This is a genomic window from Corynebacterium sp. LaCa_70 (assembly GCF_058182015.1).
The window spans coordinates 461372-518347 of record NZ_CP190914.1 but is presented as its reverse complement, the minus strand read 5'-3'; the positions used below and the strand labels follow the sequence as shown (position 1 = coordinate 518347).

Genomic DNA, 56976 nt, shown 5'->3' with positions numbered 1-56976 from the left:
AGGTAGCCTTCGATAAACCCGGTGAAAAACGCACTCTCGGTATAAGCGTCCAACGGTTCGTGCACGTGCCCCATTGGGTTCACGATGGAGGTCACGATGATGAGCAGCAACAAAATGCCGAACGCTGGGGTCAGTACCTTACCGATACGATCTACCAGTTTGTTCGGGCTCAGCGAGAGCCAGATGGTCGCTGCGATGAAAATAGCCGAAAAGATCAGCAATGGCAGACGGTGTGCGGTGTCTTGATTCGGCAACGAGGGCAAAACGCCAATCTCAAACACCACGGACGTCGTACGTGGAATTACGTAGATCGGCCCTAAGGTCAAAAATAACACCAGGCAGAAAACGATCGCGTATTTATTACTCACCCGTGATGCCATTCGGTGCACGTCGCCGCTAGTTTTTGCTAAAGCGACAATCGCCAAAAACACCAGACCAACGCCGGTGATGAGAAAACCGGCCATGGGAATCCACATGTCACTACCGGCTTCTTGGCCGACCATTGGCGCGAAAATAATATTACCGGCGCCCAAAAACATGGCGAAGAGCAGGAAGCCTAGTGCCGCGAGCTCGAAAAAATTCAGTCTTTTATCTGTCGTCATCATTTGTCCTCACTGTGATCTAGATGAAACCTTAGAACGCTATCAGTACAATTGCAATGACACTAGAAAGGATGCTGTCCATGCCTGAACAAACCCCACTGGCACCAGAGTTCATCTCCTACGAGCAGGTCTATGCCGCATTTACCCCGGCAGATGCCGTCGCCACGCTTCGCGAAACCCTACGAAACGGCTTCGATCCCGCCGGTGATCAATCGCGGTCTGCCGTCCCGGTCGAAAACGGTGAATTCCTGATCATGCCATCAGCAACCTCGTCGGCATTTGGCATCAAGTTGCTCTCGGTGGCACCTCCCGGCTATCACGACAACTTGCCGCGTATTCAGGGCTCCTATCTGCTTTTCGACGGCACCACCTTGAGCCCAAGAGCACTGATCGATGGCATCGCCGTTACCAACTTGCGCACACCCGCGGTCTCTATTTCGTGCATCTATGATTTTCTTGCCGGCGACTCCGGCAACGCTAACGATGCTGCCGGCAGCTCTGCCCCACTCAAGGTCGCGATTTTCGGCACCGGACCGCAAGGCCGCTCACATGCTGCGACTGTAGAATCCACCTTCCCAGACCGGGAGATCTCGTTGACGTTCATTTCGCGCACGCAACCACAGGACCTCGACGACCGATACCACTGGACACAGGCGGGCAGCGAGGAAGCACGCGAAGCCACCCGGGCTGCCAACCTGATCTTGTGTACCACCACCGCATCGGAACCGATCCTGACCAAAGACGAGGTTTCGGACAGCGCAGTCATCGTCGCCGTCGGATCGCATTCTCCAGATGCACGTGAATTAGCTACGGATTTGGTTGCCTCAGCCACCGTCATTGTGGAAGATATGGACGCCACCCTGCGCGAAGGCGGCGATATCATCCAACCGTTAAACGAAGGCGCCTTGCGCACAAGCGATCTGCTTAGCTACGCCGACGTCGTCAGTGGAAAAGTTCAGGTGGCACGCGATAAACCCATCGTTTTCAAATTCACTGGCATGCCGTGGGAAGATCTCGCGCTCGCAGAAGCAATCGCCGACAAGGTATCCGCACAGGGCTAATCAGCGCCACGTAAACTTGCACCATGGCTCACGCTCAGATCCCCCAGATTTCTGCTCGCGCGACCTCCCTGCGTGATCAAGTATCCGAATCCATCCGCGCCGGGCTGATCTCCGGCGAGCTCGCCCCCGGACAGATTTATTCAGCGCCACAACTGGCCGCACAAATGGGGGTATCTGCTACCCCTGTGCGCGAGGCCATGCTGTATTTCGAACGCGAGGGCATGGTCACCAAAATGCGCAATACCGGCTATAAGGTGACCGAGCTTTCCGACGACATCCTCGACGGGGCAGCCGAGGCCCGGATTCTGTTGGAAGTGCCCACCATGGCGAAAGTCGCGCGGATCTGCACCGGCGACATTGCAGAAAAAGTCGCAGAGTTACGCGCCCTGGCACATGAGCTGAATGACGCCGCCGAACGCGGCGACCTGGTTTCCTATTTGCAGGCGGACCTGCGCTTCCATTGTGATTTCCTAGCTCTAGCCGGAAACCCAGTAATCGTGGAAACAGTGTCTAGTCTACGCACGCGCAGCCGTGTCACCGGCCTGCGTCGGCTCGCCGAAGCGGACAGTTTGGTTGCCAGCTCCCGCGAACACGAAGCGATGATCGATGCCGCACTCGAGCAAGACGCCAACGCGATGGAAGCCATCGTGCGCACCCACATCGGACACGTGCGCAAGGAATGGGCTGACTAATCACTAGTTTTTGCGGGGTCTAGTTTTTACGCAGCCTCGCATTCGTTTTCGCCGTCGCTGTCGCCAACCACGGATCTTCCGGCCACGGGTGCTTCGGGTAGCGCCCGCGCATATCCGCGCGCACCCCGGCATAAGGCCCGGACCAAAAACTCGCGAGATCGTCGGTAATCGCTAACGGTCGCCCCGCCGGCGAAAGCAAATGAAACTGCACCCGTTTTCCGCAATACACCGGCGATTCCGCCAGACCGAAGCATTCCTGCAACTTCACGCTTGCCACTGGGCGCTCGCCGGACCAATCCAGCCGCACTCCCCTTCCCGAAGGCACCGGCATATGCTCTGGCGCAAGCTCATCCAACCGCGTGGCCTCTGGCCAGGGCAAAAGGCGCTGTAACGCGGGGTACAGATCCACCTTGGCAATCGGTGTACCCTCAGCAATCTGCTCCAGTTCGGGTGCCAACCAGGTAGCTGGGTCTTGCGCCGCCACATCCGGCCACGGCGAACCGTAGTGTTCGTGCAGGTGTCGCAGCCGGTCATAGAAATTGCTTGCCGACGCCGACCACTCGAATAATCCGAGCCCGTGCTCCCGAATACTTTCTACCACGGCCGCGGCTGCCTGCGCACCACTGACCTGCACCGGCGTCGAAGACAACTCGATTGCTCCGGCCATCCGTCGTTTCCGGCCACGAATCTTGCCCTCGTCTATCGTCGCGCTAATGACTTCTTGCACCCCGATGGCATCCAGCGCATCGTCTTCGGAAATCCGAGCGGCTGCACGAATAATCGCATTCCCGGCATTCGACAAGGAAATTTCCGCAACCGCAAGCCAATCTGCATCCGCCAAGCCAGAATCCGCCAGCAAACGCGCCCGCGTGCCGCTCGCCAGAAGATATTCGCGGCTAGTCCCAGCCCCAGGGCCACCGTGAGCATCTCGGGCACCGGTTGCTGCTGGCGCCGTTGCCCGAGATGTCCCCTGTGCACGAGATGCTCCAACTGACACCGCGCGGGCTACGTGCTCGGGGAAGGCCGCAGCGACCACAGCTCCCGGATCCGCCGGCCCCACATCCGGCACCAATGTGGCCAACCGCTGTACTAATCGTTTTTGGGCGTGTGCCCGAGTAATATCCCCGCGCGGGTTCTCCTCCAACTGCGCAATAGTTTTCGCGGCCCCGGCACCATAACGCAGCAGCGTGGCACCCAAGCGCGGATCCGTCGGCAAGAGAGCCAGTTGTTTCGTCGCTCCGATGCGCTGTAGGGTGCTGCGGGCGGTTGCCAGCGCGGCAGCTGGCGGCTGATCCAACAAAGGGAAATCCTCGCCAGCGCCCCAGCTATCCAGAAATAAGGCGGCTTGGGTGAGGTCCGCACTGAGAATTTCCGGCGTCGTATGCGGCGCGAAATGCTGGTAGTCGTCCTGCGAGTAGCAGCGCACGACGGTTCCTGGGCCTTCACGTCCGGCGCGGCCTGCACGCTGATCCGCACTAGATTTGGAGGCCGATGCCGTCACCAACCCCGACATTCCCCGCTGCATGTCACGCCGCGGCGTACGAGCCAAGCCGGCATCGACGACAGCCCGCACCCCAGGCACAGTCAGCGAAGATTCCGCAATAGAGGTTGCCACCACGATGCGCGTGGCATCGGTAGACAACGCGCGGTCCTGCTCTTCGGCGGATTGTTGGCCGTGCAGTGGGAAAACGGGGAGGTCAGCGTCGACAAGCGTGGCTAATTCCGCACACACTTGGTTGACTTCCCGAACCCCGGGCACGAACACCAGCGTCGAGCCTGCGCTCGGCTTTCGTTGCTCAGACGCGTGCCCGCTCATCGGCTGTGCTGCCTGCTGTGTTGCCTGCTGGGCTGCTTGTTCTGCGACGTGGCGGTAAAAACCACGCTCCCCTGCTGCCCGGCCGGGCGCCGGCGCATAACTGATTTCCAGAGGATGAATGGCTGCCTCAGTGACGTGTATCGGTGCATCCATCAGCTGGGAAAACCGCTGCGCATCGACGGTGGCAGACATAGCAATCACGCGGAAATCCTCGCGCAACTGGGCCAACTCCAGGCACATGCCCAACACCAGATCGGTATCGAGTTGGCGCTCGTGGACCTCATCAATCGCCACAGCTGCTACCCCGGGAAGCTCTGGATCACGCAATAAACGGCGTAGTAACACCCCCGGGGTCACAAATTCCACCGCACTACCCGGCACGGATTCGCCCCGAATGGCATGGCCGACAAGCTTCGGCTGGCCGGACAGGGCTCGCAGCCGATGCGCGGCTGCACGCACCGCAACCCGGCGTGGGGCAGTCACGATAATCTTGCCGACGCCCGATGCGGTGTGTTCGGCCGCATGATCGTGCGCTGCCTGATTTGCCAGCGCCGGTGGAATCAGCGTGGTTTTACCGGTCCCCGGCGGGGCTTGCACGACGACGTTGCCGTCGGCCGGCAAGCTAGCAATGGTCTCGGCAACAGGCAGGCCTGCACCGATGCGTGTGAGATCAAAAATGCGCGTCATAGTTATTCACGCATTCTAGTGTTGCCGGTCCCGCTGTTAGGCTTGGCCACGACGGGGGTGCTGCAGCCGCGTCTGGCCTGGCGGCTACCAGGAGCCGATCTCGTCGGTGTTACCCGCCGACCATGTTTCCCAGTCAATATTCCAGTCACCCAGCCCGTCGTAGCCCGACAGGGTGCCACCGCTGGTGTTTTTCACCTCAATGACGTCACCGCGCTTGACGGTGTTCATAAACCACTGCGCATCGGCATCGGTGACGTTAATGCAGCCGTGCGAGGTATTGGATTTACCCTGCGCCCACTCCGACCACGGTGCGCCGTGCACGTAGATGCCGGAATACGACATCTGCGTCGCAAAGTTCACCTCGGTGCGATACGAGCCTTCGCCGGTCAGCCCGAAGGTCGTGGAATCCATCACCAGCTCGTTGTGCTGATCGCCAACCAAATAGGTTCCGTTCGGGGTTGCATACTCCGGACGGCCCAACGACACCGGCACGCTGCGCAGGGTCTCGCCATTACGGGTAACCGTCATGGTTTTGGTGGCATCGTCGACGACCGCGCGCACATCATCACCAATGGTGAAGCTCGCGGAGTTGTCCTTACTACCCCACATGCCGTTGCCCATGTCTACGCCATAAATATCGGCGTCGACGCTGACCTTGGTTCCTGGCTCCCAGTACTCTTTCGGGCGCCAGCGCAGCTCACTGTTGCTGATCCAGTAGAACGCACCAACGGTGTCATTGGACGTCTCAATGGTGATGGCATCCTGCACCGCCTGGCGATCGTACACCGTGCCAGCGAAACGGAAGTTGATTGTCTGGCCGATGCCCACTGTGGAATCCGGAAGCGGCACCATCGACACCGCGGACTGACTGGTTGGCTGTGGCGTCGTAAAGCTTGCCGACGTCGTGTTGCCCTCCACATCAGTAGCCTCGATGGTGTAGCTGCGGTTATAGCCGAGGACTTCGTCGGTCTTCCACGTTTTTCTGTCATCAGAAAGAACGGATTCCACCTCATAGCCAACCTCGTTGACCATCGTAACGGATTTCAGCTCGTTTTCGCCGGTGACCTCAACAGGAACGGTGGGGTTTACTTCCGTGGCGCCGTCTTTCACGCTGATCGACGGCGGGGTTTCCAAACTCTGACTTTCTGCTGCCGATGAATGCTGCGTGTCAGAACTGGTATCCGCGCAGGCCGCAAGGCCTAACACCAACCCTCCGATTGCGAGGGTGGACACTGTTTTAGACCAGAAGGTCAACGCGGAGCTCCTTTCGCAGCACACAGCTGCATTTAGTTCAATATCGGGATGGCAATAAGGCCTGCCCAGCAGGCAGGCCGGTAATTAAGCACTGCTAGCGAGACTAACCCATTGATGCTGGTTTTCCAGCACTTATGGACATGAGTTATCCAGTTTTAACCGAATCGTTGCATAAATGGAGTGTTATTAATTAATCGCTTCCCACATCCGTTGTGTTAACGCCTAACGTTTTGTTAACACCTAAGGAGATACCGCCCGAAGAGTTAGCGCAAAACCATGCCCCTACATGACACCGCAGATAACCCTAGAAGCTTCACATAAAGGGTGAAAAACCGCAGCTCAGCGGTGCGATTTTTCTTATTCCAGAACCACTGCTAGAGTACTTATTCGTTGCACACGGTACAGTGTTTTACACAGAGTGTTCAACAGTAAGGGTTGAGTGATCAACACTTACGCGCCATTAGCTCAATTGGCAGAGCAACTGACTCTTAATCAGTGGGTTCGGGGTTCGATTCCCTGATGGCGCACAGTATAAGCAGGTCAGATGATTGTGATTTCAATCACCTGACCTGTTTTCGCATAGCGGCCTCTAAACCACAGTTGATGCACATGCATAGTTAGCTCACGTGATCGTAGCCGCTACACGCCACTAGCTTAGTAGCCGAGCGCGCTAGCCAGCTAATTAAACCAGTTATCTAAACCGAGGCGCGCGACGCTCCGCAAAGGCCTGCACACCTTCGCGGTGTCCCTCACTACGCAGCAACTTCGGCTGTTGTTCAGCCTCATGTGCCAATGTTTGCGACAACCGCCCCAGGCTGGCCGCGTTTACCCCACGTTTAGTAGCAGCTAGCGCTTCCTGCGAAGCCATCTGCAGCGCCGCTGCACACCCTCTGGCGGCATCTAACGCACCACCGTCGTCGGCAAGCTCAGCCAATAAACCCGCTTGGTGCGCAGCCGCAGCCGGCAAAGGCTGCTGCAACAACGCCATGCGCATCGCGACTGCCCTCCCGAGCGAAGCCGCTAAAGTCTGCATCACGCCGCCGTCGGGAAGCAGCCCGATCCGGCCAAAAGGCAACACAAAAAACGCACTGCGCGCAGCCACCACCAGATCACACGCCAACGCCAACGACGCCCCCACCCCAGCTGCGGCACCTTCTACGGCCGCAATAACCGGCACCTCTGCTTCGACAATAGTGCTGATCATGGAGTTAAGCTCACCCATCGAAGCCTGCATGTGCTCATCACTAACAGAACTCAATGACACACTTGCAGTCAGATCCAAGCCGGAACAAAAATGCTCGCCCGCACCTGTAATAACGATCGCGCGCACCGAATCATCAACGGCTAGCTCCGCGACGGTATTCGCGATCTCGCCGAAAGCCGTGTGCGTGAGCGCGTTGCGTTTATCCGGATTAACAATCGTGATGGTTGCCAGGTTGCCGTCGATGTTTTGCTGAATGAGCTCGTGCGCCATGTGCGCCCCTTTGTGCGTTTGTGTTCCACTTCTGGGCACCACAATAGCAAAGTTTGAGTGATCTTCCACACATAAACTTTAGGGTTGGCGCTACATCACGAACACATTGGCTAGCTCATTACAGCATTAGTTAACGTCAGCGGGTTCCTTCGGCGCAGCAGACTCAGCTTCTGCGCTGGGATCTTCTGCACCGTCTTCTTCTGCACCGTCAGCCCAGTCTTCCCAGTTATCCGGGCGTTGTGGCTGGTCTGGGTCCGGGCAATCGTCGTCATGATAGCGATCGTCTTCGCGCTCTGTAGCAAACGGCGCGGATTCCTGCTCGTTGACGTGGATCTCCGTACCATCCACCCGTCGGTAATCGGGCACGTGATCGTCCGGGTCCACAATCGAGATGCGGAAGCCTTTTTCTTCCAACAGGTGCATACCTTCTTTGAGCAGGTACCTGCCCATCTTGCGGATGCCAGAAACCCGAGTCATATCGAAGATGACGTGGTCCCCGGAGATCTCATGCTGCGAGAGCTCATACAGAATAGACTCCGCCGAATTGAAATTGATCATGCCCTGCAACGTGACGACGGTATCTTCCTGGTAGGTCACGATCGAGCGCACCGCATCCACACCCGCTCGGTCATCGGCCGCCATCAAGTGCAAGCCCATGTCCTGCGAAAGCAGCTTGAAAATCCGCACACCACGCACGGAATTGCCGTATTCATTCAGCCGCGGTGAATACGACGCAAAGCCCAACTGGCCCGGCAAAGTTCCCAGCAAACCACCGGAAACACCGGATTTTGCGGGGATTCCCACGTGCGCCATCCAGCGACCAGCTTGGTCATACATGCCCGCTGAACTCATCACCGCTAGCGTCAACCGGCACACATCCGGCTCGAGCACCCGCTTGCCATTCAACGGATGCTTGCCACCATTGGCCAACACGGCAGACATAAACGCCAGGTCACGAGTGTTCACAATGATCGAGCACTGCGCGGTATAACTGACGACGGCATCGTGGGCATCATCCTGAATAATGTCGTAATTACGCAGCATGTGCGCCAACGACAGGTTACGGTCCGCGAATTTCAGTTCGGATTCGCACAAGTCATAATCCACCCGCAGCTGTCGGCACGCCATCTCAGATAGGAAAGAGCGAATCATTTCGATACGGTCTTCCACCGTGGCTTCCGTACCACCAATCAACTGGGTTACGGCAATCGCACCCGCGTTAATCATGGGGTTCACCGGACGGTGGCCCTCGCGGTCCAGCGAGAGCTCGTTGAAGGCCTCACCGGATGGCTCCATGCCGACGATTTCGCTGACCACATCAATGCCGTGTTCCTGCACAGCCATGGCGTAGACGAACGGTTTAGAGATCGATTGGATGCTAAATTCCACCTCTGCATCACCGGCGCTGTAAATATGCCCGCTGGTAGTGCACATCGCCGCGCCCAAAGCATTCGGGTTTTTATCCGCCAATTCCGGAATATAGTCGGCGTTCGCGCCTGCGTCTTTGTAGCGGACCTCGTCCAGGATGGTGTCGAGGTAGGAAGAAATAGGTGCTTTCACAATCACTCTCCTGGAAAATTCAATCGAAAACGAAAACAGCGGCAAAATCCTGTGCCAGAATACGCGTTCCACGCACGTGAACAAACAGCCGGGGGAATACTAGACTGGAAAACTATGAGCGACAACACTGATACCCCAACTGATACCCCAGAAAACACTGCGCACACCGCCCTGATCGTCGTCGATGTGCAAAACGATTTTTGCCCGGGAGGCTCCCTGGGCACCGAGCATGGCGACGACGTCGCAGCGCGCATTGGCGCACTTGATACCAGCGGTTACGATCACGTCGTGGCGACGATGGACTGGCACATCGATCCGGGCTCCCACTTTGCGCCAGAAGGTGAGGAACCAAATTTCACCACCACGTGGCCAGTACACTGCGTCGCTGATTCCCACGGTGCACAGCTACACCCCGGCGTTAGCGCGCTGGAATTCGACGCAATCTTCCGCAAAGGCGAATACACCGCAGCATATTCCGGATTCGAAGCCGCAAATTCCGAGGGCACCGGATTAGCCGAATGGCTGAATGAACGCGGCGTTACACAGGTGGATATTGCAGGCATTGCCACCGATTATTGCGTGCGCGCGACGGTGCTGGATGCATGCGCGCAAACACAAGCCCGCGTGCGCGTGCTGCGGGATCTGTGCTCACCGGTAGCGAAGGAGACAGAACGCAGCGCTATCGAAGAAATGCGCGACGCGGGTGCGGAGATCGTCGACTAGGATCGTCGACTAGCTTTTCAACGAGCGCGACCTAGTGAAACAAGCGTGACGGGCTAGACGTCGTGTTCGACGATCATGCGCTTGAGCTCGTGAATATCTTTCTTGCGCTGGCGGCCTTTAAATACGTTGAAGGCAATGCCAGCGGCAACAACGGCACCGACACCAGCCAGGACTTTCTGCACCTGCGGGTCCTGCAGTTTTTCCAGGAGATTGGATTTGGCATCATTAACTAGGTTCGACGGCTTGGTGCGCTGTGCAAGCTCATCAAGCGTTCCCGCCAGCTGCTTGCGGGTGCGTTCAATATCACGCTGAATATCGTCAATTTTCCGTGCCACGTGCACTCTCCTATTAATTCACTGCTGTCGTTCACTGTTCACAGTTTCCTGGCAATTATGTTAGCTAGTCTACGTCAGACTACCTTTCTGCGCCTACCCGGTGGCCTGCTAACCCGGTACTGTGTTGGGTATGAGCAATATTCAACTTGGCGTAGGAGATGCTGCACCCGATTTCGAGCTACCGAACGACGAAGGCGGCACCACGAAACTCTCGGATTATTCGCGGGTACTGGTCTATTTCTATCCCAAGGCCAACACACCTGGATGCACCAAAGAAGCGTGCGACTTCCGCGATTCTTTGGGTCAGCTCAATGAACTAGGCATCGACGTCGTCGGCATCTCGCCGGACAAGCCGGAGAAACTCGCGGAGTTCAAAAAGGACCACGACCTGAACTTCCCGCTGCTTTCCGACGTCGACAAGAAGGTCATGGAAGCTTACGGAGCATTCGGCGAGAAGAATAACTATGGCAAGAAGGTCCAGGGCGTTATTCGTTCCACGTTCATCGTCAACAACGGCGCGATTGCGATGGCGCAGTACAACGTCAAAGCCACCGGCCACGTCGCCCGTGTGGTGCGTGATTTGCCGGATCTGGAAAGCTAAACCAAAACCACGACCAACCATAACGACGTTGAAGACAGGCAGGACGAAAGCCGATGTCAGAGATTCTGGTGCCGCGGCGTCGGCCGTCGCAGGCGCGTAGCCGGGAGCGTTTTCACCGCATCCTGCAGGCCGCGCGCAGCGTACTTGTCGACGTCGGCTTTGAATCTTTCACTTTCGACGAGGTTGCCCGCCGCGCCGAAGTGCCAATCGGCACGCTTTATCAGTTTTTCGCGAATAAATACGCGATGATCTGCGAACTCGATCGCGTCGATACCGCAGAATCCATTGGCGCGTTGCAGTCTTTTTCTGAGCAGATTCCCGCGCCCCAGTGGCCCGAGGTGCTGGAAGGGTTCATCGATCACCTCGCCCGGATGTGGAGCGAGGATCCTTCCCGTCGTGCCGTGTGGCATGCCATCCAATCCACCCCGGCTACCCGCGCGACGGCCGCAGATACACAACAGGAAATGCTGGCGATCATCGCCCAGGCATTGCGCCCGCTGGCACCGGAAATGGCAGAAGATGCGCGCTTGGAGATGGCCGGTTTGCTGGTGCACACGGTGGTCTCTTTACTGAATTACGGCGTGCAAGACGAAGATCCTGCAGCACTTGCCCGCACCGTCGACGAGACCAAGCGCATGCTGGTTGCCTACCTATTTAGCGTGGCGACGCTATAACGCTATAACGCTAAAGGCCTAGTAGTACAGCACACAGGTCGCGGTGGCGTAGTCACCATCGTGGCTGATGCTGATGCTGTGCTGGAATTCACCGAGCGCCGTCGTGATTTCTGCCCGCAATTCTGGCGCAAAATCCAGTGCTAATCTGCCCCAGCGATCCGGACGCACCGTGATCGCGGACCACACGATCTCTTCTTCTGCCAACCACGGTGGACTGCCATACCGGGCCTGCGCCCAGGCCTTCACGAATGCTTCTTTCGCCGCCCAGCGACCCGCTAAATGCACATAGCGCCCATGCGCACTGGCCGTCGCGCTGCGCCATTCAAAATCGCTAAACACCCGGCGAAAACTCGACCCCGGCAGCTCCAATTGCTCGCGCAGCCCAGGCACATGCACCAAATCAGTACCGATTGCAATGCGCATGTCTTACAGCCCCATCAGCGGTAATCCCGCCACGGAATGAAAGGCAGGAACACCGAGCTTGTCGACGCGCTCGCGAAATTCTTCCGGTGTGCACGATCCAATGCCCTCCGGCAGGCTAAACCAGAGATTTTTCCCAGTCACCCGGGGCAGTTCCTGCATGTTCAGCTGCGTCGCCAAGTCAGGTTCTTCCGGCACGCTGCCACCAACAAGCCCGGCGACCTCCACACCAGCGGATTCTGCCGTGCGCACCGTCAACTCGGCCATATTCAAACTACCCAGTCCAGTGCTGGTCACCACCACGAGTTTTTCACCTAAGTCTTTGGCCAAATCCAGCGCACTGAAGTCCCGGCCCCGCGCATCCGTGCCCAGGCGCACCAGTAATCCACCAGCACCTTCCACCAAACAGATGCCGTGTTGCGCGCGAAAATCCGAGATCCACTGGCCGACAGCATCTCTATCAGCCTGCGGCATCTCAGCTCGTTTGGCGGCTAGGTTGGGAGCCAACGGGTCCGGGTACTTGCGGTAGACATCCCCGGCAATTCCGGTGAATTTCTCTACGACCCCGGCGTCGTCATCCGCACCAGTCTGCAAAGGCTTGAGCACCGGCTGCTGCCAGGCCCATCCCAGTGCCGCCGCCGCGATGGTCTTGCCGACGCCCGTGCCAGTCCCAGTAATGATCATGCAGATTCCTTTATTCTTGCTGGTTTAGTGTGCAGCCTGCGCAGGGCTGCCGCAGGCTGCAACGATACGCGCTATCGCCCGGCAGATGGTGGCAATCTCGTCGTCAGTGCAAATATACGGTGGCATCGTATAAACCAGCCGCCCGAAGGGACGAATCCACACCCCTGCCGACAGTGCGGCAGCGGTGGCGGTGGCCATGTCCACATCATGGTCCATTTCCACCACGCCGATCGCCCCCAGCACGCGGACGTCGGCCACGCCTGGCATTTCGCGTAGCGGAACCAGCCCGTCGTCAAGCCGAGCCGCAATGCGTGAGACTTGTTCACGCCAGTGGCCTTCCCGGATCATGGCTGTCGCCTCGCTGGCTACTGCACACGCCAACGGGTTGGCCATAAACGTCGGTCCGTGCATCAGCGCTGCAGGCTGCATAGTTTCGGCGATTTCTTTCGTCGCCAACGTGGCTGCCAAGGACATAAAACCACCAGTCAAGGCCTTGCCAACGCACAAAATATCCGGGGTAATTCCAGCAGCATGGGTGGTAAATAGATCGCCGGTACGGCCAAAACCGGTAGCGATTTCATCGGCAATCAAAACGATTCCGTGCTTGGTGCACAGTTCACGGATGCCAACCAGCAACTCGTGGTCGTGAAAGCGCATGCCTCCGGCGCCCTGTACCACTGGTTCGATAATCATCGCGGCGATCTCGTCGGTCATGGCCGCCTCGACCACGCGCAGGTAATCGGCACGCTGCTCTGGGCTAGCACCACGCGTCGGCGGTGCGGGGACAAAAACTTGTTCTTTCACCGTCCCGTTCCACAGCGAGTGCATGCCGCCATCCGGATCGCACACGCTCATCGCCTGGAACGTATCGCCGTGATAGCCCGAGCGCCAGGTCAACAGTTTATTCGGGGTGCTTGTGCTCGTGTTTGTACTCGTGCTGTCGCTGTTTTTACCGCGGGCGTACTGCAACGCCATCTTGATCGCGACTTCCACCGACACCGAACCGGAATCCGAATAAAACACCTGTTGGTAACGGTTTTCGGTCAGAGCTAACAAGTTCTGCGTCAACTGCACGGCAGGTTGGTGTGTCAGCCCGCCGAACATAACGTGACTCATTGCAGAAATCTGGCGCTGAGCCGCATCCACCAAACGCGGGTGGGAATGGCCAAAGCAGGCAGCCCACCACGAACTCATGCCATCAATCACCCACTGTGATTCGGGTTTCACAAGGTGTTCTGCGGTTGTATCCGGTGCTGCGGTGGTGGAGGCGTCGGCAAGCTCGAGATAAATGCCCTCGGTCGAGCGCACCACGCGGGTCGGCTCGCCAGGGGCGGCATACGGGTGCCAAATGTGCTGGGCATCGATCGCGGAAATCTCACTGGCGGGCATCCGGGAAGGCGGCAACGGCGCATCGGTGTCGGGCACGGGCTAGTCCTTCGTGGTGTTGTCGCGCTGCTGGGGAAAGCGCTTGGTCTTCGGGGATTTATGAGCAGCACTCAGCTGCGTCGAGTACAACACATTACGCATGCCATCGAAAAGCTCACCCATACCGCCCGGGTTATTAGGCATGAACATGACATTCGAACCGCCATTACCGGCGACATCAACCATCGCATCCAAATACTGCGAGACCAACATGAGCACTTCCGGGGATTCCTCGATGCCCGCCTCGCGCAACAACTCGTACTGCGCAGCGATACCTTCGACGATCTCTTTGCGCTGATCAGCCACACCACGGCCCTGCAATCGGCGGGCTTCAGCGGCACCTTCGGCCTCTTTGACCACGCGGATCTTTTCGGCTTCTGCCTGCGAGACCGCAGCATCACGTTCACGTTGGGCGGCGTTGATGGCGTTCATGGAATCGCGCACCTTGGAATCCGGGCGAATATCCGTGACCAGGGTATTGACGAAATGCCAACCATATTCCGCCATGTTGTCACGCAGAGATTCCGCCACGTTACGGGCAATATCATCCTTGGAAGAAAACGATTCATCCAACTTCATGCCTGCTACGGAAGAACGCACATTATCCTGCACGTAGGCGATGATCTGCTGTTCGTGATTGGACAGTAAATAGTACGCCTCGCGCTCGCGGCCTTCCACGACTTGGTACTGCACCGCGACGGGGATCTGGACGAAGACATTGTCTTGCGTTTTGGTCTCCACCATCACGTCGAGCTGTTGCACCTGCAACGAGATACGATCACGCACCTTATCGACGAACGGGATTTTGATATTCAGCCCGGCATGCGCGACATGGTGAAATTTGCCCATCCGCTCGATCACGGCGGCCTGCCGGGTTTGCACCGTGAAAATCGAAGACGTGGCCACCAAAATCAGTAATACGAGGAAAATCCCCACCGTCGAAAGCAAAATCATGCGCGTGTCCTTTCCAATAGGTCTACTCATCCCATAGGTCTACTCAAGTGGCTAACTGCGACTGTCGGCTGACAACCCAGAATCAACACACCATGAGCGCCATGCGTACTATCGCTAATCCTTTTCCTATTTAAACGCATTTCCGGTGTCTGCGTAACCCTTTGCTGTATTTCCGCAAACCTGTTAGTTGCAACACAAATAATAAAAATGTGGCGTAGTCTATGAGCATGAGCCCAGCACAGAACAAATCCACCAACCCACAAACCGCAACCAGCAACTCTCCCACCAGGGCCACGCCACGCAGCATTTTCGTGTCCGGGGGCGCAACGGGCATCGGCAAGGCCGTCGCCAAGAAGTTCCTGGACGCAGGGTGGGTGGTCGGCGCCTATGACATTGACGACGAGCGCCTGCAGCAGTTCCAATCCGAATACCCACAGCTCATCATCGGACACCTGGATGTCACCGACGCTGCGCAGTGGGAAGATGCCCTGGCGGATTTCACCGCGCATACCGACGGAACACTAACCGTCCTGGACAACAACGCCGGTGTCATCGGTTTTGGCGATATCACTGAGCAAGACCCTGACCTGATCGCAGCCCAAGTAAGCATCAACTGCACCGGCGTCACCTTAGGCGCACGAGCCGCACACCAGTACTTAAAGAAAACTCCCGGTGCGCACCTGGTGAATATGGGATCGGCATCCTCCATTTACGGGCAACCGCACATCGTCCCATATTCGGCGTCCAAATTTTACGTGCAGGGCTTTAGCCAAGCACTGGATCTGGAGTGGGAAAATGACGATATCCGCGTGGTGAACATCATGCCACTATGGGCAAAAACAAAACTGTCCAGCGGCGATGCACAATCCATCAAACGGCTGGGTGTACACCTGACACCCGAACAAGTCGCGGACAAAATCTGGCAAGCAGTGCACCCATCCCACGGGCTCATCCGCCGCCGCATCATGTATTCGGTAGGCCTGCCGTCGCTGCTTCTTCGCTACGCCGCACGATTTGCACCATCCATTGCGGTGCGGTTTATGAACAAGCTGATCGCGCAGTAAATCACAACGCCCACGCACTAGAATGGAGCCATGCCTACCTGGAATGACCTCACCCGTAACAATCCGTCGCACTCAGAAAACTACGCTGCGCGCTGGAAACGCTTCGTCGCAGAAGGCAAAGACATCGACGGCGAGGCGCGTTTTATCGACGCGTTGAGCCCACGCGGCGCAAGAATTCTCGACGCTGGGTGCGGCACCGGGCGTGCCGGCGGCCCATTGATTGACCGCGGCCACACCGTCGCCGGAATCGATCTGGACCCGGTGCTTATTAACCATGCGAAGCACGATTTCCCGAACGGCGAATGGCACGTCGGCGATCTGGGTTCTACCACTTTGTACGATCAGCCCGAGCTAGGGCACATGCGCGGCAGCTTCGACGTGGTTTTTAGCGTCGGCAACGTACTTGGCTTTATTGATCCAGTAGATCGCGAGCATGCCATCGAGAATCTCTATGCGCCATTGCGCCCGGGCGGTCGCGCAGTATTGGCCTTTGGCGCTGGCCGCGGTTGGGGCTTCAGCGAATTCCTGGATTCGTGTACTGCGGCTGGTTTCGCACAAGATCTGCTGCTATCTAGTTTCAACATCGAGCCATTCGATACTGACTCCGACTTCCTCATCGCAGTTTTGCGTCGTCCGCGATAGCGACCGTGTGCGCCTAGCGAAAATAATTATGTAAGTTCATACATGGTCAACGCTTTTTAAGTATCCCCCAGGGCTGTACCCCCGGAACAAAATCCCCAGCGCAGTACCCGCGGAGCAAAATATGGAAACATTGGATACAAAGAGAGGATGAAGTGTCCCAGGTTTTGTTCCATTTGAGTAGATGGGAAAATCTGGAACATGCCAAAAATATTGACCAGGATGCGAACGGGTGCAAGATCTCCGCGGCCCTGAGTCTTGCCACTTAACTCAGTTGATGGTGCATTTTTACAAATAGTGCGCCTTAAACCCGTCTTTTTTAGTCCCTATTTGCAAAAATGACACAACCTTAGATTCCGAGACCACGAAAAGACGGCGAAAAGAGGTTACCCTGGGTTAAAAGGGAGCCAACGGGCCAACACAGCTTGCAGCACGGCGCGGAACCGCAACGCGGATTAAACCGGGTTAAACGGGGGTTAAAAATGTGCGCCCGGTGAGACTTGAACTCACACGTCCGAAGACACTGGAACCTAAATCCAGCGCGTCTGCCAATTCCGCCACGGGCGCTTGCGAAAATATAGTTTAGCGCACACCACGGCTACCGCCAACTCCGGCACCTAGTTCGGTAACCTTGAAGCCGTGAAGGACTCGCAGAATGACAAGCGCACCACCATCCGCGTGCGGTGGTGGCACATCATCCTGCTCGCCATCGTCGTCATCTGTTTCTTCGGGCTGGCCTGGTGGCAATGGACCCGATTCCAATCCGGTTCCGGCACCTTCCAAAACCTCGGCTACGCACTTCAGTGGCCATTATTCGCGGCCTTTGCGGTATTTGCCTACCGTATGATCCTGCGCTACGAAAACGAGAAACTGGCCGAAGAAAATGACCCCGCGACCGACAACCAGCCCTATGTCGCGGATAGACACAAGCTAGAACAACAAGTCACCGCCATCGACGACGACTTCCTGCCCACCCGACGCAACGATAACGTGGAAGCGTTCAATAAGCTGGCAGACCCGGCAGCGCGTCGTCGACAAGCGCATCAACAGCATTCAACCCAGAAAAAGGACAGCTAGTGAGCACTCAGAAATCCATCAACCCCGAGCGGCAAAAACGCGTGCGCAGCGCACTGACCATTTTCTCGGCGCTAGCATTTATCACTGGTTTCTTCCTGCTGTTCTTGGTCGGCCGCATGATCAGCGAATACATCCTGGGCCTTGAGATCCCCGTGTGGGCGCGCTATATCGGCGTTGCCCATGGTTGGATTTATGCCGGGTTCGTGCTCAGCGTGATCAACCTGGGGCTAAAGGCCCGCTGGGAGCCGGTGAAATGGCTGAGCACCGCACTATCCGGCGTGGTGCCGTTTTTCTCGTTCTGGATGGAAGCCAAACGTCGCAAAGAAATCACTACCCAATTTCAGCTTGCCGACGTCCGGTAGCAGCTCGGTGGCTGTCAGGTAGCAGTCCGGTGACTGTCTTGGTAAAAGGCAGGCACCTGCGAGTCACTGGCTGGCGTCTATGCCACCCATTCACCATTTAGCGCAGCAAATCCGCCAGTGTCGGCACCAGCTGCGCCAACGCCTTGCCCCGGTGCGAGGCGGCGTTTTTCTCTTCCGGGCTTAACTGCGCAGAACTCCGCGCCTGCTCGATGCTGCCGACCTGCGCGATTTCTGTATCCGGGACAAACAGCGGGTCATAACCAAACCCATTTTCCCCGCGCGGGCTGCGCAACAGCTGGCCTTCCCAACGGCCTTCCACCACGTGCTCGGCCCCATCCGGGGTCACCAGCGCGCACACGGACACGAATGCGCAGCTGCGGCGCTCAACCGGGACATCAGCAAGCTGGGCCAATAACAATTCGTTATTCGCAGCATCATTGCCGTGCTCGCCACACCAGCGCGCAGACAACACACCCGGCATGCCATTGAGCTCGTCGACGGCCAGGCCGGAATCATCCGCGATGGTGATAAGCCCGGTGTTTTTCGCCCCAGCGCGCGCTTTAATCAACGCGTTATCGGCGAAAGTACGGCCGTCTTCCACCGGCTCATCATAGGCCGGGGCATCCGCGGTGCCGATAACCTCGACGTCGCCAAGATCGGCCAATTCCGGGGCCTCGGCGACGATCTTACGCAGCTCAGCCAGTTTCTTCTGGTTATTCGAAGCAACCAGGATGCGCACTAGGCATCGCCTCCCCGATCGTCATCATGGGCACCTGACTGCGCACCAGCAGCTACAGGTAACGGCTGTGCCAACGCTTTACGCTGCGCCTCGATCAACTCGTAGCAGCCTTTTTGCGCAACATCGAGCATCTCGTCCAACTCATCACGGCCAAAGACGCCGTTTTCGCCGGTGCCCTGGATCTCCACGAAATCGCCGTGCGCATCCATCACCACGTTCAGGTCGACTTCCGCCCGGGAATCTTCCTCATACGGCAGATCCAGGCACACGTGGCCGTCGATAATGCCCACGGAGATCGCAGCAATCGGATCCAGCAGCGGCTCGCCCGGAACCACACCCTGGTCTTGCAGCACGGCGATGGCGTCGGCAAGCGCCACATAAGCACCAGTGATTGCGGCAGTACGGGTACCACCGTCAGCCTGCAGTACGTCGCAGTCCAGGTTGATGGTGTTCTCGCCCAGCTCACCCAGATCCACCGCGGCACGCAACGCACGGCCCACCAAGCGGGAAATCTCGTGGGTGCGGCCTTTGACTTTGCCGCGCATGGACTCGCGTGGCATACGCTCGTGGGTAGCAGAAGGCAGCATCGCATACTCGGCGGTCAACCAGCCTTCGCCGGAGAATTTCTTGAAACGCGGCACGCCTTCCGACACCGAAGCCGTACACATCACGCGGGTATTACCGAATTCGACCAACACGGAACCAGCCGGGTTGGAGGTAAAACCACGGGTGATGCGCACTGGGCGCAGTTCGTCAAGGGCACGTTGATCAGCTCGCTGAAAATCAGACATGCCTGCCAGCATACCCGCGCGCGGTGCCGGTTTAGAGCGTGTATTCGTTGCCCGGCAAAGCCACCTGGACCGGGCCCGCAAAATAGTTTTCCGCTGCCTGCACGGTCGCGGCAGTATCACCCCAGGGCTGCAGGTGCGTCAACACAAGGTTGCGCACCCCGGCTGCGGTAGCCAGTTCGCCGGCATCAGCACCGGACATGTGCATACCGGAAATTTTATCTGCTGCGCTGGCCCCCCACGCGGCTTCACACAAGAAATATTCGGCGTCGCGCGCGCAATCCACCAAGTCTTCGGTATATGCAGTATCCGCCGAATACGCGATCACCTTGCCGCTGGCGTGATCTTCAATGCGCAGCGCGAAAGTCTCCGTCGGGTGCACGGTGCGATACGGGGTGATCGTGGCTTGTTCAAAAACCTGCGGCACCCCGTGTTGGAAAGGCTGGAACTTGAAAGTATCGGAAAGATCGTCGACCTCGTCCAAGAAATTGCCACTCATCCGACCCAGATGCGTGACCGTGTGGCTGGGCCCCAACAGGCGGTGACGTCGACTAGCGCCCCGAGTGGGATGAAAACGACGCCACACCAGCAAACCGGGAAAATCGCTGCAATGATCTGCATGCATGTGGCTCAGTACCATGTGGCAATCGCCGGGCTCGCCGATTTCTTGTAGCGCAGCGAACACGCCGGAACCAAAATCCACCACAATCGGAGAAGCCGAAGGATCACTAAACGTCAGCAAATACCCGCTGGCCGGATTGCCCGGCGCGGGTACCGATCCAGAAGATCCAAGGACTGTGAGTTTCATGACGTCTATCCCAGTTGCATCCCAGCTTCATCACAGCTGTCAGTTAATCGCTGACAACTTTTTACTCGATTCTCATAGTTTAGGCCTTGCCGACGCCCGTTGCAGATTGAGTGACCTCCCCCACGCCCAGACCCAAAAACCGCTGGGAAAGTTCCGCGAATTTCTCTGGATCGCCCGTAGACTCAAAAACGCGCTGTTGATTTTTCCCGGTAGCCAACAGGTCCAACTCGGTCAGCCGCCGCAGCACATCTTTCGCGGTCTCCTCCGCCGACGAGACCAGCGTGACGCTCTCGCCAATCGCCAGCTGCAGCACACCGGAGAGCAGCGGATAATGTGTGCAGCCCAGCACGAGCGTGTCGACGCCTGCCGATTGCAGCGGTTCCACATAGCCTTGGGCCACCCCCAAAATCTGCCGACCGGAGGTAATACCGCGCTCAACGAAATCCACGAACGACGGGCATGCCACCGCCTGGGCCGTCACCGCCGGGTTGAGCCGGAACATATCTTGGTAGGCACCCGATTTCACGGTTCCTTCGGTACCAATGACGCCGATCTTGCCGTTTCGGGTAGTCGCCATCGCACGACGTACCGCGGGTTGGATAACCTCGACGACGGGGACGTCGTAACGCTCCCGCGCATCATGCAAGAAAGCTGCGGTGGCGGTGTTGCAGGCGATGACCAGCATTTTGCACCCACGTTCCACCAGCTCATCGGCGACCCGCTGGGCGTGGCTTCTCACTTGGGCAATCGGCAATGGGCCATAAGGGCCGTGCGCGGTATCACCGATATACAGCACCGATTCATTCGGCAACTGATCCATGATGGTGCGCGCTACCGTCAACCCACCGACACCGGAGTCAAAAATCCCGATCGGTGCTTCCCGGTCCAGCTCGCGCGGGGTGCGGTTGCTCATGGGCGCAGACAACGTGCTTAGTACGGGGCTCTCGCTGGTGGTCTCGGATGTGCTCACGGGTTGTAGTTTAGCGGCTGCACAAAATCAGGTTACGCAGTCTTGCCGACGCCTACGGGCAGACAGGCAGTCGTGCGCACACGCCCACTGCCGCTGGCTATTTCGTGTTGCGCACCATGAATCCGGCAATGATGCCACCGATGAATCCGCACAGGTGCGCCTGCCAGGACACGCCCGGCATCGTCGGGAAGATCCCCCAGATCAATCCCGAGTACACGCTGGCAATGACCACACCGATCGCCAGTTGTGCCATGCTGCGATTGAAAATGCCGCGCACCAACAAGTAGGCAAACCACCCGTAGAGAACACCTGAAGCACCGATATGCACCGTGCCCACGCCACCGATCAGCCACGTGCCCATGCCTGCAACCAGGGTGATGATCAACGTCGATTTCAGCCACACGTGCTTGCCCGAGGCCGCAATCACGAAAGTGAATAATGCCCCGGGGATGGTATTAGAAATCAAGTGCGCGAAGTTGCCATGAATCAGCGGCGCCGTAAACACCGTCCACCACGCTGTGGTATCCAGCGGGTGGACACCGTAAGCCAGCAGCGATCCGCCGAGCACATACTGGTTGACGATATGCACCGCCCAAATCACGACGACATAGGCCACGGCATAGGATGTGCCCGCTTGTAAACGCTGGCCGACGCCTAGCCGCGCCGGTCCTGCTCCACCGCGGCGGGCCGGTTGGTTCGCGTGATACGGCATCATCCCCCCGGTGTGGCCAGTGTTTCCCGGTCCGGTGTAATTCGGGTTGTACTGGCGGAAACTGTCACGGGGTGGTCGGCGAAAACTTGGTTCCATCGGCTGGTCATTCTCCTAATTCGAGGAATTCGCTGGCTTAGCCAGCTGCGAGTACGTCGGCAAGCCGTAACCGGGTTCCGCATGGACCACGGCATGCACAATGGCATCGCAGACCACCTGGGAACTTGCCGCGCACAGGGCAGTCATCGTTTCTGTGGTCATTGTTTCTGTGGTGCTCGCTGTTTCTTCCAGAGCTGTTTCTTGCGCCGCTGATTCTTCCGACGCTGTTGAGACTGCAAACAGCGTGTCCCCATCCAACGGGCTGTGGGCAGGCCGTACGGCCCAGGAAATCCCATCGTGGCCGCACATCGCCAACCTGCGTAACTGCGCTTTGGCAAGCGGCGCGTTGGTAGCGATCACCCCGATGGTGGTATTCAGTGATGCGGCTGGACTGGGCAGGTCCGCGAATTTTTCCGGGTCCACAGGTGCGCGCTCCGGGGCACCGAACAATCTGCCCGTAGCTGCATCGACGACCTCACCGACGGGGTTGGCTACTACCGCGGCAGAGACCCGGTAGCCTGCAGCTTCCCGGCTGGCTTGGCCGAATCCGCCGCGTAGCTTTCCAGCGGTAGCTCCACAGCCAGCACCGATGTTGCTTGTCGACGCCTTGCTTGCCGACGCTGTGCTTGTCGACACTTTGTTTGTCACCACTGTGCTTGCAGCGCCATCGAAGTTGTCCAACGCACGAGCAGTAGCACGCTGCCCGTCTGCCGCGGTCGGTCGGTGTTGTGGATCGCCTACGGCAAGATCAAAAATCACCGCCGCGGGTACGATCGGCACCACTGGCCCATCGCTATCCGGGCCGAAAACGCGAAAACCAGCCCCGCGTGATTCCAACTCCGCCATCGCGCCGTCGGCAGCAGCCAGCCCATACGCAGAACCGCCGGCCAGCACAATCGCTTGTACCGCACCGACGGTATTTTCTGGCGCCAGCAAGTCTGTCTCGCGGGTTCCGGGGCCGCCGCCGCGCACGTCAACGCTGGCCACCGCGCCTGCACCAGAACCAGCTGCAGCGAAGCTCAGCACACTCACCCCGGTATCACCGAGGCTTACATGCCCGATGCCCACACCGGGGCAAAAGTCCATTTCCGACCGGTTCGACATACGCATCTAGTCTTTTAGTCTTCCATCATGGCGGTGAGCAGCGAATCCTGGTTATACGCCAACCATTCCACCAGCGCATCCCGGTCTGAGATCAGCTCTGAGACTTTCTTATCGGTATTCGCCAGATACAACCGGGCGTCGTTCAGGCCCGCAACAAAGGCCTGCACCTCGGATTCATCCACGCTAATTTCCACACCGTCATTGACCTTTTCGGAGACCAACTGCAGGTTTTGTAGCTTGGCACGCGCAATGTCATTTTCGTGCAACGAACGCAACAGGGAGCGATCGCCGTCGTATTCCTCGTCGCCTTCGCGCTGAAAATCCGGGAACAACCGCGCCAGTGCGGGATCGTCCGGCGCTTCTTTGTGGCCGGAAGGCATATCCATCATCTCAGCCAGCTCGTCTTTCGGCGCGGACTGCGCGCGGGCGATAATCGCTTCCACGACAGCGGCGATAATATCGCCCAGGGCTTCACGCTCAATGGGGTCGAGAACGGTCTGGAATTTCGGGCTGCGTCGCAGGCCCTTCTTCTTACGCCACGGTTGCATGGTCTCGAAAGCTCCTCTAGTCCTTAATTGCTCGGAATATCGCGCCGGGGATTAGCCCGCTTGCTGCATCGTCGCCCACAGCCCAGCGGTGTGCAGCTTTTTCACATCGGCTTCCACCTTATCGCGCTCACCGGAGGTCACCACGGCTTTGCCTTCCGAGTGCACCTGCATCATCAGCTCCTGCGCGCGGGATTTCGAATAACCCAGCACGGTTTGGAACACGTAGGTCACATAGCTCATGAGGTTGACGGGGTCATCCCAGACGATGCACATCCACGGCAGGTTCGCACTCGTAGCAACCTCAACGTCAATTTCTTCATCCAGCTCGGGGCTGGCCATTGGGCTCGATGCGTGCACTTCCATGGCGGAGGTTTCTCGTTCTACAGAAACTTCCGACTCGTGAACCTCAGACTTGCGCGTATTCATGATTGCTAGTTTACTGACTCGCCCCCGCGATTTCTGCGTACTAGAAACCCAAACAGCTCAAGAAGTCTGAAACCTCCGGGGCCGATGAACCCGCGCAACCCTCCCGCAGCCACCAGCCGTCGGCAAGAATGCCGGGTGTATCCTTAGCGAGTGTGAATTCATTGCAGCATCCTGCCGCTTCCACCGCGCTATTAACCGATAAATACGAGCTGACGATGCTCGAAGCCGCGCTTGCCGACGGCACCGCCTTCCGCAACGTCACCTTCGAGGTTTTCACCCGGCGCTTGCCCACCGAGCGCCGCTACGGCATCGTCGCTGGCACGGCGCGAGTGCTGGAAGCAATCCGCGATTTCCGCTTCACTGAAAAACAACTGGAACAGCTCGATTTCCTGCAACCGGAAACCATCGAGTACCTGCGTAATTATCGTTTCCGCGGCCAGGTAGATGGCTACCGCGAAGGCGAGCTCTACTTCCCGTCTTCCCCCATTGTGACGGTCCGCGGGACCTTCGCCGAATGCGTCGTATTGGAAACCGTCGTGCTGTCCATTTTGAACGCGGATTCTGCTGTGGCCTCTGCCGCTGCCCGCATGGTCTGCGCTGCGGACGGGCGCTTCATGCTGGAAATGGGCTCGCGGCGCACCCACGAATACGCTGCGGTCACTGCTGCCCGCGCGGCTTATCTCGCTGGGTTCGACGCCACCTCTAACCTGGAAGCTGCCAGCCGCTACGGCATTCCGGCGCAGGGCACAGCCGCGCACGCATGGACCCTGTTACACGTCGACGAGAACGGCCAGCCGGATGAAAAATCGGCTTTTGCTGCGCAGGTGCAACGCCACGGTGCATCGACGACGCTACTGGTCGATACCTTCGATATCACCCAGGGAGTAGAAAACGCGGTCGCTGTTGCGGGCACGGAGCTTGGCGGCGTGCGTATCGACTCCGGCGACTTGGGCGCACTAACCCGCCGGGTGCGCAAACAGCTTGATGGGCTCGGAGCGACCAACACCAAAATCGTGGTCTCTTCTGACCTGGATGAATTCGCCATCGCTGGTTTGCGCGGTGACCCCGTCGATGTCTTCGGCGTCGGCACCTCCGTGGTCACTGGCTCTGGCTCACCGACGGCATCGCTGGTGTACAAGCTGGTGGAAGTCGAGGGCAAACCCGTTTCGAAACGTTCGTCCGGAAAAGTCTCCGACGGCGGCACCAAAGCCGGCGTGCGCACGTACCGTGAAACCGGAGTGGCCGTGGAAGAAATCATCTACCCGCTTGGCGGCGAGATACCTGCGCATTCCGGTACAGAAATCCGCGAATTGACGGTTCCATTGATCCGCGACGGCGAGATCGTCGACGGCCTGGATGATCTGCATGCCTCCCGCGAACTAGTCTCAGCAGGCATCGCCAGCCTGCCGTGGGAAGGGTTGGCTTTGGGCCGTGGTGAACCTGCGGTACCGACGCGTCTGGCTGGGTTCTAAATGGAGCCTGCCAGCACTAGCAACAGCACCGGGAACAACGCCAGCAACGGCACCACCAGCACCGAAGAACTTCTCGCCACTGCCGTGAGCGGTTTCGGTGGTGCAGATCGGCCGGGCCAGCGGCGGATGGCCAACGCCGTCGAATCCGCCCTAGGTTCCGGGCGCCACTTGGCAGTCCAGGCCGGCACCGGCACCGGAAAATCCCTGGCCTACCTGGTCCCGGCGTTTCGCCACGCGCAAGAAACCGATACCTGCGTCATCGTGTCCACCGCGACCCTGGCTTTGCAGCGCCAGCTCATCGAACGCGACCTACCTCGGCTAGCCGACGCCCTGGAGCCTGTGATGGAACGGCGGCCAACGTTCGCAATTATGAAGGGCCGGTCCAACTACCTGTGCATGAACAAAATCGCGCAAGCCCAACTGGAACCGGAATTAGAAGCTGCTGCCGAAGATGCGGCTGCAGCTGCCACTGATGCCGCTGCAGCTACCGGGCATACAGCCGAAGAAGCTGCCAGCGAAACCCCCGCACGCTCCGGCAACCCGCAACCAATCACCTGGCTAGGCAAACAAATCGCCACCCTGCACAACTGGGCCCAAGAAACCGAGACCGGCGACCGCGATGACCTAGACACCAGCGTCAGCGATGCCGCCTGGCGGCACGTTTCTGTCAGCTCCCAAGAATGCCTCGGCGCTTCGCGCTGCCCACACGGCGTAGAGTGTTTCGCCGAACTCGCCCGCCAGGAAGCCCGCGAAGTCGACGTCGTCGTCACGAACCACGCCATGCTCGCCATCGACGCCATCTCGGAGATCGATACCCTCCCCGAACACGAGTGCGTCATCATCGACGAGGCCCACGAACTCGACGCCCGGATTACTTCTGCAACCACAGCGGAACTCTCCCCGCGCTCGCTAACGCTGGCCGCTAATCGCGCCGGGCCGCTTGGCGCGGAAGGCAAGGATTCCCGTCTGAAGGATCTCGCCGAGCAATGGCGGATTACCACAGAAGATCTTCCCGACGGGCGCTGGACGGAATTGGATCAGGCCGCGGATTCAGAACTGAGCGCCATCGCGGAGCTGTTGTCGTCGCTGCGTGCCACCTTGAAAGACGCCCCAGAAGGCGAAGCCACCAACGAACCAGAAACCGCCGCCGAGCGCAATAATCTGCGCAATCACTTGGCCACACTCGAAGAGACCGTGCACCGGATCCAGGAAGTCTTCGATACCGACGACCCGGCCGCCCAAGACGATGTGGTCTGGTTGGATCGCAATGAGCGCTACGGCGACACACTGCAGGTCGCCCCGTTGTCGGTGGCGGATTTGCTGCGGGATCGGCTCTTCGGCGAAAACACCGTGGTGCTGACCTCTGCCACGCTCACCTTGGGCGGGCGTTTCGACGCCATGGGTGCACAGTGGGGTTTGCCCAAGGGTAAGTGGGACAGCTTGGATGCTGGCACCCCGTTCAATCCGGCAAAGTCCGGGATTTTGTATGCTCCGAAGCATCTGCCGCAGCCGGGCCGAGATGGCCTGGCACCAGAAACACTGGAAGAGATGCGCGAGCTGATCATGGCGGCCGGTGGGCGCACGCTGGGCTTGTTTTCGTCGAAACGCGCAGCAGTGCAGGCGGCCGACGAGTTGCGCCCGAAGTTGCCTTTCCCGGTCTATGTGCAGGGCGAGGATTCGATTGGAGCGCTCGTCGAAAAGTTTGCGGCAAAAGAGCACTCGGTGCTGTTTGGCACTTTGACGCTGTGGCAAGGCGTGGACGTGCCCGGCAAGGCGTGCTCGCTGGTGTTGATGGATCGCATCCCGTTTCCGCGGCCCGATAATCCACTGCTGCAAGCGCGCTCGGAGGCAGCCCAAGCAGCGGGACGAAACGGTTTTATGGAAGTCTCTGCTACCCATGCCGCGCTGTTGATGGCGCAGGGTGCGGGGCGTTTGTTGCGGTCGGTGACCGACCGCGGTGTGGTCGCGGTTTTGGACAACCGTGTGGTCACGAAACGCTACGGGCAGTTTTTATTATCGTCGCTGCCGCCTTTTTGGCGCACCCAAGATAAAAACACGGTGCTGGGTGCGCTGAAAAGGTTGGTGCAAAGCTAGTCCAATGCGACGCGACGGTAGCTGCCGTCTTCGCGGTCCGAGGTATCGATCTCTGTGCGTGGGATGCCCATGATGTAGAGCACCTCATCCAAAAACGGGTGGCTTACCGACGTATCCGCGATTTCCCGCAATGCCGGCTTCGCATTGAAGGCCACACCCAGACCAGCGGCAGAGATCATGTCGATGTCATTGGCACCGTCGCCGACAGCCACGGTTTGTGCCATCGTCAGGCCCGAATCAGCCGCAAATTCCGCCAAGAAGTTTGCTTTCGCGGCCCGATCCACCACTTGGCCAATCACCCGGCCTGTGAGCTTGCCGTTTTCAATCTCCAGGGTGTTTGCCCGCACGTAATCCAGCTCAAGTTCTTCCGCGAGATCCTCCAAGACCTGAATAAAGCCACCAGAGACCACCGCAGTGCGGTAGCCCATGCGGTTCAGCGTGCGCAGCGTGGTGCGCGCACCTGGGGTTAGTTCGATGGCGTCAGCAACCTCCTGCACCACAGAGGCGTCCAATCCGGCCAGTGCCTTCACTCGCTCACGCAGCGATTCTTCAAAGTCCAACTCACCGCGCATCGCTCGCTCGGTCACCTCTGCTACTTCCGCTTCCCTTCCCGCGTGTGCAGCCAACATTTCGATGACCTCACCGGTAATCAGCGTGGAATCGCAGTCGAAGCAGACCAATCGTTTACCGCGACGCGCCAAGCCAGCACGCTCGATAGCGATATCGACGCCCAGGTTGCTGGTCAGTTGCGCTAAAGCGGCGCGTAGGTTTTCACTAGCACCTGGTGCTGGGTTGGCCACCGAGACGAAAATTTCTAGCCCGGTCACTGGATAATCGGCGATGCCGCGCATGCGGTCGATATTCGCGCCGTGCTTCGCCAAGGTCGCACCGATCGCCGAAATCGCCTGTGCCGTGACCGGATTACCTAACACCACGACCACGTGGGTGGAACGCGGGGCAGGCGCAGGAGTCCCTTCGTTCGTAGCCGAATACTCAATGGTCACCTGCTGGCCCAGCGGAGTTAATGCATCAGTCAATGCCTCGGATAGTTCTGCGAAATATTCGTCTTTGATTCCGGTGAATGCTGCCAGTTGCAAATGGCCCAAGAATTCCGACTGCTGTACGTCCAAGAGCTGGACTCCGTAATGAGCGAGCACGCGGAAAAATTCCGCGGAGACACCTTTTTGGTCTTTGCCGCTGACGATTACTACTGCAGAACGAAGCCCCTCCTGCAAACGCACGGTGGGCTCAACTTTCGTAGCCACCGTGGCCGCCGTGCCCGCCGTGGCGGCCGTAGCCGTCGCGGGTGTTGTAGCCGTCGTGTGCGTCGTGTCGGGCTCTGGTTGGTTCACAGGTTCCTCAATTCTGTTACGCGATAACGAAATGTTGCCGGTCCGGCCGTTTCTAGAATAAGCGAAACCCCCGCTGCCCACTAGGAGTGGATGGGCGCGGGGGTTGGCTTGCTAGCAGGTACTAGTTGGTTCTGGCGCAACCGCTGTGGCTGTTTTGCCCAGAACCATACCGTTTAATTCTGCTGTGCCTAGGTGCAACGCGAGAACGTGTTTTCCGCACGCTCTTGCATTGCTTGTATGCACTAGCTTTTGGCGTGTGCACCTGCCGGTTGTGCAACCTGACGTGGGTCTTCGTGTGCTCCGGACTCGTGAGCACCAGAGTGTGCTTCGGCGCGCATACGCTCGACCATGTGTGGGTAGTGCAGCTCGAATGCTGGACGCTCCGAACGGATGCGAGGCATCGACACGAAGTTGTGGCGTGGTGGTGGGCACGAGGTTGCCCACTCCAGGGAGTTGCCGTAGCCCCATGGATCGTCGACGGTGACGACCTCACCGTAGCGCCAGGACTTAAAGACGTTCCATACCAGTGGGATAACAGAGGCACCCAGCACGAAGGCGAAGACGGTGGAGATCTGGTTGTAGATGGTGAATCCGTCAGAGTCCAGGTAGTCAGCGTAACGACGTGGCATACCCATGTTGCCGACCCAGTGCTGCACCAGGAAGGTGCCGTGGAAGCCGATGAAGGTCAACCAGAAGTGGATCTTGCCGAGGCGCTCGTCCAGCATACGACCGGTCATCTTCGGGAACCAGAAGTACAGACCTGCGAAGGCGGAGAACACAACGGTACCGAACAGGGTGTAGTGGAAGTGAGCGATCAGGAAGTAGGACTCTGCCAGGTGGAAATCCAGTGGTGGCGAAGCCAGCATGACACCGGTCATACCACCGAACAGGAAGGTGGTCAAAAAGCCCATGGCCCAGATCATTGGGGTTTCCCAAGTGATGTGGCCCTTCCACATGGTGCCGACCCAGTTGAAGAACTTCATACCGGTTGGGATGGCGATCAGGAAGGTCATGAACGAGAAGAACGGCAGCAAGATGGCGCCGGTAACGAACATGTGGTGTGCCCACACTGCCATCGACATACCACCGATGGAGAGCGTCGCGAAGACCAAGCCGATGTAGCCGAAGACTGGCTTGCGGGAAAAGACTGGAACGATCTCGGAGATCACACCGAAGAATGGGATCGCCAGAACGTACACCTCTGGGTGGCCGAAGAACCAGAACAGGTGCTGCCACAGGATGGCGCCACCGTTGGCAGGCTCGTAGATGTGGCCGCCGAGCTGGCGGTCATACAAAACACCCAGTGCGGCAGCGGTCAGAACTGGGAAGATCATCAGCGCCAGGATGGCGGCAACCATGATGGTCCAGCAGAACACTGGCATACGGAACATGGTCATGCCCGGTGCGCGCAGAGTCAGCAGGGTGGTCAGCATGTTCACGGCCGAAGCGATGGTACCGACACCGGTAGCGCCAACACCGACGATCCAGAAGTCAGCGCCCAAACCTGGGGTGTGGATCGAGTCCGCCAAAGGCATGTACATCGTCCAACCGAAGTCAGCGGCACCACCTGGGGTCAGGAACCCAGCCAGCATGACGAAGCCACCGATGGTGGTGATCCAGAAACCAAAGGCGTTCAGTCGCGGGAAAGCCACATCTGGTGCGCCGATCTGCAGCGGCAGGATGTAGTTAGCGAAACCCCACACAACCGGGGTAGCGAACAGCAGCAGCATCACGGTGCCGTGCATAGTGAACAGCTGGTTGAACTGCTCGTTGGACAGCATCTGCAGGCCAGGGGTGAACAATTCGGCACGGATCAACAGTGCCATCAAACCACCGAGGAAGAAGAAGCTGAAGGACATGATCAAGTACATGATGCCCAGCTGCTTGTGGTCGGTGGTTGAAAGAATTGTCAAAGCCTTAGACCCGGTGCGTTCATGCCCCGTTGGCTGGGGGCGAGTTGGCTCGACGTAATCATCAAGCCGTGGCGCCACAGCGGTCATAATTCCTCCTAATTACGAAAGCATTTGCCGCGCCAGCAGCACGACTCTTAAGAGCACGCTGAAGGTGCAGAAAATGCCAATTAATTACGTGTATTTATATTAGGTCACTGCGAGCTTTTTAGGTAACCACTGAGTGTTTTTGTTTCTGTGCTCGCCACGGCATCAATCAGCCGGTTTACCTAGCCTTAGCCAGGCTCTTTTCGATGACTACTCCCCCACCGCCACGGTTATTGTCCCTATAGACTGCTTAAGTGCGAGAACGCGAAAAACCCCACCAGCCATACCGGGTCAGGTGGCTAGGTCTGAAGCACATGCTCCGTGAGCCACCCCACTGTGACTGTTGAGGTTTGTGTGAAAAGTTCGACTTTCCGGAACTAATCCGTTCCCCCGGTTGGTGTCAAACTTTCGACGGGTCTTAGAAATCCCAATCGTCGTCGGTTGTCAGCTCCGCTTTGCCCATGACATAAGAGGAACCGGAGCCGGAGAAGAAATCGTGGTTTTCGTCGGCATTCGGCGCCAACGCCGACAAGATTTCTGGGGACACGCGAGTCTCATCAGCCGGGAACATGCCCTCGTAACCGAGGTTATTCAGCGCCTTGTTCGCGTTGTAGCGCAAGAAACGCTTGACGTCTTCGGTCCAACCGAGCTCGTCGTAAAGATCCTCGGTGTACTGCATCTCGTTTTCGTAGAGCTCATAAAGAAGCTCGAAGGTGTAGTTCTTGAGCTCTTCCTGACGCTCTGGCGATTGCTTTTTCACCGACTGCTGGTACTTATAGCCAATGTAATAACCGTGTACGGCCTCGTCGCGAATGATCAACCGGATGATATCCGCGGTGTTCGTCAGCTTCGCACGCGAGGACCAATACATGGGCAAGTAGAACCCGGAATAAAACAAGAACGATTCCAGGATCGTCGAAGCGACCTTGCGCTTGTCCGGATCATCGCCGTGGTAGTAGTCCAACACGATGCGTGCCTTGCGCTGCAAACGCTCGTTTTCTTCCGACCACCGGAACGCGTCATTGATCATCGGCGTCGGAGCCAACGTCATGAAGATATTGGAATACGATTTCGCGTGCACCGATTCCATGAACGCGATATTCGTCATCACGGCTTCTTCATGCTGCGTTTGGCAATCCGGCAGCATGCTCACCGCACCAACGGTGCCTTGGATGGTGTCCAGCAGCGTCAAGCCGGTAAAGACCCGCATGGTGGTCTCTTTTTCTTTTTCCGTCAGCGTCTTCCACGTCGGAATATCGTTGGATACCGGAACCTTTTCTGGCAACCAGAAGTTACCGGTCAGTCGATCCCAGACTTCCTGATCCTTATCGTCCGGGATAGTGTTCCAGTTGATGGCTTTGACCGGCTTGTTCGGGTCAATATGCGCAGTACCAGGAGCCATGGGAGCCCTTCCTCCGTCGCGGATGTGTGCAGTAAAATTGGGCTCGAATACTACGGGTGCACGAGCCCAATCTCTCCTTACTAATCTAGCCGGTTGCTCGCCTCCGTGACGAACTCCCAGCCAACCACCACCAGCCAAACCACAACGATGAAAGGCAAATCACCTGTGACCTCGCCGACCCATCCCCACGGTGCGACTGCTCCCACCCCACTGCTGGGCTCGGTCTTTGATGAACTCGGTCGGGAAATAGTCGCCGGTGAACACGCCGTAGGTTCGCACTTCACGCTGCAGTCCATCTGTGAACGCTTTGGAATTTCACGCACCGTGGCTCGGGAAACCATGCGGGCACTCGAACATGTCGGGCTGGTGGAATCCGGCAGGCGGGTCGGCATCACGGTGCTGGAACAGCAGCACTGGGCTTTGTTTGATCCTGCGGTGATCAGGTGGCGGTTGGCAGCTTCCAATCAGCGGGGCGCACAGTTGTCTTCACTCAACGAACTCCGCATGGCGATAGAACCGGTTGCAGCACGGCAAGCCGCCGAGCACGCGAGTGCCGAGCAGCGCGCAGAAATCCTAGAATTAGCCGAACGGTTACTGCAGTTAGCGAACAAGCCCGCCGAAGCGGGCTCAAAAACGAGCACAGAAACGGGCACAGAGCAAGACTCTGAGCACGACTCTGCTGCAGAGTTTTTGGAAACGGATCTTCGCTTCCATTCGCTGCTTTTGCAGGCGTCCGGCAATGAAATGTTCGCAGCGCTCGTCCCGGTATTTTTTGCGGTCCACAGCGGCAAGACCGTTTTTGGTGTGGATTCTGATAAACCAGTGGCCAACACCCTGGATCTGCACCAGGAGTTGGCCCAATACGTCAGCGACGGCGACGGCATCCACGCCGAACGCACCTCGCACGCGTTACTGCACGAGGTGGCGCGTTCGCTGGAATAACCCGTAAACCAGCAGACCCGCGAACCAGCAGCTAGGCCACTATCCGACCTGCTACTGCGGCGAGGGCAAGCCTTACAGCATGCAGGAAACGCAACCTTCGACCTCGGTGCCTTCCAGTGCTTGCTGGCGTAGCCGGATGTAGTACAGCGTCTTGATGCCCTTGCGCCATGCATAAATCTGCGCTTTGTTGATATCACGCGTGGTCACGGTATCGGTAAAGAACAGCGTCAACGACAGGCCTTGGTCCACGTACTTCGTCGCCGCGGCGTAGGTGTCGATGATCTTTTCGTAGCCGATTTCGTAGGAGTCCTGGAAGTACTCTTGGTTATCGTTATCCATGTGCGGCGCCGGGTAATACACACGGCCGACTTTGCCTTCCTTGCGGATCTCAATCTTCGACGCGATCGGGTGGATCGACGACGTCGAGTTGTTGATGTAGGAAATCGAGCCTGTCGGCGGCACTGCCTGCAAGTTACGGTTGTACAAGCCATGCTTGGCGACGTCGTGCTTCAGCTGTGCCCAATCCTCCGCGCTCGGGGTGGTGATCGACGAGTTCGCGAAAAGCTCTTTGACCTTGTCGGTCTTTGGAGCAAACTCCGCCGGGTCGTAGCTGTCGAAGAAAACGCCACTGGCGTAGTCAGATTCTGGGAATTCCGCGAAGTACTCGCCACGTTCACGCGCTAGCTTGTTCGACGCCTTCAGGCAGGCATACATGACGGACGCGAAATACGCGTTGGTGAAATCCAGTGCTTCTTCGGAGCCATAGTAGATGTGCTCGCGGCCCAAGTAGCCGTGCAGGTTCATCTGCCCCAGGCCGATGGCGTGCGAGCTGTTGTTGCCCTCGCGCACAGACGGTACGGAATCGATGGAGGTCTTATCAGCCACCGCGGTCAACGCGCGGATAGCCATCTCGATGGTCTTCTCGAAATCCTGCGAGTCCATGGCTTTCGCGATATTCAGCGAACCAAGGTTGCAGGAAATATCGTGGCCGATGGAATCATACGTCAGATCGGCATTCAGCACCGAGGGGCTGTTAACCTGCAGAATTTCCGAGCACAAGTTGGACATGTTGATCCGACCGGTCTTGACCGGGTTCGCACGGTTGACCGTATCTTCAAACATGATATACGGGTAACCGGACTCAAACTGCAGCTCAGCGATGGTCTGGAACAGGTGGCGCGCATTGATCTTGGACTTGCGGATGCGCGGGTCTTCAACCATGTCTTCGTAGTGCTCGGTAATCGAGATATCCGCGAACGGTTTACCGTAGACACGTTCGACGTCATACGGCGAGAACAAATACATGTCCTCATTGCGCTTAGCCAGCTCGAAGGTGATATCGGGAATCACCACGCCGACGGACAGCGTCTTGATGCGGATTTTCTCGTCCGCGTTTTCGCGCTTGGTGTCCAAAAACGACAGAATGTCAGGGTGGTGTGCGTTGAGGTACACTGCACCCGCCCCCTGGCGTGCGCCGAGCTGGTTGGCGTAGGAAAACGCGTCTTCCAACAGCTTCATCACTGGGATCACACCGGAAGACTGGTTCTCAATGTGCTTGATCGGTGCGCCGGATTCGCGAACGTTCGACAGCAGCAGCGCCACGCCTCCGCCGCGCTTGGACAGCTGCAGGGCGGAGTTGATGGAACGGCCGATCGATTCCATATTGTCTTCGATACGCAGCAAGAAGCACGAAACCAGCTCACCGCGCTGGGCCTTGCCTGCATTCAAAAACGTCGGGGTGGCCGGCTGAAAACGCCCCGACATGATCTCATCGACCATGGCCTTGGCAATCTCCTCGTCGCCGTCGGCAAGAAACAGCGCGGTCATGGATACGCGGTCTTCAAAACGCTCCAGGTAACGACGACCGTCAAATGTCTTCAGCGTATAGCTGGTGTAGTACTTGTAGGCGCCCAAAAAAGTCTGGAAACGGAATTTGTATCCATAGGCCTGCTTGAACAGCGATTTGATGAACTCGAAGTCATACTGCTCGATCACAGCCGGGTCGTAATAGGCGTTGTCTACCAAGTAATCAATTTTTTCTTCCAGGTCATGAAAGAACACGGTGTTCTGGTTGACGTGCTGGATGAAGTATTGGTTCGCCGCTTCGCGGTCCTTATCGAACTGGATCTGTCCGTTTTCGTCATAAAGGTTCAGCAACGCGTTCAGCGCATGGTAGTCGAGCTGCTGATCGGTGTTGACGGGTTCGGCGACGGTTCTGCCGACGTGAGTGGTCACGGAAAACCTTCCTGCTTGTTGTCCTGCTTGTTGGTCCTGTTGCACGAGCGTGCAATTACTCAGTGTGTGTAACTGGAGGGTGTATATGAAGTTAGGATGCGAGACCTTCTACTAAGCCAAGCCGGTGGGCGTTGTTATCTAGGCCTTGCCGGACGAGCTCCACGTCTTCTGCGGTGCCCATGAGTTCGAAGCGGTAGACATACGGCACGTTGCACTTGGCAGCAATGATGTCTCCTGCTTTGCCGTAATCGGCACCGAAGTTGCTGTTGCCACCAGAGATGACAGCACGCAAATATTTGCGGTTGTCCGGATCATTCAAGAATTTAATGACCTGCGGCGGAACCGGCTTGGCGGTGCCTCGAGTCAACGAAACCCCTCCCCCATAGGTTGGGCACACCAGCACGAACGGCTCATCGACACTGAGGTGACCTTCTTGTGCCGGGCGCAGCGGAATGCGTTTGGAGCGATAGCCTAGCTTGTCGACGAATCGCTTGGTGTTTTCCGTCGTGGAAGAAAAGTACACGATCAACATCGTGGGCCTTACTCCTGTCTCTGCGGTCTATGGGAGAGGGGGAATATGAAGTTATTACAGGTGGTGCTTGTCAGGCGCTACGCGCGGAGCACCCTAAGCGCGGTCTAGGCAGACGCGGTGGCTACGGTCTCAGCCAGTGCGCTCAAACGCTCTGGCCGGAATCCGGACCAGTGCTCGCCTTCTGCCTCCACAACTGGGGCCTGCAAGTAGCCCAGTGCCATGATGTAGTCGCGGGCTTCATCATCCATGGAGATATCGACAACGTCGTAATCCAGGTTGAGAGCGTCCAGCTTCTTTTTGGTCATGGTGCACTGCATGCAAGCTGGCTTGGAGTAAACGGTGATTGCCATGGGAGAGACTTCCTTGTCAGTACGCGAGTGGGCGAAAAATTCTAGTACTTAATTCTTTGATTGTGCGGTTTGTGAGGCAAGCGCTGCGGCTCGCTTCGACCTCATCGACACTATACTTTGTGGCGAATCGGCGCAATAACACTATATGTAGTAGTTACAACTGTGGAATCCCCTGCTGGTGATTTTCACAGCCCCCACATCTAGCTCGCCCCAGACAATTCCCGCTGCCGTCAAGAACCCCCCATCCGGCCATCGCCAGCATTTTCCCAGGATGCCCCACCAGAGCGTTATCAAATCGTTATACAAGGATGTAATTTCACAGGATGTGACAAGACTGTGAACAAATTGTGGAAACTTCTCATGGGAGCGAAACCAGGACTGAGCCCCGCACAGAGACAACGGGCTCCGGGGCTATGGAGGTAGAGCAAAAACCGCCGACCCACTCTATTCCGAGTGAGACGGCGGCTTGCATAAAGCTTCAGAAGAAACCCAGGTGAATTAGCCCTGACGTGCCTTGAAGCGTGGATCTTTCTTGTTGATCACGAAGGTTTTACCGTGGCGGCGGATAACCTGGGCGCCCGGTTTCCTCTTCAGCGACCGAAGCGACTTGCGGACCTTCATCGGGCGCTCCTTTCTGTACGCGGCTACTACACAGCGTGTAGACAATAATTATCAGTGGCCACCCAAAAGCAGTGACCATAACACAAGCTGACAGTCTACCTATCTCACACCTGTTTTCCCAAATCCCACCGTTTCTCCATCACTTCACCGACTTCTTCCAGGCTGCGGCCCATGGTCTCCGGAATGAAGACCCGAACAAAGCCCAGCGCCACCACGCCCAGCATGGCGAAGGCGACGAAGGTTCCAGATCCACTCAAGACCTCCGTCAATGGCAAGAAGAACTGCGCGACGGCCCAGTTGGCTACCCACAGCGCCAAACCGGCAATACCCATGCCCAGTCCGCGAGCCTGCACAGGCACGATCTCGGAGATCAACAGCCAGGTCGTCGGCGAGACCGCCGCCTGCTGGAAGGCAATAAACACGGCCATCATGCCCAACGAGATCAGCGCCCAGGTGGTGTTGCCGTCGGCAAGCGAATAAGTCACCGCCAATATCAGCAACGAGACGATATTTCCGGTCAACCCCCACGTCAGCAAGCGTTTACGGCCAACGACGTCAATGATTTTCAGCCCGACCCAACATGCAATCACCGAGACCACACCAATGACGATGGAGGTATAAACCGCGTTGGTCGTCGAGATGCCGACCTCGCTCATCATCGTCGGGGCGAAATAAATCACGGCATTGACCCCAGTGATCTGCTGCGTCACACCGATGAACATCGCCAATAAAATGGTCACGCGCACCCACCGCAGCTTCTTGAATGCTTGGAATTCCTCGGACGTCTTCGCGTGTCCGGCAGCCGCGCTTTCCGGCACGCCACCTGTGCCTGCATCGTGTTGCTCGGCTTCGACGACTATGGACAGTTCTTCCAGCGACATGCCCGCCCGGGCAGCTACCGCACGGGCTTGTTCGGTACGGCCCCGGCGCGCCAACCAGACGGGGGTATCCGACAAAAAGATCATGCCGGCAGTCAGCATCGCACCTGGAATCGCGGCCATGCCCAGCATCAAGTGCCAATTGCCCGTCGGTGCCAATGCGGAGTTGACCAAGTAAGCCAGCAGCTGGCCGACGACGATCATCAGCGTATTCAGCGAGACCATGCGCCCGCGCACCGCGGCGGGAACTTTTTCTGCGATATACATCGGCACCACGATGGAGACCGCGCCAACCGCCACCCCCAAGAATGTGCGGGCGGTCGCCAATTCATTAACTGAACCCGCCATCGCGCACCAGATGGACCCAGCACAAAAGATCACGCCGTTGATGATCAGCGTCATGCGCCTGCCCCACCAGTCCGCCACTCGCCCGCCGAGCAACGCACCGATGGCCGCTCCGACCAACAGCATGGCCGTTACGCGGCCCTCTTCGGCGGCAGACATGCCAAATTCCGGGCTGATATACAGCAGTGCTCCAGACATCACGCCGGTGTCATAGCCAAAGAGCAGGCCACCAATGGCCGCGAATGCAGCGACCATTTTTACGTAGCGGCGGGTCTCGGCAGTCTGCGCGCTGGAAATATCGCGCGCACTAGTCTGGTTATTCTCGGTCATTTTCACAAACACACATTGTGTCAGGCGACTAGGCTAAAACCATGCCGAAAAACCCCAGCAATAAGCAAGAATCAATCATAAAAGCCCTGGGTGTGAAGCCCTTAATCGATCCAGAAGAAGAAATTTCCCGGCGCGTTGGCTTCCTCGTCGAATACCTGCAAACCACCGGCGCGCACGGTTTCGCGCTCGGCATTTCCGGCGGGCAGGATTCCACTCTGGCAGGGCGCTTGGCGCAGTTGGCGGTAGAAAAAATGCGGACGGAAGGCAACCGCACAAAAGGCCACCAGGTGGAATTTTGGGCGCTGCGCCTGCCGCACGGCCACCAGCATGACGACGCCGATGCCCAGCTAGCACTGGAATTCATCCAGGCTGATCACACCGCCAGCATCGATATTGCTCCCGCCACCACTGCCCTAGACCAGGCGGCCGCGGCGGCAGTTGGTGAGACTAGTTTGAGCGATTTCAACCGCGGCAACGTGAAAGCTCGGCAACGCATGATCGCGCAATACGCCGTCGCTGGCGCACGCGGTTTATTGGTGATTGGCACTGATCACGCCGCGGAAAACGTCACCGGGTTTTTCACCAAGTTTGGCGATGGTGCTGCGGATGTTCTGCCGCTGGCTGGGCTGAATAAACGTCAGGGGGCGGCACTTCTGCAACACCTCGGCGCCCCAGAAGCGACCTGGCAGAAGGTTCCGACGGCGGATCTGGAAGACGACCGCCCGGGCCTTCCCGACGAAGAAGCGCTGGGTCTGCGGTATTCCGAGATCGACGATTATCTGGAGGGCCGCGAGGTCAGCGCCGAAGCTGCTGCACGGATCGAACAGTTGTGGGACGCAGGCCAGCACAAGCGGCATTTACCAGCCACGCTTGCCGACGACTGGTGGCGCGGCTAGGCCCAGAATTAGACCAGGGTTAACGGAGAATTAGCCTAGTATTAACCCAGAATCCGCAAGGTTGCCTGTGCCGCGCGCTGTAACGGGCCCGCATACGCAGGGCCGTGGGTCAGGTTGTGTACTGCCAGCGGGTGCAGCTGGTGCATCGGAATAAGTTCGCGCCAATTTTTCGGCAACGGGGATACCTCGTGGTAGCCGGCGATGATTTCGTCGAAATGCGGGGCCCCGAATAGATCCAGCATCGCCAGATCAGTCTGCGGGTGCCCACCGTGGGCTGCGGGATCGATGAACACGGGACCGTCAGTGCCAAACAGCAGGTTGCCCGTCCATAAATCGCCGTGGATGCGGGCGGGCCGCAGATTCCATTCGGTAGCACGAATGGCTTCGCAGGCGCGCATAACCTCGGCTAGTTCGTCGTCGGCAAGATTGCCTGCCCGGTGAGCCGCCTGTGCGAAAGGCTCCACGCGTTGGCGGGTATAAAACTCGCCCCACTGATCGCTCGGGGTGCATTCTTGCTGTTCGGTGCCGATATAGTTCGGCCCATCCCAGCCTTGGGGTGGTGCGCCAAAAGCCGGGGCTCCAGCGCCGTGAATACGGGCTAACTCACGGCCCGCTCGGCGAGCTACCTCCGGGGTAGGCGCAGCTGATTCCACGTAGGCGGTCTCTAATTCGTTGCGTTCTGAATTCAGTGACACCACTGCTGGCACGCATTCACTGGCCTCGGCCAACCAGCGTAAGCCGGCCGCTTCTGCCTCGGCGGCACGGTATTCATTCGGGCGTTTCACGAATGTTTGTGTCATATCAGCCGATGATACGCGCGGTGCCAAACAGCAACAGGCGTGAATCCCAGCACTATAAAACGATAATGGTGCTATAAAAGATCGATATGAGCGATGGAACCGCGGATGCGAATCACACCGGTAAGGACAGCACGGACACAGATTCCTGGCAGCAAGAACTGCCCAGTTTCATGCGCAATTTCGAGCGCTTCGACTGGATTCTGTGGGGTCTGCTGGCAGCCTCTGGAATCTACGGCCTTGCGCTGTTGCCGTTCCGCGCAGTGTTGCTGATCGATTACACCTTCGTATACACGGTGCTCAGTGGATCGAGTTTGTCAGTGCTGGCGCTCACGGCAGAAAACGAAGATAACGTCGGACTTATCGTCGCTGCAGTGCTGGTTGCAGCCGTAAGCATGGTGAAATTCCTGCCGCTGTTTTATCTCATCGGCAAACGCTGGGGCCCGATGTTTATCGATTATTCGTTCATGGGGCACCCGCCGTTGTGGTTCCGGAAGCTGGAGAATTTCATCTACCGGCACCCTGGTTTTTGTTTGTTGCTGTCGTTTATCCCATTTTCCCCGATCCCTGCGACGATCATTGTGGTCATCGCCGGTATCAAACGCACCAAAGGCTGGGTTATCGGTACGTATGTGCTGGTCTATGCCATCGCCCTGAAATGCTTCTACGTCTATTTGGGCCTAACTTTTGGTGCCACGGTGCGCGAAACCTTGGTGACCATCGAGCGCTATGTCACCTGGATTACCTTCGCGTTATTGGGTTACATGTTTTTCACGATGTGGCTGAAATCCAAGCGGAAGAAGGCACGTTTGCACACCATGGACGACGCCCATGGACTCAGCAATACGGACGGCAGGGCTGAGAAAGACGACCGGATCACGAAAGACGACGCGAACTAGTGGGAGAAGCTCGGTGCTAGCTCGCCGACGGGGCGACCCCACTAACAACAGCTAGCCCAGAGCCTGCGGGTTTTTCGGCAGCAACCGGCGAGTAACTACCACCATGAACGTGATCAGCAAAATAAACAACGCAGCATCAGCAGCAACGTAGAAATAGTGCGTGGTCGAGCCACCTGCAAAATTTCCGGCCAGCACGGCATCGGTACGGATATTGAGGATCGGGCGAATCACCAGAATTTTGATCGCCAGCACCACGCTAATCGCGATGCCCAGGCCCCAGAGTTTCTGCCGCGACGGCCGCCCCAGCAGCCGCACCAGCGTCGTAATGAGTACGACGGCCAGGATGACCTCGACGATGTTCATCGCGAAAAACACCCGTCGGCCAATGCCCAGCCCCAGTGGAATCGTAATCCCTGGGGCGGTGAATTTCAGCGGTGCCTCGATCAGGGAAATGCCGATGATCAGGCCTAACCAAATCGCAGGCAGGAAAAACAGTAGGCTCCGTTTTCCGCGGCCACCTCCGATGGGTTCCGAAGCCAGCTTGCGTGCACTGCTTTTTCCGGCGCTTTTGTTCGAACTAGCAGTCTTTTTCATGCCTCCAGTTTAGCGGTTTGCCCTACTGCTATTGGCCAGAATTTTCTATTTCACATTTCTTATTTCAACAGAAAAATTTCTGTTAACCTCGAAATTGTGTCTGAAAAACTACCTTCTTCCCCTGACAAGCTAGACATTCGCACTTCCGACCCGGCCGGGCGTGATCCGTTGGCTTATTCCCACGACGTCCATGCCCATGGCTGCCCGATTGTGCATGACGACGCCGGAGATATCGTCGTTGTCGGCCACGCAGAAGCCACCCGCGTCGCCCAGGATGCCGAAACCTTTAGCTCCGCGGTCTCGCGTTATTTACAGATCCCGAACGGGCTGGATGGCGACAAGCACAGCGCTTTCCGACGCTTGCTGGATAACTACCTAAATGCCGACGAGGTTGCTCGTTACAGCGCAGATTTTCACCGGGTGGCCCGCGAGGTCATCGACGGATATCTTGCCGACGCCCCCGCTGCCGGGGATGAAGTAAGCGTCGATGCCGTGCAAGATTTGGGCTACGATTTTGCGGTGCGCGCCATGGTCGCATGGCTGGGATGGCCACGTGCGATTGAGCCCCGGATGAAGGAATGGGTGGAGAAAAACGCGGCCGCCACTCGCTCTGGACAGCAGCACCGCACCGCCCGAGTGGCCCAAGAATACGACGAGATCATCAACGAGGTCGTCGGTGAGGTTCGTGCTGCCGGGCAGGATTGCGTGACCTACCGCTTGATCAATGACACCAGTTTGGGCCGCGAGTTGGAATTCGAAGAGATCGTGTCCATCCTACGCAACTGGACCGGCGGTGATCTTGGTTCGATGGCGAAATGCGTGGGAGTTCTGTTGCACGCGCTCGCAAATAACACCGCCGTACAAGAGCGCATCCGCTCCGGCGTGTCTTCCGAGGAGCTGGTGGCGCTTGTCGACGAGATCTTGCGCATTGACGATCCGTTTGTTTCTAACCGGCGGGTCACCACCCGCCCAGCAACGGTGGGTGGCAAGCAAGTCGACGAAGGCCAGCGAGTGTATTTGCACTGGACTGCTGCAAACCGTGACCCGGAGACATTTGCCGACCCAGACGGCTTCGATCCAGAGGCGAATGCCGAGAAGAATCTGGTCTGGGGCACCGGGCCACATGCGTGCCCCGGCAAAGATCTGTCGATGGTAGAAATCGGCGCTTTTGTCGAGGAGCTGCTCGCAGTAGCCACCGTGAAGGCGAGTTCGCAGGCAGGCGCAGAACGCGATGAGCACCCGGTCGGCGGCTGGAGTAGCTTGCCGATTACTCTGCAACGGCGCTAAAAGCATAGCGCAAAATTCCGGCGCCTCTGCCTGGATTGGATCCGCGATAGTTAGCTTTACTATTGCTATCGCCTTGCTATCGCCGCTCGCTTAGCTCTTCTGCGCGTTCGCTATTTGGCTATAGACCCATTCCGCGCAAAAGAAAACAAGCAACGAAATACCCACTGGCCACACGCCGCCTATCCTTCCTGCCAACGCTAGCACCCCAAAAATGGCTGCACTAAGACCAGAAAGAAAAATAACAGCGGCGCATAGCTGCTTCTTTAACTGAAGCATTGGTTTTTGACCTCCATGATTCCTGAGGAGTCTCGTCCACGCACGAACTTACAATGTGTGCCGGTAACACAACAGACCCCTGCTCGGCTGATTAGCTGCCGCTTTCCGTATCTGTCCAAACCGGCTATTGCTACCTGCCATGAGTGGCATCACGACCGAAAAACGTGTCTCCATTGTGTCGAATATAAGTCGATGCCGGTCCCCTACAGTCTGTTTTACACAAACAAGAATACCCCGAATAACCAGCGTAGATACAGCAAAACCCCAGGCCATTAACGACCAGGGGAAATACAAAAAGTGGAGCTAACGGGACTCGAACCCGTGACCCCCACACTGCCAGTGTGGTGCGCTACCAGCTGCGCCATAGCCCCAGATTGAAACTCACAGCGATGATCAGTTGTTTTTCGCGGTCTGTTCAACGAATGTTGAGTTTACACTTTCACCTTATGCGCAAACAAATCCCGCGCTCAGCATAGGTTTTCGGAAGATTCTCTTCTACCCCAGGCGGAGTGCGAGAGGTGTCTGTGAAGCTGTGCTAGCTTTCGAGATCCGCACTGTTCTTAGCGCGCAGCATATTACTTGGACCCAACAGCGACCTTCACCCAGTCGTTGATGTCGTCCACTTCCAAGTCTTTGCCATCCATCAGAACGCGTGGGGTGGAAACGCGACCCACCTTGGATTCCAAGTCTTTCCCATTGGCCTCGCCAGCTTCGCGGGCCTTCTCTAGGAACTTGCCATTGCGAATGTCCTCGACAGCCTCGTCAGATGCTTCCATCTGCGCGGCCGCATCAGCGAAATCATCAGGGCCCCAGCTACGGGCAATATCCTGCTGGTTTTCGAACATAGCTTCACGCAGGTTCCACAGGGCGTTGACGTCGTCATGCTCTGCTAATGCCAGCAGAGCGGCAACTGCCTGGGTGGAATGACCGTCGCCCTGGTTGTCCAGGAAAGTCATAGGGTGAATCGATACGGCCAGGTTTCCAGCGTTGATTTCTTCCAGAGCCTCAGCATCCGTGGCTTCTGCCAAGTGTGCGCAGTGTGGGCAGGAGAAATCCTCATACAGATCAACGTGTGGGGCCTTGTCGGCATCACCAAACGTCAGGGTGTTGCCGTCAAAACTCGTTTCTGCAGAAACTTGCTTGATCTCCCAATTGGCAAATTTCTCTGCTTTCGCACCCTGTCCAGCGATGACGATATACGCAATCACTGCTACCACGATGACCAGCACCGCGACGATGGCACCGATAAAGCCCGCGCTTGATTTCTGGTTCGGGTTGGTTACTTTCTTACTCACTCATCCACCTTGTTCTTCGTTGGTTCTCGCTAGCGAGAAGGTCTCAGTTAAGGATAAACGGCCGCTACGGATAAATAGCTAAGCGTCGGAAAGGCCTGCGCGCAATCCACACGCTTAAGAAGATATAAAACACATCCCGCAGGATTGTGCGTAAATAGTTCATAGCCTGATCCGATTCGCTGATGTCGACGGTGAAGCAACCGCAATCGATCATCAGCCCACGCGCCCAAGCGGACCCTACACCGATGATAAACAGCACGAGCACCGTCGTCGATACCCAGCCCGCTGGTTTCAGGAACAAACCAAGAAGCAGAAATACTCCCCCGGCGATCTCCAGCGGGCCAATCAGATGTGCCAATGCCGAAGACCATTCCGGGGTAAAGATTTCGTAGCCCTCAATGGTCTGTGTCACGGACAAGTGCTGATTCAATTTCGCGGAGCCAGCACTGATCCAGATATAGGCCATATAAAACCGAGCGAAAGCGCTCAAGGCCTCGAGCACCCAGAAGCCTAGAGAGTGGCCCTTCCAGGTGCGTTTCGCCGCACCAACATCCTTGGGCTCAGTCGTGCTGTCCATATCACTCATGCTAGTCCGCGATGGCTTCCAGCGGTGGTGTCTTAGCTGCCTTGCGTGCTGGCCACAACGCGGAAACCACGCCCACGACTGCCGCACCACCCAGCATGATCAGCACCTGGTTCCACGGAATGACCGCCCCACCGAGCCCCTCACCTGCCAGCACGTCGATAAACGCCCAGCCCAGGCCAAGCCCTGCAAGAATTCCCATGATGGCGCCGAACAGCGCAATCTGGACGGCCTCCACGATGATCATCGTGCGAATCTGTCCACGGTAAGCACCAACCGCACGCAACATTCCGATTTCTTGTCGACGCTCAATCACACCGAGTGTCAGCGTATTGATAATGCCCAGCACCGCAATAATCACGGCAAGCGCCAGCAAGGCGTACAGGATTGACAGCATCTGATCGATCAGCTGGCTAGCCTCATCGGCATATTCGGCACCGGTTTTCACCTGGATGACCAGGAATTCCTTGACCGATTCCACCAGCCGCTCGCGCATCTCATCTTCACCGACGGAATCATCGGTGTTTACCGCGATCATTTGGATCGGTGCGGTATCGCCGTCCATGACTTCATCAACGGCAGATTGTGAAACCAGCAGGTTTTCGAAGATATCGTTCTCGCTGCTGTAAATGCCGGTGATGGTCACCTCTGTTTCGTGCCCAGGTTCCACAGCGACTGGTTCGCCAGATTCATCAGAACTTTCGGCGGTCTCGAGCGTCGTCAGTGGCAGTGCCTGGCCGACGGTCCAGCCTTGTGCTTTCGCTAAGTCCTCGCTAACCAGCACACCGGGTTCTGCCACCAAGTCTGCCGACCCGTCGACAATATCCATATCGACGAAATCCTGCGGGTTGCCGTCAATGCTGTTGGTAAAGGTATAGCCCGGACCATAGTTGTATCCGGCCTGGCCGGCGATCTGCACTGGCGCCATGCGCATGGTCACTGTGCTTTCCACGCCGTCGGTTTCTGCCAGCGCCCCCGGAACCGCTTGGGGTACTGGGAAGGATCCATCCTGTGGGCCGGTAGCCAAGAAATCAGCCGTGACGGTTTCTTCCAGCATGTCGCCGATGCTGTTTTTCATGGTCGCACCCAGCATGCCAATGCCGGTGACCAGCATCATTCCCAGGGTCAACGCGAATGCCGTGGCAGCGGTACGACGTGGCGAGCGGCGCGCATTCGTGGAAGCCAGCCGTCCCATAGAACCAAATGGCGCACCGATGACCCGCCCCAGCGCGGGCACGATGCCCATGCTGAATGCCGGCCCAGCCATGAAGTAGCCGACGACTACTAAGAAGGCGCCGATGCCAACCAAGCTGGCGCGCAGGGTAGTTCCCGAATCGTCCAGCAGCATCGCCAGGCCCGCGGCCAGCACACCGGCGACGATAATGATGGTTCCTATGATGGTGCGCACAGTCAGCGGCGCCCCGGCGGCAGATTCTGTCGAGCGCATGGCTTCGACTGGCTTCACCCTGCCCGCCCGGCGGGCCGGAGCCCAGGCAGAACCGATGGTGACCAGAATTCCCAAGATAATTGGCACGACAACGGCGGAAACCGACAAGCCCAGGCCCCCACCGTCGAAGGACATCCCGCGCGCTGATAGCACTGCGCGGATCACCGCAACCAAGCCGATGCCGGAAATGACGCCGAGCACCGAACCTAAGAAGCCGACGACCAGAGCTTCGACGACCACTGATCCGGTGATCTGGCGCTGGGAGGCACCGATAGAACGCAGCAACGCAAATTCCTTGATGCGTTGGGCGACAATCATCGAGAAGGTGTTGGCGATAATAAACGTGCCCACCAGCAGACCGATCAGCCCGAAGGCAACCAAGAAGTAATTGACGAAGCTCAGGGCGTTACTGATTTGTTCCGTCAAATCGTCGGCAAGCGCTTGCCCGGTTTGGGCTTCCACCTGTGGGTATGTCTCGTTGAGGTGGTCAACCAGCTGCTCGGAAGTGGTGCCATCGTGTGCGGCGACGGTCATCTGGCTAGCAATACCGTCCGGGTTAAACAGGTGCTGGTACGCGCCTGCCTCCATCAACACAGACAGCGAGCCCACCCCTTCTTCCAGGGCTGGGGTGTAGATTCCGCTGACGGTAACCTCATAGCGCTCATCCGGAGTGACCAGGATGATCTTCTCGCCGACGTTGATGTCTTGTTCTTCCGCGGCGGCGTCGTTAACAATGACTTCGCCCTCGCCGCGCGGTGCTGCCCCATCAATGATTTCATCGGCCTCACCCACCTTGGCTTCCGGCGGGTAATACATTTGCAGCGTCGACGTACCCCCGCCGACTTGGTAGGCCTCGAGGTTCTCATTAGCAACCACGACATTGGTGGATTCGGTGAGGTTGACCGCCCGCACGGACTCGTCGTCAGTAATGGCCTGGACAGTCTCACCATCAATGGCCGGGGAGCCTTCTGCCGGACTGACGGCCGCGTCCACGTCCTCATAGGCACTGCCGACGGCTGCTGCAAACGTCGACGACAGCGAATTAGTGAACATGAACGCGCCAGAAATAAACGCGGTGCCAAGCATCACCGACAGCACCGTCAGCGCCAAGCGCAGTTTATGCGAGACGATATTGCGCACGGCGATGGTGCGCATGGATGTACGCTTCGCCATCTTTAGCCCTCAATTCCCGCCATGGTCTGCAAAATATCGTCCATGCTCGCCCCATACAGCTCGTCGACGATGGTGCCGTCCTTCAGGAAAATCACGCGATCCGCATAAGAGGCAGCACGCGCATCGTGCGTCACGATCACGACGGTTTGGTCATCGTTATCGACTGCGGTGCGCAGAATATCCAGCACCTCTGCCGAGGAATTAGAATCCAAGTTACCGGTCGGCTCATCACCGAAAATAATCTCCGGACGCGAGACCAACGCGCGGGCACAAGCCACGCGCTGCTGCTGGCCACCGGAAAGCTCTGCTGGGCGGTGATCCAGCCGCTTGTCCAAGCCCAAACGCTCCGTGACCTCATCGAACCAGGCTTGGTCTACGTCTTTACCGGCAATATTCAGTGGCAACGTGATATTTTCCGCCGCTGTGAGTGTTGGCACCAGGTTAAACGACTGGAAAATAAAACCGAGCCGGTCACGCCGCAGCTCAGTAATGCCTTTATCGCCAAGCTGCGACAGGTCTGTATCCCCGATGAAGGAATGCCCTGCAGAAGCCGCATCTAGCCCAGCCATGCAGTGCATGAGCGTGGATTTGCCGGAACCGGAAGGCCCCATGATCGCGGTAAATTTTCCCCGCTCAAAAACCACATCGACAGCGTCAAGCGCGACAACTTCCGTATCACCCGAGCCGTATTTCTTGGACAACCGGTGCGCGCGGGCAGCGGGAACAGCTTGTGGTTCATCCTGTGGGTCAACGGCATGTTTGCCAGTGGCGTGTTTGCCTGTGCCTGAGCTTTGCTGTGGGCCATTGTCGTGAGCCGTCATGTGGGTGCGAACCTTTCCGGAAAGTTTCGGCGAAATCTAGCGCGTGATTACTCCAAGCAGACTACCCGATGGGGCTCACACCCGGGCAAGGTTTTCCGGTATTCCCTGGGTTATTCCCCCGAAAACCCCGGTTTGTCCAGGCGCTGCACCAGCAACCCTGACTATGCAACGGAGCGTTCGATGGTTGCCCCCAAACGCTGCAGATTCTCCACAAAATTTGGGTATCCGCGATCAATATGGTGCACGTCATGGACGGTGGTCACCCCGTCGGCACGCAAAGCTGCCAGTACCAAACCGGCGCCCGCGCGAATATCGGAGGACCACACGCTTGTCGACGACAGCTCATCGATGCCACGCAACACGACGTGGTGGCCATCCACTTGGGCGTCCGCGCCGAGTCGCTGCATTTCGTCCACGAACCGGAATCGCGCCTCAAACACGTTTTCCGTGATCACAGACATGCCGTCGGCAAGCGCGGAAATGCCAATTGCCATCGGCTGCAAGTCTGTCGGGAAGCCAGGAAACGGCAGGGTTTGGTAGTCGACAGCGACCGGGCGCTGGTCCATGCGCACGCGGAATCCGTTTTCGTACGATTCGATTTCGGCACCCGCGCTGCGCAGCTTTTCCAGCGGCAAATGTAGATGCTTCGGGGCAATGCCACCGACCGTAATATCGCCTTGCGTCATCGCCGCAGCGTAGGCCCACGTGCCAGCCACAATGCGATCGCCGATCACTTCGTGTTCGATCGGGTGCAGCTTGTCGACGCCGGTGATCACGATTTTCGACGTCCCGGCACCTTCTACCTGTGCGCCCATACCATTGAGCATGTCGCACAAATCAACAATTTCTGGTTCCCGCGCTGCGTTATGCAGGGTGGTCACGCCGGCGGTCAGTACTGCGGCAGTCAGGATGTTTTCTGTAGCGCCGACCGAGGGGAAATCGAGTTTGATTTCTGCGCCATGCAGGTTTTCTGCCTCCGCGACGACAGCACCGTGCTGGATGCGGGTAATCGCACCCATTTTTTCCAGGCCTGATTGGTGCATATCGAGGGGGCGGGAGCCAATCGCATCGCCGCCCGGCAACGCGACGACAGCGCGACCACAGCGCGCAGTCAACGGACCAAGCACGCAGACTGAAGCCCGGAACTGCCGGACTGCCTCAAAATCCGCATCTGGGGATAACTTTTCGCTGCTAGGCGTGGTGATCCGTACGGTAGGACCATCGATGTCCACCTCACAGCCCAACCCTTGCAGCACGTTTTGCATCAAGGGAACATCAAGGATTTCCGGGCAGTTGTGCAGCGTGGTCGTACCTTCTGCTAACAGCGCCGCGGCCATCAACTTCAGCACGCTGTTTTTGGCTCCGTCGACTTTGACCGAGCCCTGCAAGCGTGCGCCACCGGTGACTAAAAATATATCCTTCACGGTGTTAAACAGTACCGATTTCTACCTTGCTTATGGTCGCATTCGGCCAGCCCGTCTGGGCTCGCATAGTTTTTTGTGGGCTAACGCAGATCTTTACGGCAAGGCGCCGATGCGACGAGCCGCATTTACGGCTTCGTACCTGGTGTGTGCGCCTAGTTTGCGCATGACCGAACGCAGGTAAGACTTCACGGTTTCTGCACCAATGCCCATTTCTTCTGCAGCTTCCACATTGGTATGCCCCAGCGCGACACATGAGAGTACGTCGAGCTCACGGGCAGACAGCCGCGTAGATTGCTTCACGCGTACTGGCGAGACCATTTGCTCACACAGCACCTCGATTTCTTTGCGCATATTGTCATCATCGACGCGGTTAGCCAGCATGCGCAGTTTGGAATGTGTGGAACGCACCTGCTCCCATTCCGCGCCATTCATGCTGCGGTTTGAGCGCGGCGTGGCAGGCACGGAGGCTTCGAATTGCCGTAGCGCAGAATTGACTGCGAAATCTTGTTCCAGACAACGGGCTGTCATCGTAACTTCTTCGATAACTTTGTCACCCAAGCGCACCGGCGAGTGCACGCCCACGTACAGCACCCCACGGATTTCGCGGCGCACGATGACTGGCACTGCCAGTAATGAATGCAGCCCTTCGTCCTGCATCACTTGGTCATTTTCGTGGCTAATGATGTTTGCACGCACGTAATCGGAAACACCTACCGGGCGCCGGGTGCTGACCACGCGCCCACCGACGCCGGTTCCTGGTTCCATGATGAGGTTTTGCAGCGCAGGTGTACGCAGCCCAACCCACTGCGTGATTTGCAGGCGGTTATCAGCCAACAAGGTGGCGTACATGGTGACGGGAATGCTGGTGGAATTTTTCAGCGTCGTGAGCGCAGAGCGGATGGCTTCGTCATCGTCTTTGACTAGTTGGGAATCCATGAAGTCTCCTCATCTGGGTGTACCCATTTGGGTGTTTCCAAAACCGCGTGACCTCACTGTAGCGTGAAAACGGGGGTAATACCTAACCCCGATCGGCCCCACCGGAAACTTCACACCAAGCTGAAATTTTCGTTGGCAAAACCCCCGACTTGGCTGTCTAGAATATAAAGACTGCTCTGTCTAGTTCCATGCTGTATAGTGGTGCGCAGAAAGAAAACCCCAATTTCATTGCAGAGTGCCGTGCATAGTCGCTACACAGACCAATGCATAGATTCTGCAGCCGCAAAGGAGATGAACAACAAATGGGTAAGGTATACAACAACATCCTGGACACCATTGGTGGCACCCCACTGGTTCGTTTGAACGAATCCGTCAAGGGCCTCAAGGCTAATGTCTACGCGAAGGTAGAATCCTTCAACCCAGCAAACTCAGTGAAAGACCGCATCGGCCGCGCGATCGTCGATGCCGCCGAGGAATCCGGCCAGCTGAAGCCAGGTGGCACCATTATTGAGGCTACCTCCGGTAACACCGGTATCGCCCTGGCTCTGGTGGGCGCAGCCCGCGGCTACAAGGTCATCTTGACCATGCCAGAAACCATGTCCAACGAGCGCCGCGTTCTGCTGCGCGCCTACGGTGCAGAAATTGTTCTCACCCCTGGTGCAGCAGGCATGCAGGGCGCCGTCGACAAGGCCAACGAGATCGCCGAGGCCGAAGACAATGCCATCCTGGCCCGTCAGTTCGCTAACCAGGCCAACGCCCAGGTGCACTACAAGACCACTGGCCCAGAAATCTGGGAAGACACCGACGGCAACGTCGACATCTTCGTTGCTGGTATCGGCACCGGCGGCACCATCTCTGGTGCAGGCAAGTACCTGAAGGAAAAGAACCAGGATCTGAAGGCTATCGCTGTTGAGCCAGCCGCTTCCCCACTGCTGACCGAAGGCAAGGCCGGCCCACACAAGATTCAGGGCCTAGGCGCGAACTTCATCCCAGAGATTCTGGATCGTTCCGTATTGGATGAAGTCATCACCGTCAGCAACGAAGACGCCGTCAAGGCTTCCCGTAAGCTGGCTGTTGACGACGGCATTCTGGGCGGTATCTCCACTGGCGCCAATATCAAGGCGGCCTTGGAGGTTGCAGCCCGTGAGGAAAACGAAGGCAAGAACATCGTCGTGATCATCCCAGACTTCGGTGAGCGTTACGTTTCCACCTTGCTCTACGAAGACATCCGCGACTAATCACCTGTTAGGCTCTTGTCTATGTTCCAGATCGTGTCCCGCATCCGCGAAGATCTTCAAAATGCCCGTGAGCATGACCCTGCTGCACGCGGCACCGTCGAAAATGCGATCGTGTATTCGGGTCTACACGCGATCTGGGCGCATCGCGTTGCCCATTGGTTGTGGCAGCGCGATTGGAAAGGGCCTGCCCGGGTTTTAGCGCAGCTGAACCGATTTTTCACCGGAATTGAAATCCACCCCGGTGCAAAGATCGGGCGGCGCTTTTTCATTGATCACGGCATGGGTATTGTCATCGGCGAAACCGCAGAAATTGGTGACGGCGTGATGTTGTATCACGGTGTCACCCTGGGCGGCCAGGTGCTCACCCAAACCAAGCGTCACCCAACGTTAGAAGACAACGTCGTTATCGGTGCCGGCGCCAAAGTATTAGGCCCGGTGACGATCGGGAAGAATTCCTCGGTCGGTGGCAATGCTGTGGTAACCAAGGACGTTCCGGCTGATTGCATTGCCGTGGGCATCCCCGCCGTGGCGCGTCCACGGAAGAAGGAAGAGTGTGAAAAACTGCGCGATCCGGATTACTACATCTAGGCATCGAGCTCTTAGACATCTAGGAACCGCGCACTAGGCGCCCTAGCGGGGTGCACAGCGCGTGGTCCACGCACATGGTTAAAGCCCGGGTATTAATCACCCGGGCTTTTCTGCTGCCTGCAAACCCTGGTTCATCGTGTGGATCTTCCCCTGGGCTTAGCCGCTGCAGAGTGGTTTCAGGCTAGCGCTTTTATTTCGCTACCAGCTCTTGGTATTCCTTGTTTTTCTGCAGGAATTTCTCGTATGCCGGGCAGGTAGGAATGATTTTGAGGCCGTTGTCCCGGGCGTGATCCAAGCTAAATTTGATCAATGGCTTGGACAGGCCGTTGCCTTGAAATTCTTCGTGCACCACGGTGTGGTCAAATTCACGGACGTCGCCGTTGTCTTTGTATTCAGAAAAACCTGCCAGCTCGCCGTCAACGGTTAATTCAAAGCGGGATTCTGCAGGGTTATCAGTGATTTGTTGGTTATGTGCAGTCATGAAACCTCTCCTTTGCTCATGTAGTTTCCGTGGATCGTGTGATCCTTGTGCCGGAAAACCTGACTCCCCCAGTATGCCAGCATTCCTGACTCCCCTGTATCCGAGCCCGCATCCACGATGCACAAAGCCCGCCAGGATGTTTCTGTAAACATTCTGACGGGCTAGATGTGGCCAGAAGCGGGATCGAACCGCTGACCTTCCACTTTTCAGGCGGATGCTCTACCAACTGAGCTATCTGGCCAAGGAAAATAATCATAGCATTGACGTTTCCGTGAATGCCGGGCATTTTCCTGAGCGACCCTGACGGGACTTGAACCCGCGACCTCCGCCGTGACAGGGCGGCGCGCTAACCAACTGCGCCACAGGGCCTTATTAACTTTATGTGACTTCGGATTCCGTCTGTGCAGACTCCGTTGCGCACGATGGTTAAGACTACCGTTTGCTTGCATACCTGAGCAAATCCGCACTACAAACACCATAAACCCGCCATCCAAACTTCTTCATCAGGCTCAAAGTTACGCTCATAAAGTTAAACTCCTAGTATGCCTATCGAAAATGTTGCACCCCGCACCATCGTCATCACTGGAGCATCAGACGGAATCGGTGCCGCAGCCGCACACACGCTACACAAGAACCGCCCGGGCGATCGGCTCATCATCGTTGGGCGCAATCCAGACAAGACACGCAGCGTCGCTAGTGCCATCGGCGCAGAGTATTTCACGGCAGATTTCGCTTCCCTGGCAGAGGTTCGAGCGCTTGCCGACGAACTCAGCCAGCTGGAACATATTCACGCCTTGGCCAATAACGCCGGCGGTATTTTTGACGGCCCTGTGACCACAGCTGATGGTTTCGAACTCACGTGGCAGATCAACGTTGTCGCGCCTTTCCTCTTGACTTCCCTTCTGCAAGATAAACTTCGTGCCGACGACGCCACCGTCGTACAGACTGCCTCTGTGGCGCATTTGTTGATGTCTTATTTTCGCCCGGAAGACCCAAACACCTTCCGGAATTTCAGTTCTTCCCGCGCTTATGGCAACGCGAAACTCGGCGATATGCTGTTGACTCGCTACCTCGACCTGCACGGACTAACAGCGGTGTCTTTTCACCCCGGCGCACTGGCGACCTCGTTTGCGCAAACGTCATCAGGAGTTATTTCCCGGGTTTATTCCAGTGTTGTGGCGAAGGCTCTCGGTGCTCCTTCTGTGGGTGGCGATAACCTGGCGTATTATTTGGCCGGAACTCCGGGGATTCATTTCGAATCCGGCGAGTATTACAACGAGAAACGCCGTCCAGGCAGGCAGCGTCCAATCGCGAAAAATTTGGTGGTCGCGCGTCGAATCTTCGACGATATGGCCGACAAGCTAGGCGTGAGTTGGTAGAGAAAAATCTCGAGGCACCGTTTCCACAACGATGACTCGAGATTTTGTTGGCGACCCTGACGGGACTTGAACCCGCGACCTCCGCCGTGACAGGGCGGCGCGCTAACCAACTGCGCCACAGGGCCAAACTGTGAAAGAGATTGAGAAAGCTCTTTGTACCCCCAACGGGATTCGAACCCGTGCCGCTGCCGTGAAAGGGCAGTGTCCTAGGCCGCTAGACGATGGGGGCTAGCGTGTTCAACACCTTGTTTCCTTGGTGTCGGCGACTTGCAATACATTAATACATGCCGTGATATTACACAAAACGGCAGGTAATAGACCATTTTTAGCCGTTTGTATGCGATGCTAAGCAACCAGTAATCTACGAGTATGAGCGCTGCGGATACCCCACAAGAACTCGCACAGACCATGGATACACAGACCACCGACGCACAACCCACAGACACACAGAACATGCAACGACGTACAGAACAGGACGACGATCATTGCCCGTGCACCCACCACGAGCATGGGTACAGCGCAGATAAATCCCGCTACCTGTCCCGTTTACGCCGCGTGGAAGGGCAAACTCGCGGGATACAACGAATGATCGACGAAGACCAATACTGCATCGACATCATCACGCAGATCTCCGCGATCACCTCAGCATTAGAAAATATTTCCCTGGACTTGCTCAACGACCACATCCATTCGTGCGTGGCCGATGCCGCGACCCAATCTGGGCCGCAGGCAGAAGCCACGCTGGACGAGGCCATGAAGGCCATCCGGAAGATCGTCAAGAGCTAGCTAGTTCAGCAGCGCGGCAGCGTCGGCGTCGTCAAGCTCGACGATCGTGGTGGTCTCATCAGTGGTCAGTTGCGGTATGGCGGCGTCGTCTGGAGCCACCTCGGTAACATCCAGGACTTCCGCATCGAACGGCACAACGTCTGCATCTGGCATCGGCGCCGAGCGCAGCGCACGTGGCTGTATTGTGTCAGCCCCCGTAATACCGAAGAATTTATCCAGCCCACGCACATTGAATTGCGTGGAGTTATAGCGCGAATTGTTCGACGTGTTCCATTGCGAGATCACCAAGTCCAGGTTATCCAGGGTCGAGCCGGGCGTGATGTAGCCGCCATAGGGCTGCGAGAAGTTATCCGGCCCCTGCGGCTGGCTCCACGGCCCGTTGCGCACGATGGTCGCCACCGGAACGCGGTTCCAGTCGGTCGCCAGGTCCCGGGAAATCCGGACCTCCACGGCTAATGTCTGCTCGTTGAACATCGCGAGCACCCAGTGGCCTTGGATATAGCGCAAAGACATTTCTCCGGCCTGTACAGGCTCGCTGAGTACCGGGTGCAGGGTTCTTGTCGACGCCGACTCCCACTGCCCCGTCCGCGGGTTGAAATGTTGCCAGGCGCGCGGGTTGGTGAGCTCGCCAGGCTGCATACGGCTCAGGTACACGTCGTGCTTGCGGCCAAATTTCGTCGACACCTGATAGATCCAACCATCCGGGCCTTGCTCCCAGGACAGTAGCTGCATCAGCCCACCCTTGTAGCCGCCGTCGATCGTGCCGACGGATTGCCAGGTCGCGCCGTGGTCGACTGATTTCCAAACTTGCGTGTGCGTGACGTTTCCCAGTGGTTTATTCCACATACCCTGCATGTACAGGGTCCCATTGAGGTTGAGCAGGTCGGATGGGATCACGGTCAGACCGTTATTGCCGTGGGAATATTTAATTAGCTGTTCAGCTTTGGCGCCGTCATTCAGCGGCTCCAGGATTTCGATGCGCCCATCCTGGGTTTTCTGGGCGACGACACCAACCGGGCTCATCCATTCGCCTTGCCCAAAACGCTGGCCACGGAAAGAATCCCCAAATACCACCGCAAATTTCTTACCTGGGGTGATTTCACGCATGATCCCTAGATCACCGGAATAAAAACCGGCGGCATCGGACTTGCCGACGCCGAGCAGATCACCCAACATCGTGACGTTGAAATCTTGGCGTGGCTTATGCGGTTGTCCTGGCTGGCCCGGTTGG

General features: G+C 57.5%; 55 protein-coding genes and 7 tRNA genes (2 of these 62 only partly in view). 20 read left to right on the top strand and 42 right to left on the bottom strand.

Annotation, left to right across the window (positions count from 1 at the left end; translation table 11 throughout):
- Window positions 1-605, bottom strand: partial view of a branched-chain amino acid transport system II carrier protein gene (gene brnQ, locus ACP8MI_RS02345; RefSeq protein ID WP_238635901.1) — the start only. Its footprint begins 781 nt before the window's first position; 605 of the gene's 1386 nt are visible here — the first part of the coding sequence; it begins with the start codon at window positions 603-605; its stop codon lies off the left edge, out of view.
- Window positions 606-682: 77 nt separating this feature from the next.
- Between brnQ and ACP8MI_RS02340 the strand changes: the two genes are divergently transcribed.
- Window positions 683-1663 carry an ornithine cyclodeaminase family protein gene (locus ACP8MI_RS02340; protein WP_126844791.1) on the top strand — a complete coding sequence of 327 codons (981 nt, stop codon included), beginning with the start codon at window positions 683-685 and terminating at the stop codon, window positions 1661-1663.
- A gap of 23 nt (window positions 1664-1686) precedes the next feature.
- Window positions 1687-2355 (top strand): GntR family transcriptional regulator, encoded by a 669-nt coding sequence (locus ACP8MI_RS02335; RefSeq protein WP_126844792.1) that lies wholly within the window; start codon window positions 1687-1689, stop codon window positions 2353-2355.
- Window positions 2356-2374: 19 nt separating this feature from the next.
- Here the strand turns inward: ACP8MI_RS02335 and hrpB are convergent, their stop codons facing one another.
- The gene (hrpB, locus tag ACP8MI_RS02330; protein WP_490290748.1) at window positions 2375-4849 is read right to left on the bottom strand and encodes an ATP-dependent helicase HrpB; all 2475 of its coding nucleotides are present in this window, start codon (window positions 4847-4849) and stop codon (window positions 2375-2377) included.
- Between the two features lie 93 nt (window positions 4850-4942).
- Window positions 4943-6091: a L,D-transpeptidase gene (locus ACP8MI_RS02325; protein WP_018120900.1), complete on the bottom strand. Its 1149-nt coding sequence runs from the start codon at window positions 6089-6091 to the stop codon at window positions 4943-4945.
- A 475-nt stretch (window positions 6092-6566) separates the two neighbouring features.
- Between ACP8MI_RS02325 and ACP8MI_RS02320 the strand changes: the two genes are divergently transcribed.
- Window positions 6567-6639, top strand: a tRNA-Lys gene (locus ACP8MI_RS02320).
- Between the two features lie 164 nt (window positions 6640-6803).
- On the opposite strand, the gene ACP8MI_RS02315 is transcribed toward ACP8MI_RS02320, so the two are convergent.
- Both ACP8MI_RS02315 and ACP8MI_RS02310 read right to left on the bottom strand, forming a co-directional pair.
- Window positions 6804-7586 (bottom strand): enoyl-CoA hydratase-related protein, encoded by a 783-nt coding sequence (locus ACP8MI_RS02315; RefSeq protein WP_018120899.1) that lies wholly within the window; start codon window positions 7584-7586, stop codon window positions 6804-6806.
- Between the two features lie 126 nt (window positions 7587-7712).
- Window positions 7713-9146: a glutaminase gene (locus ACP8MI_RS02310; RefSeq protein WP_018120898.1), complete on the bottom strand. Its 1434-nt coding sequence runs from the start codon at window positions 9144-9146 to the stop codon at window positions 7713-7715.
- A gap of 114 nt (window positions 9147-9260) precedes the next feature.
- On the opposite strand from ACP8MI_RS02310, the gene ACP8MI_RS02305 reads away from it, so the two are divergent.
- Window positions 9261-9869 (top strand): nicotinamidase, encoded by a 609-nt coding sequence (locus ACP8MI_RS02305; protein ID WP_284589702.1) that lies wholly within the window; start codon window positions 9261-9263, stop codon window positions 9867-9869.
- A gap of 53 nt (window positions 9870-9922) precedes the next feature.
- Here ACP8MI_RS02305 and ACP8MI_RS02300 read toward each other — a convergent pair whose 3' ends face one another.
- A complete protein-coding gene (locus ACP8MI_RS02300; RefSeq protein WP_018120896.1) occupies window positions 9923-10204 on the bottom strand; it encodes a DUF3618 domain-containing protein in 282 nt (93 codons plus the stop codon).
- Window positions 10205-10334: 130 nt separating this feature from the next.
- Here ACP8MI_RS02300 and bcp point away from each other — a divergent pair, with 130 nt between their 5' ends.
- Both bcp and ACP8MI_RS02290 read left to right on the top strand, forming a co-directional pair.
- Window positions 10335-10805 (top strand): thioredoxin-dependent thiol peroxidase, encoded by a 471-nt coding sequence (gene bcp, locus ACP8MI_RS02295; RefSeq protein ID WP_201809253.1) that lies wholly within the window; start codon window positions 10335-10337, stop codon window positions 10803-10805.
- Between the two features lie 53 nt (window positions 10806-10858).
- Window positions 10859-11479 carry a TetR/AcrR family transcriptional regulator gene (locus ACP8MI_RS02290; RefSeq protein ID WP_018120894.1) on the top strand — a complete coding sequence of 207 codons (621 nt, stop codon included), beginning with the start codon at window positions 10859-10861 and terminating at the stop codon, window positions 11477-11479.
- Between the two features lie 18 nt (window positions 11480-11497).
- Here the strand turns inward: ACP8MI_RS02290 and acpS are convergent, their stop codons facing one another.
- Genes acpS through ACP8MI_RS02270 form a run of 4 tightly spaced genes read right to left on the bottom strand, consistent with a single transcriptional unit; the run spans window position 11498 to window position 14992 of the window.
- Entirely contained in the window at window positions 11498-11902 is a 405-nt protein-coding gene (gene acpS, locus ACP8MI_RS02285; RefSeq protein ID WP_049167461.1) for a holo-ACP synthase AcpS, read from the bottom strand.
- 3 nt (window positions 11903-11905) lie between these two features.
- Window positions 11906-12583: an ATP-dependent dethiobiotin synthetase BioD gene (gene bioD / locus ACP8MI_RS02280; RefSeq protein WP_201809256.1), complete on the bottom strand. Its 678-nt coding sequence runs from the start codon at window positions 12581-12583 to the stop codon at window positions 11906-11908.
- A 24-nt stretch (window positions 12584-12607) separates the two neighbouring features.
- A complete protein-coding gene (locus ACP8MI_RS02275; protein ID WP_284589723.1) occupies window positions 12608-13972 on the bottom strand; it encodes an adenosylmethionine--8-amino-7-oxononanoate transaminase in 1365 nt (454 codons plus the stop codon).
- A gap of 39 nt (window positions 13973-14011) precedes the next feature.
- Window positions 14012-14992: an SPFH domain-containing protein gene (locus ACP8MI_RS02270; RefSeq protein ID WP_239658258.1), complete on the bottom strand. Its 981-nt coding sequence runs from the start codon at window positions 14990-14992 to the stop codon at window positions 14012-14014.
- 197 nt (window positions 14993-15189) lie between these two features.
- On the opposite strand from ACP8MI_RS02270, the gene ACP8MI_RS02265 reads away from it, so the two are divergent.
- Window positions 15190-16026 carry an SDR family oxidoreductase gene (locus tag ACP8MI_RS02265; protein WP_239211004.1) on the top strand — a complete coding sequence of 279 codons (837 nt, stop codon included), beginning with the start codon at window positions 15190-15192 and terminating at the stop codon, window positions 16024-16026.
- 30 nt (window positions 16027-16056) lie between these two features.
- Window positions 16057-16668 (top strand): class I SAM-dependent methyltransferase, encoded by a 612-nt coding sequence (locus tag ACP8MI_RS02260; RefSeq protein ID WP_049167457.1) that lies wholly within the window; start codon window positions 16057-16059, stop codon window positions 16666-16668.
- Window positions 16669-17150: 482 nt separating this feature from the next.
- On the opposite strand, the gene ACP8MI_RS02255 is transcribed toward ACP8MI_RS02260, so the two are convergent.
- Window positions 17151-17232 (bottom strand) — tRNA-Leu (locus ACP8MI_RS02255).
- A gap of 72 nt (window positions 17233-17304) precedes the next feature.
- Between ACP8MI_RS02255 and ACP8MI_RS02250 the strand changes: the two genes are divergently transcribed.
- Window positions 17305-17742, top strand: a complete 438-nt coding sequence (locus ACP8MI_RS02250; RefSeq protein WP_049167456.1) for a hypothetical protein — start codon at window positions 17305-17307, stop codon at window positions 17740-17742.
- The gene (locus ACP8MI_RS02245) at window positions 17742-18104 is read left to right on the top strand and encodes a DUF3817 domain-containing protein (RefSeq protein WP_049167455.1); all 363 of its coding nucleotides are present in this window, start codon (window positions 17742-17744) and stop codon (window positions 18102-18104) included. The genes ACP8MI_RS02250 and ACP8MI_RS02245 overlap by 1 nt, the downstream gene beginning before the upstream one ends.
- Before the next feature lie 97 nt (window positions 18105-18201).
- On the opposite strand, the gene ACP8MI_RS02240 is transcribed toward ACP8MI_RS02245, so the two are convergent.
- The 8 genes from ACP8MI_RS02240 to clpS form a co-directional block, all read right to left on the bottom strand.
- Window positions 18202-18843, bottom strand: coding sequence for a non-canonical purine NTP pyrophosphatase (locus ACP8MI_RS02240; protein WP_049167454.1), 642 nt, complete (start codon window positions 18841-18843; stop codon window positions 18202-18204).
- Window positions 18843-19634 carry a ribonuclease PH gene (gene rph / locus ACP8MI_RS02235; RefSeq protein ID WP_065420621.1) on the bottom strand — a complete coding sequence of 264 codons (792 nt, stop codon included), beginning with the start codon at window positions 19632-19634 and terminating at the stop codon, window positions 18843-18845. The genes ACP8MI_RS02240 and rph overlap by 1 nt, the downstream gene beginning before the upstream one ends.
- Window positions 19635-19665: 31 nt before the next feature.
- Window positions 19666-20439 (bottom strand): MBL fold metallo-hydrolase, encoded by a 774-nt coding sequence (locus ACP8MI_RS02230; protein ID WP_284589664.1) that lies wholly within the window; start codon window positions 20437-20439, stop codon window positions 19666-19668.
- Between the two features lie 79 nt (window positions 20440-20518).
- Window positions 20519-21352 (bottom strand): glutamate racemase, encoded by an 834-nt coding sequence (gene murI / locus ACP8MI_RS02225; RefSeq protein WP_018120879.1) that lies wholly within the window; start codon window positions 21350-21352, stop codon window positions 20519-20521.
- Window positions 21353-21506: 154 nt separating this feature from the next.
- Window positions 21507-22217, bottom strand: coding sequence for a rhomboid family intramembrane serine protease (locus ACP8MI_RS02220; protein WP_049167450.1), 711 nt, complete (start codon window positions 22215-22217; stop codon window positions 21507-21509).
- 15 nt (window positions 22218-22232) lie between these two features.
- Window positions 22233-23321, bottom strand: a complete 1089-nt coding sequence (locus ACP8MI_RS02215) for a P1 family peptidase (RefSeq protein WP_049167449.1) — start codon at window positions 23319-23321, stop codon at window positions 22233-22235.
- A 14-nt stretch (window positions 23322-23335) separates the two neighbouring features.
- Window positions 23336-23869 carry a DUF2017 domain-containing protein gene (locus ACP8MI_RS02210; RefSeq protein WP_018120876.1) on the bottom strand — a complete coding sequence of 178 codons (534 nt, stop codon included), beginning with the start codon at window positions 23867-23869 and terminating at the stop codon, window positions 23336-23338.
- 51 nt (window positions 23870-23920) lie between these two features.
- The gene (clpS, locus tag ACP8MI_RS02205; protein WP_026167937.1) at window positions 23921-24232 is read right to left on the bottom strand and encodes an ATP-dependent Clp protease adapter ClpS; all 312 of its coding nucleotides are present in this window, start codon (window positions 24230-24232) and stop codon (window positions 23921-23923) included.
- A 191-nt stretch (window positions 24233-24423) separates the two neighbouring features.
- Between clpS and ACP8MI_RS02200 the strand changes: the two genes are divergently transcribed.
- Together ACP8MI_RS02200 and ACP8MI_RS02195 are read left to right on the top strand one after the other, a co-directional pair.
- The gene (locus tag ACP8MI_RS02200) at window positions 24424-25767 is read left to right on the top strand and encodes a nicotinate phosphoribosyltransferase (protein WP_284571894.1); all 1344 of its coding nucleotides are present in this window, start codon (window positions 24424-24426) and stop codon (window positions 25765-25767) included.
- On the top strand, window positions 25768-27861 hold the full coding sequence (locus tag ACP8MI_RS02195) for an ATP-dependent DNA helicase (RefSeq protein ID WP_284571895.1): 2094 nt from the start codon (window positions 25768-25770) through the stop codon (window positions 27859-27861).
- Here the strand turns inward: ACP8MI_RS02195 and serB are convergent.
- The 3 genes from serB to nrdF form a co-directional block, all read right to left on the bottom strand.
- Window positions 27858-29102: a phosphoserine phosphatase SerB gene (gene serB / locus ACP8MI_RS02190; RefSeq protein ID WP_082148297.1), complete on the bottom strand. Its 1245-nt coding sequence runs from the start codon at window positions 29100-29102 to the stop codon at window positions 27858-27860. The genes ACP8MI_RS02195 and serB overlap by 4 nt on opposite strands.
- A 353-nt stretch (window positions 29103-29455) precedes the next feature.
- The gene (gene ctaD / locus ACP8MI_RS02185) at window positions 29456-31213 is read right to left on the bottom strand and encodes an aa3-type cytochrome oxidase subunit I (protein ID WP_018120870.1); all 1758 of its coding nucleotides are present in this window, start codon (window positions 31211-31213) and stop codon (window positions 29456-29458) included.
- Window positions 31214-31628: 415 nt separating this feature from the next.
- Window positions 31629-32612: a class 1b ribonucleoside-diphosphate reductase subunit beta gene (nrdF, locus tag ACP8MI_RS02180; protein ID WP_018120869.1), complete on the bottom strand. Its 984-nt coding sequence runs from the start codon at window positions 32610-32612 to the stop codon at window positions 31629-31631.
- A 147-nt stretch (window positions 32613-32759) separates the two neighbouring features.
- Here nrdF and ACP8MI_RS02175 point away from each other — a divergent pair, with 147 nt between their 5' ends.
- Window positions 32760-33554: a FadR/GntR family transcriptional regulator gene (locus ACP8MI_RS02175; protein WP_049167446.1), complete on the top strand. Its 795-nt coding sequence runs from the start codon at window positions 32760-32762 to the stop codon at window positions 33552-33554.
- A 72-nt stretch (window positions 33555-33626) separates the two neighbouring features.
- Here ACP8MI_RS02175 and nrdE read toward each other — a convergent pair whose 3' ends face one another.
- The 5 genes from nrdE to ACP8MI_RS02150 form a co-directional block, all read right to left on the bottom strand.
- Complete coding sequence (gene nrdE / locus ACP8MI_RS02170; protein ID WP_049167445.1) at window positions 33627-35789, bottom strand: class 1b ribonucleoside-diphosphate reductase subunit alpha; 2163 nt, start codon at window positions 35787-35789, stop codon at window positions 33627-33629.
- 91 nt (window positions 35790-35880) lie between these two features.
- Entirely contained in the window at window positions 35881-36321 is a 441-nt protein-coding gene (nrdI, locus tag ACP8MI_RS02165) for a class Ib ribonucleoside-diphosphate reductase assembly flavoprotein NrdI (RefSeq protein WP_018120866.1), read from the bottom strand.
- Window positions 36322-36425: 104 nt separating this feature from the next.
- A complete protein-coding gene (gene nrdH / locus ACP8MI_RS02160) occupies window positions 36426-36671 on the bottom strand; it encodes a glutaredoxin-like protein NrdH (RefSeq protein WP_026167934.1) in 246 nt (81 codons plus the stop codon).
- A 498-nt stretch (window positions 36672-37169) separates the two neighbouring features.
- On the bottom strand, window positions 37170-37292 hold the full coding sequence (gene ykgO, locus ACP8MI_RS02155; RefSeq protein ID WP_018120863.1) for a type B 50S ribosomal protein L36: 123 nt from the start codon (window positions 37290-37292) through the stop codon (window positions 37170-37172).
- A 104-nt stretch (window positions 37293-37396) separates the two neighbouring features.
- Window positions 37397-38845: a sugar porter family MFS transporter gene (locus tag ACP8MI_RS02150; RefSeq protein ID WP_284789566.1), complete on the bottom strand. Its 1449-nt coding sequence runs from the start codon at window positions 38843-38845 to the stop codon at window positions 37397-37399.
- 41 nt (window positions 38846-38886) lie between these two features.
- Between ACP8MI_RS02150 and nadE the strand changes: the two genes are divergently transcribed.
- Window positions 38887-39741 (top strand): NAD(+) synthase, encoded by an 855-nt coding sequence (nadE, locus tag ACP8MI_RS02145; RefSeq protein ID WP_126844602.1) that lies wholly within the window; start codon window positions 38887-38889, stop codon window positions 39739-39741.
- Window positions 39742-39782: 41 nt separating this feature from the next.
- Here nadE and ACP8MI_RS02140 read toward each other — a convergent pair whose 3' ends face one another.
- Window positions 39783-40586: a fructosamine kinase family protein gene (locus ACP8MI_RS02140; protein ID WP_337891686.1), complete on the bottom strand. Its 804-nt coding sequence runs from the start codon at window positions 40584-40586 to the stop codon at window positions 39783-39785.
- Between the two features lie 41 nt (window positions 40587-40627).
- Between ACP8MI_RS02140 and ACP8MI_RS02135 the strand changes: the two genes are divergently transcribed.
- On the top strand, window positions 40628-41437 hold the full coding sequence (locus ACP8MI_RS02135) for an SNARE-associated domain-containing protein (protein WP_018120859.1): 810 nt from the start codon (window positions 40628-40630) through the stop codon (window positions 41435-41437).
- Window positions 41438-41488: 51 nt separating this feature from the next.
- Here the strand turns inward: ACP8MI_RS02135 and ACP8MI_RS02130 are convergent, their stop codons facing one another.
- Window positions 41489-42031 (bottom strand): hypothetical protein, encoded by a 543-nt coding sequence (locus ACP8MI_RS02130; RefSeq protein ID WP_018120858.1) that lies wholly within the window; start codon window positions 42029-42031, stop codon window positions 41489-41491.
- A 96-nt stretch (window positions 42032-42127) separates the two neighbouring features.
- Between ACP8MI_RS02130 and ACP8MI_RS02125 the strand changes: the two genes are divergently transcribed.
- Window positions 42128-43318: a cytochrome P450 gene (locus ACP8MI_RS02125; RefSeq protein ID WP_018120857.1), complete on the top strand. Its 1191-nt coding sequence runs from the start codon at window positions 42128-42130 to the stop codon at window positions 43316-43318.
- A 574-nt stretch (window positions 43319-43892) separates the two neighbouring features.
- Here the strand turns inward: ACP8MI_RS02125 and ACP8MI_RS02120 are convergent.
- From ACP8MI_RS02120 to ramA, 7 genes are all read right to left on the bottom strand, one after another.
- A tRNA-Ala gene (locus ACP8MI_RS02120) sits at window positions 43893-43965 on the bottom strand.
- A 204-nt stretch (window positions 43966-44169) separates the two neighbouring features.
- A complete protein-coding gene (locus ACP8MI_RS02115; protein ID WP_018120855.1) occupies window positions 44170-44889 on the bottom strand; it encodes a DsbA family protein in 720 nt (239 codons plus the stop codon).
- Between the two features lie 64 nt (window positions 44890-44953).
- Window positions 44954-45475, bottom strand: a complete 522-nt coding sequence (locus ACP8MI_RS02110) for a MauE/DoxX family redox-associated membrane protein (RefSeq protein WP_275432477.1) — start codon at window positions 45473-45475, stop codon at window positions 44954-44956.
- 1 nt (window position 45476) lies between these two features.
- Window positions 45477-48092, bottom strand: coding sequence for an ABC transporter permease (locus tag ACP8MI_RS02105; RefSeq protein ID WP_239211117.1), 2616 nt, complete (start codon window positions 48090-48092; stop codon window positions 45477-45479).
- A 2-nt stretch (window positions 48093-48094) separates the two neighbouring features.
- Window positions 48095-48913, bottom strand: coding sequence for an ABC transporter ATP-binding protein (locus tag ACP8MI_RS02100; RefSeq protein WP_147578690.1), 819 nt, complete (start codon window positions 48911-48913; stop codon window positions 48095-48097).
- Between the two features lie 161 nt (window positions 48914-49074).
- Entirely contained in the window at window positions 49075-50337 is a 1263-nt protein-coding gene (gene murA / locus ACP8MI_RS02095; RefSeq protein WP_147578691.1) for a UDP-N-acetylglucosamine 1-carboxyvinyltransferase, read from the bottom strand.
- A gap of 93 nt (window positions 50338-50430) precedes the next feature.
- On the bottom strand, window positions 50431-51273 hold the full coding sequence (gene ramA / locus ACP8MI_RS02090) for an acetate metabolism transcriptional regulator RamA (protein ID WP_147578692.1): 843 nt from the start codon (window positions 51271-51273) through the stop codon (window positions 50431-50433).
- Between the two features lie 302 nt (window positions 51274-51575).
- Here ramA and cysK point away from each other — a divergent pair, with 302 nt between their 5' ends.
- Window positions 51576-52511, top strand: coding sequence for a cysteine synthase A (gene cysK, locus ACP8MI_RS02085; protein WP_239211119.1), 936 nt, complete (start codon window positions 51576-51578; stop codon window positions 52509-52511).
- Between the two features lie 21 nt (window positions 52512-52532).
- Window positions 52533-53099, top strand: coding sequence for a serine O-acetyltransferase EpsC (gene epsC / locus ACP8MI_RS02080; RefSeq protein ID WP_018120848.1), 567 nt, complete (start codon window positions 52533-52535; stop codon window positions 53097-53099).
- A 190-nt stretch (window positions 53100-53289) separates the two neighbouring features.
- On the opposite strand, the gene ACP8MI_RS02075 is transcribed toward epsC, so the two are convergent.
- From ACP8MI_RS02075 to ACP8MI_RS02065, 3 genes are all read right to left on the bottom strand, one after another.
- On the bottom strand, window positions 53290-53580 hold the full coding sequence (locus tag ACP8MI_RS02075) for a GNAT family N-acetyltransferase (protein WP_239211121.1): 291 nt from the start codon (window positions 53578-53580) through the stop codon (window positions 53290-53292).
- A 168-nt stretch (window positions 53581-53748) separates the two neighbouring features.
- Window positions 53749-53821: transfer RNA gene (locus ACP8MI_RS02070), tRNA-Phe, on the bottom strand.
- A gap of 54 nt (window positions 53822-53875) precedes the next feature.
- Window positions 53876-53949 (bottom strand) — tRNA-Asp (locus ACP8MI_RS02065).
- A gap of 173 nt (window positions 53950-54122) precedes the next feature.
- On the opposite strand from ACP8MI_RS02065, the gene ACP8MI_RS02060 reads away from it, so the two are divergent.
- A complete protein-coding gene (locus ACP8MI_RS02060; RefSeq protein ID WP_239211126.1) occupies window positions 54123-54959 on the top strand; it encodes an SDR family NAD(P)-dependent oxidoreductase in 837 nt (278 codons plus the stop codon).
- Window positions 54960-55007: 48 nt separating this feature from the next.
- Here ACP8MI_RS02060 and ACP8MI_RS02055 read toward each other — a convergent pair.
- Both ACP8MI_RS02055 and ACP8MI_RS02050 read right to left on the bottom strand, forming a co-directional pair.
- Window positions 55008-55084, bottom strand: a tRNA-Asp gene (locus ACP8MI_RS02055).
- A 31-nt stretch (window positions 55085-55115) separates the two neighbouring features.
- Window positions 55116-55188: transfer RNA gene (locus ACP8MI_RS02050), tRNA-Glu, on the bottom strand.
- A gap of 140 nt (window positions 55189-55328) precedes the next feature.
- Between ACP8MI_RS02050 and ACP8MI_RS02045 the strand changes: the two genes are divergently transcribed.
- On the top strand, window positions 55329-55745 hold the full coding sequence (locus ACP8MI_RS02045; RefSeq protein ID WP_284589661.1) for a metal-sensitive transcriptional regulator: 417 nt from the start codon (window positions 55329-55331) through the stop codon (window positions 55743-55745).
- Here ACP8MI_RS02045 and ACP8MI_RS02040 read toward each other — a convergent pair whose 3' ends face one another.
- Window positions 55746-56976, bottom strand: partial view of a DUF4185 domain-containing protein gene (locus ACP8MI_RS02040; RefSeq protein WP_284589660.1) — the 3' portion only. Its footprint extends 230 nt past the window's final position; the window shows 1231 of its 1461 coding nt (coding positions 231-1461); its start codon lies off the right edge, out of view; it ends in the stop codon at window positions 55746-55748.

Excerpts from the sequence above, each read along its gene's own strand:
- ACP8MI_RS02195 (WP_284571895.1), top strand. The coding sequence starts at position 25,768 with ATGGAGCCTGCCAGCACTAGCAACAGCACCGGGAACAACGCCAGCAAC.
- ACP8MI_RS02045 (WP_284589661.1), top strand. The coding sequence starts at position 55,329 with ATGAGCGCTGCGGATACCCCACAAGAACTCGCACAGACCATGGATACA.
- ACP8MI_RS02220 (WP_049167450.1), bottom strand. The coding sequence starts at position 22,217 with ATGGAACCAAGTTTTCGCCGACCACCCCGTGACAGTTTCCGCCAGTAC.
- ACP8MI_RS02270 (WP_239658258.1), bottom strand. The coding sequence starts at position 14,992 with ATGAGTAGACCTATTGGAAAGGACACGCGCATGATTTTGCTTTCGACG.
- ACP8MI_RS02110 (WP_275432477.1), bottom strand. The coding sequence starts at position 45,475 with ATGAGTGATATGGACAGCACGACTGAGCCCAAGGATGTTGGTGCGGCG.
- rph (WP_065420621.1), bottom strand. The coding sequence starts at position 19,634 with ATGTCTGATTTTCAGCGAGCTGATCAACGTGCCCTTGACGAACTGCGC.
- ACP8MI_RS02335 (WP_126844792.1), top strand. The coding sequence starts at position 1,687 with ATGGCTCACGCTCAGATCCCCCAGATTTCTGCTCGCGCGACCTCCCTG.
- ACP8MI_RS02290 (WP_018120894.1), top strand. The coding sequence starts at position 10,859 with ATGTCAGAGATTCTGGTGCCGCGGCGTCGGCCGTCGCAGGCGCGTAGC.
- ACP8MI_RS02275 (WP_284589723.1), bottom strand. The coding sequence starts at position 13,972 with ATGCCCGCCAGTGAGATTTCCGCGATCGATGCCCAGCACATTTGGCAC.
- ACP8MI_RS02215 (WP_049167449.1), bottom strand. The coding sequence starts at position 23,321 with ATGTCGAACCGGTCGGAAATGGACTTTTGCCCCGGTGTGGGCATCGGG.
- ACP8MI_RS02130 (WP_018120858.1), bottom strand. The coding sequence starts at position 42,031 with ATGAAAAAGACTGCTAGTTCGAACAAAAGCGCCGGAAAAAGCAGTGCA.
- ACP8MI_RS02060 (WP_239211126.1), top strand. The coding sequence starts at position 54,123 with ATGCCTATCGAAAATGTTGCACCCCGCACCATCGTCATCACTGGAGCA.
- murI (WP_018120879.1), bottom strand. The coding sequence starts at position 21,352 with ATGAGCAACCGCACCCCGCGCGAGCTGGACCGGGAAGCACCGATCGGG.
- ACP8MI_RS02210 (WP_018120876.1), bottom strand. The coding sequence starts at position 23,869 with ATGCAACCGTGGCGTAAGAAGAAGGGCCTGCGACGCAGCCCGAAATTC.
- epsC (WP_018120848.1), top strand. The coding sequence starts at position 52,533 with ATGTTCCAGATCGTGTCCCGCATCCGCGAAGATCTTCAAAATGCCCGT.
- nrdF (WP_018120869.1), bottom strand. The coding sequence starts at position 32,612 with ATGGCTCCTGGTACTGCGCATATTGACCCGAACAAGCCGGTCAAAGCC.
- ramA (WP_147578692.1), bottom strand. The coding sequence starts at position 51,273 with ATGGATTCCCAACTAGTCAAAGACGATGACGAAGCCATCCGCTCTGCG.
- cysK (WP_239211119.1), top strand. The coding sequence starts at position 51,576 with ATGGGTAAGGTATACAACAACATCCTGGACACCATTGGTGGCACCCCA.
- ACP8MI_RS02135 (WP_018120859.1), top strand. The coding sequence starts at position 40,628 with ATGAGCGATGGAACCGCGGATGCGAATCACACCGGTAAGGACAGCACG.
- acpS (WP_049167461.1), bottom strand. The coding sequence starts at position 11,902 with ATGCGCATTGCAATCGGTACTGATTTGGTGCATGTGCCTGGGCTGCGC.
- ACP8MI_RS02150 (WP_284789566.1), bottom strand. The coding sequence starts at position 38,845 with ATGACCGAGAATAACCAGACTAGTGCGCGCGATATTTCCAGCGCGCAG.
- ACP8MI_RS02340 (WP_126844791.1), top strand. The coding sequence starts at position 683 with ATGCCTGAACAAACCCCACTGGCACCAGAGTTCATCTCCTACGAGCAG.
- bcp (WP_201809253.1), top strand. The coding sequence starts at position 10,335 with ATGAGCAATATTCAACTTGGCGTAGGAGATGCTGCACCCGATTTCGAG.
- ykgO (WP_018120863.1), bottom strand. The coding sequence starts at position 37,292 with ATGAAGGTCCGCAAGTCGCTTCGGTCGCTGAAGAGGAAACCGGGCGCC.
- nadE (WP_126844602.1), top strand. The coding sequence starts at position 38,887 with ATGCCGAAAAACCCCAGCAATAAGCAAGAATCAATCATAAAAGCCCTG.
- ACP8MI_RS02105 (WP_239211117.1), bottom strand. The coding sequence starts at position 48,092 with ATGGCGAAGCGTACATCCATGCGCACCATCGCCGTGCGCAATATCGTC.
- clpS (WP_026167937.1), bottom strand. The coding sequence starts at position 24,232 with ATGGAAGTGCACGCATCGAGCCCAATGGCCAGCCCCGAGCTGGATGAA.
- ACP8MI_RS02100 (WP_147578690.1), bottom strand. The coding sequence starts at position 48,913 with ATGACGGCTCACGACAATGGCCCACAGCAAAGCTCAGGCACAGGCAAA.
- nrdH (WP_026167934.1), bottom strand. The coding sequence starts at position 36,671 with ATGGCAATCACCGTTTACTCCAAGCCAGCTTGCATGCAGTGCACCATG.
- ACP8MI_RS02305 (WP_284589702.1), top strand. The coding sequence starts at position 9,261 with ATGAGCGACAACACTGATACCCCAACTGATACCCCAGAAAACACTGCG.
- bioD (WP_201809256.1), bottom strand. The coding sequence starts at position 12,583 with ATGATCATTACTGGGACTGGCACGGGCGTCGGCAAGACCATCGCGGCG.
- ctaD (WP_018120870.1), bottom strand. The coding sequence starts at position 31,213 with ATGACCGCTGTGGCGCCACGGCTTGATGATTACGTCGAGCCAACTCGC.
- ACP8MI_RS02315 (WP_018120899.1), bottom strand. The coding sequence starts at position 7,586 with ATGGCGCACGAGCTCATTCAGCAAAACATCGACGGCAACCTGGCAACC.
- ACP8MI_RS02075 (WP_239211121.1), bottom strand. The coding sequence starts at position 53,580 with ATGACTGCACATAACCAACAAATCACTGATAACCCTGCAGAATCCCGC.
- ACP8MI_RS02230 (WP_284589664.1), bottom strand. The coding sequence starts at position 20,439 with ATGAAACTCACAGTCCTTGGATCTTCTGGATCGGTACCCGCGCCGGGC.
- ACP8MI_RS02175 (WP_049167446.1), top strand. The coding sequence starts at position 32,760 with ATGAAAGGCAAATCACCTGTGACCTCGCCGACCCATCCCCACGGTGCG.
- ACP8MI_RS02260 (WP_049167457.1), top strand. The coding sequence starts at position 16,057 with ATGCCTACCTGGAATGACCTCACCCGTAACAATCCGTCGCACTCAGAA.
- ACP8MI_RS02200 (WP_284571894.1), top strand. The coding sequence starts at position 24,424 with ATGCCGGGTGTATCCTTAGCGAGTGTGAATTCATTGCAGCATCCTGCC.
- ACP8MI_RS02265 (WP_239211004.1), top strand. The coding sequence starts at position 15,190 with ATGAGCCCAGCACAGAACAAATCCACCAACCCACAAACCGCAACCAGC.
- nrdI (WP_018120866.1), bottom strand. The coding sequence starts at position 36,321 with ATGTTGATCGTGTACTTTTCTTCCACGACGGAAAACACCAAGCGATTC.